60 protein-coding genes (2 of these 60 cut by a window edge) are annotated in these 54,635 nt (G+C 72.7%); 28 read left to right on the top strand and 32 right to left on the bottom strand.

Annotation, left to right across the window (positions count from 1 at the left end; translation table 11 throughout):
- Positions 1-270 carry the 5' end (the start) of a methylenetetrahydrofolate reductase [NAD(P)H] gene (metF, locus tag AB0G14_RS03320; protein ID WP_357693243.1) on the bottom strand. Its footprint begins 648 nt before the window's first position, so only the first 270 of its 918 coding nucleotides appear in the window; it begins with the start codon at positions 268-270; its stop codon lies off the left edge, out of view.
- Positions 271-692: 422 nt separating this feature from the next.
- On the opposite strand from metF, the gene AB0G14_RS03315 reads away from it, so the two are divergent.
- Both AB0G14_RS03315 and AB0G14_RS03310 read left to right on the top strand, forming a co-directional pair.
- Entirely contained in the window at positions 693-2,195 is a 1,503-nt protein-coding gene (locus AB0G14_RS03315) for a transcriptional regulator (protein ID WP_357693241.1), read from the top strand.
- Positions 2,196-2,204: 9 nt separating this feature from the next.
- On the top strand, positions 2,205-3,287 hold the full coding sequence (locus tag AB0G14_RS03310) for a polyprenyl synthetase family protein (RefSeq protein WP_357693239.1): 1,083 nt from the start codon (positions 2,205-2,207) through the stop codon (positions 3,285-3,287).
- Positions 3,288-3,455: 168 nt separating this feature from the next.
- Here AB0G14_RS03310 and AB0G14_RS03305 read toward each other — a convergent pair whose 3' ends face one another.
- Positions 3,456-3,818: an Rv2175c family DNA-binding protein gene (locus tag AB0G14_RS03305; protein ID WP_357693354.1), complete on the bottom strand. Its 363-nt coding sequence runs from the start codon at positions 3,816-3,818 to the stop codon at positions 3,456-3,458.
- 194 nt (positions 3,819-4,012) lie between these two features.
- Here AB0G14_RS03305 and pknB point away from each other — a divergent pair, with 194 nt between their 5' ends.
- Together pknB and AB0G14_RS03295 are read left to right on the top strand one after the other, a co-directional pair.
- The gene (pknB, locus tag AB0G14_RS03300) at positions 4,013-6,004 is read left to right on the top strand and encodes a Stk1 family PASTA domain-containing Ser/Thr kinase (protein ID WP_357693237.1); all 1,992 of its coding nucleotides are present in this window, start codon (positions 4,013-4,015) and stop codon (positions 6,002-6,004) included.
- 38 nt (positions 6,005-6,042) lie between these two features.
- Complete coding sequence (locus tag AB0G14_RS03295; RefSeq protein WP_357693352.1) at positions 6,043-6,921, top strand: deoxyribonuclease IV; 879 nt, start codon at positions 6,043-6,045, stop codon at positions 6,919-6,921.
- Positions 6,922-7,076: 155 nt separating this feature from the next.
- Here AB0G14_RS03295 and AB0G14_RS03290 read toward each other — a convergent pair whose 3' ends face one another.
- From AB0G14_RS03290 to AB0G14_RS03275, 4 genes are all read right to left on the bottom strand, one after another.
- Positions 7,077-8,108: a GntG family PLP-dependent aldolase gene (locus tag AB0G14_RS03290; RefSeq protein ID WP_357693235.1), complete on the bottom strand. Its 1,032-nt coding sequence runs from the start codon at positions 8,106-8,108 to the stop codon at positions 7,077-7,079.
- Positions 8,101-9,507, bottom strand: a complete 1,407-nt coding sequence (locus tag AB0G14_RS03285; protein ID WP_350712129.1) for a class II 3-deoxy-7-phosphoheptulonate synthase — start codon at positions 9,505-9,507, stop codon at positions 8,101-8,103. The genes AB0G14_RS03290 and AB0G14_RS03285 overlap by 8 nt, the downstream gene beginning before the upstream one ends.
- Before the next feature lie 87 nt (positions 9,508-9,594).
- Complete coding sequence (locus AB0G14_RS03280) at positions 9,595-10,077, bottom strand: hypothetical protein (RefSeq protein WP_357693233.1); 483 nt, start codon at positions 10,075-10,077, stop codon at positions 9,595-9,597.
- A 236-nt stretch (positions 10,078-10,313) separates the two neighbouring features.
- Entirely contained in the window at positions 10,314-11,900 is a 1,587-nt protein-coding gene (locus AB0G14_RS03275; protein ID WP_357693231.1) for a glycosyl hydrolase family 18 protein, read from the bottom strand.
- A gap of 165 nt (positions 11,901-12,065) precedes the next feature.
- Here AB0G14_RS03275 and AB0G14_RS03270 point away from each other — a divergent pair, with 165 nt between their 5' ends.
- Positions 12,066-12,560: a glutathione peroxidase gene (locus AB0G14_RS03270; protein ID WP_350712132.1), complete on the top strand. Its 495-nt coding sequence runs from the start codon at positions 12,066-12,068 to the stop codon at positions 12,558-12,560.
- Between the two features lie 203 nt (positions 12,561-12,763).
- Positions 12,764-13,438, top strand: coding sequence for an NAD(P)-binding domain-containing protein (locus tag AB0G14_RS03265; RefSeq protein WP_357693229.1), 675 nt, complete (start codon positions 12,764-12,766; stop codon positions 13,436-13,438).
- Positions 13,439-13,530: 92 nt separating this feature from the next.
- Here the strand turns inward: AB0G14_RS03265 and AB0G14_RS03260 are convergent, their stop codons facing one another.
- Complete coding sequence (locus tag AB0G14_RS03260) at positions 13,531-14,121, bottom strand: TetR/AcrR family transcriptional regulator (protein ID WP_357693227.1); 591 nt, start codon at positions 14,119-14,121, stop codon at positions 13,531-13,533.
- Between the two features lie 83 nt (positions 14,122-14,204).
- Between AB0G14_RS03260 and AB0G14_RS03255 the strand changes: the two genes are divergently transcribed.
- Together AB0G14_RS03255 and AB0G14_RS03250 are read left to right on the top strand one after the other, a co-directional pair.
- Entirely contained in the window at positions 14,205-14,654 is a 450-nt protein-coding gene (locus tag AB0G14_RS03255; protein ID WP_357693225.1) for a nuclear transport factor 2 family protein, read from the top strand.
- Entirely contained in the window at positions 14,651-14,869 is a 219-nt protein-coding gene (locus AB0G14_RS03250; RefSeq protein ID WP_357693223.1) for a heavy-metal-associated domain-containing protein, read from the top strand. Before AB0G14_RS03255 ends, AB0G14_RS03250 begins: the two co-directional genes overlap by 4 nt.
- A 77-nt stretch (positions 14,870-14,946) precedes the next feature.
- Here AB0G14_RS03250 and AB0G14_RS03245 read toward each other — a convergent pair whose 3' ends face one another.
- A complete protein-coding gene (locus AB0G14_RS03245; RefSeq protein WP_357693221.1) occupies positions 14,947-15,297 on the bottom strand; it encodes a DUF2203 domain-containing protein in 351 nt (116 codons plus the stop codon).
- A gap of 158 nt (positions 15,298-15,455) precedes the next feature.
- Here AB0G14_RS03245 and AB0G14_RS03240 point away from each other — a divergent pair, with 158 nt between their 5' ends.
- Both AB0G14_RS03240 and AB0G14_RS03235 read left to right on the top strand, forming a co-directional pair.
- Positions 15,456-16,748 (top strand): DUF1343 domain-containing protein, encoded by a 1,293-nt coding sequence (locus tag AB0G14_RS03240; RefSeq protein WP_357693219.1) that lies wholly within the window; start codon positions 15,456-15,458, stop codon positions 16,746-16,748.
- A gap of 244 nt (positions 16,749-16,992) precedes the next feature.
- Entirely contained in the window at positions 16,993-17,589 is a 597-nt protein-coding gene (locus AB0G14_RS03235; protein WP_357693217.1) for a flavoprotein, read from the top strand.
- 66 nt (positions 17,590-17,655) lie between these two features.
- Here AB0G14_RS03235 and AB0G14_RS03230 read toward each other — a convergent pair whose 3' ends face one another.
- Positions 17,656-18,615 (bottom strand): YafY family protein, encoded by a 960-nt coding sequence (locus AB0G14_RS03230; protein WP_357693215.1) that lies wholly within the window; start codon positions 18,613-18,615, stop codon positions 17,656-17,658.
- Between the two features lie 62 nt (positions 18,616-18,677).
- Here AB0G14_RS03230 and AB0G14_RS03225 point away from each other — a divergent pair, with 62 nt between their 5' ends.
- The gene (locus AB0G14_RS03225; protein ID WP_357693213.1) at positions 18,678-19,262 is read left to right on the top strand and encodes a DinB family protein; all 585 of its coding nucleotides are present in this window, start codon (positions 18,678-18,680) and stop codon (positions 19,260-19,262) included.
- Between the two features lies 1 nt (position 19,263).
- The gene (locus AB0G14_RS03220) at positions 19,264-19,701 is read left to right on the top strand and encodes a VOC family protein (RefSeq protein ID WP_357693211.1); all 438 of its coding nucleotides are present in this window, start codon (positions 19,264-19,266) and stop codon (positions 19,699-19,701) included.
- 127 nt (positions 19,702-19,828) lie between these two features.
- Here AB0G14_RS03220 and proC read toward each other — a convergent pair whose 3' ends face one another.
- The 4 genes from proC to AB0G14_RS03200 all read right to left on the bottom strand — a co-directional run bounded on the left by proC (position 19,829) and on the right by AB0G14_RS03200 (position 22,990).
- Complete coding sequence (proC, locus tag AB0G14_RS03215) at positions 19,829-20,647, bottom strand: pyrroline-5-carboxylate reductase (protein WP_350683692.1); 819 nt, start codon at positions 20,645-20,647, stop codon at positions 19,829-19,831.
- A gap of 73 nt (positions 20,648-20,720) precedes the next feature.
- Positions 20,721-21,749 carry a 6-phosphofructokinase gene (locus AB0G14_RS03210; protein ID WP_357693209.1) on the bottom strand — a complete coding sequence of 343 codons (1,029 nt, stop codon included), beginning with the start codon at positions 21,747-21,749 and terminating at the stop codon, positions 20,721-20,723.
- A gap of 178 nt (positions 21,750-21,927) precedes the next feature.
- Positions 21,928-22,431, bottom strand: coding sequence for a pyridoxamine 5'-phosphate oxidase family protein (locus AB0G14_RS03205; RefSeq protein WP_357693207.1), 504 nt, complete (start codon positions 22,429-22,431; stop codon positions 21,928-21,930).
- Between the two features lie 61 nt (positions 22,432-22,492).
- Positions 22,493-22,990, bottom strand: coding sequence for a polyadenylate-specific 3'-exoribonuclease AS (locus tag AB0G14_RS03200; protein ID WP_357693350.1), 498 nt, complete (start codon positions 22,988-22,990; stop codon positions 22,493-22,495).
- A 386-nt stretch (positions 22,991-23,376) separates the two neighbouring features.
- Here AB0G14_RS03200 and AB0G14_RS03195 point away from each other — a divergent pair, with 386 nt between their 5' ends.
- On the top strand, positions 23,377-24,069 hold the full coding sequence (locus AB0G14_RS03195; protein WP_350707996.1) for a Crp/Fnr family transcriptional regulator: 693 nt from the start codon (positions 23,377-23,379) through the stop codon (positions 24,067-24,069).
- An 80-nt stretch (positions 24,070-24,149) separates the two neighbouring features.
- Here the strand turns inward: AB0G14_RS03195 and AB0G14_RS03190 are convergent, their stop codons facing one another.
- Positions 24,150-24,365 (bottom strand): hypothetical protein, encoded by a 216-nt coding sequence (locus AB0G14_RS03190; protein WP_357693205.1) that lies wholly within the window; start codon positions 24,363-24,365, stop codon positions 24,150-24,152.
- Between the two features lie 164 nt (positions 24,366-24,529).
- Between AB0G14_RS03190 and AB0G14_RS03185 the strand changes: the two genes are divergently transcribed.
- Positions 24,530-28,081 carry an adenylate/guanylate cyclase domain-containing protein gene (locus AB0G14_RS03185; protein WP_357693203.1) on the top strand — a complete coding sequence of 1,184 codons (3,552 nt, stop codon included), beginning with the start codon at positions 24,530-24,532 and terminating at the stop codon, positions 28,079-28,081.
- 23 nt (positions 28,082-28,104) lie between these two features.
- Here the strand turns inward: AB0G14_RS03185 and AB0G14_RS03180 are convergent, their stop codons facing one another.
- The 3 genes from AB0G14_RS03180 to AB0G14_RS03170 form a co-directional block, all read right to left on the bottom strand.
- On the bottom strand, positions 28,105-28,812 hold the full coding sequence (locus AB0G14_RS03180; RefSeq protein WP_357693201.1) for a lysophospholipid acyltransferase family protein: 708 nt from the start codon (positions 28,810-28,812) through the stop codon (positions 28,105-28,107).
- A 342-nt stretch (positions 28,813-29,154) separates the two neighbouring features.
- The gene (locus AB0G14_RS03175) at positions 29,155-30,243 is read right to left on the bottom strand and encodes a hypothetical protein (RefSeq protein ID WP_357693199.1); all 1,089 of its coding nucleotides are present in this window, start codon (positions 30,241-30,243) and stop codon (positions 29,155-29,157) included.
- Between the two features lie 93 nt (positions 30,244-30,336).
- Entirely contained in the window at positions 30,337-30,597 is a 261-nt protein-coding gene (locus AB0G14_RS03170; RefSeq protein WP_357693197.1) for a hypothetical protein, read from the bottom strand.
- A gap of 148 nt (positions 30,598-30,745) precedes the next feature.
- On the opposite strand from AB0G14_RS03170, the gene AB0G14_RS03165 reads away from it, so the two are divergent.
- Positions 30,746-30,961, top strand: a complete 216-nt coding sequence (locus AB0G14_RS03165) for a hypothetical protein (protein WP_357693195.1) — start codon at positions 30,746-30,748, stop codon at positions 30,959-30,961.
- Positions 30,962-31,139: 178 nt separating this feature from the next.
- Positions 31,140-31,664, top strand: coding sequence for a hypothetical protein (locus tag AB0G14_RS03160; RefSeq protein ID WP_357693193.1), 525 nt, complete (start codon positions 31,140-31,142; stop codon positions 31,662-31,664).
- A 137-nt stretch (positions 31,665-31,801) separates the two neighbouring features.
- Here the strand turns inward: AB0G14_RS03160 and AB0G14_RS03155 are convergent, their stop codons facing one another.
- Genes AB0G14_RS03155 through AB0G14_RS03145 form a run of 3 tightly spaced genes read right to left on the bottom strand, consistent with a single transcriptional unit; the run spans position 31,802 to position 32,597 of the window.
- Positions 31,802-31,990, bottom strand: a complete 189-nt coding sequence (locus AB0G14_RS03155; RefSeq protein WP_357693191.1) for a hypothetical protein — start codon at positions 31,988-31,990, stop codon at positions 31,802-31,804.
- Between the two features lie 5 nt (positions 31,991-31,995).
- Complete coding sequence (locus AB0G14_RS03150) at positions 31,996-32,316, bottom strand: hypothetical protein (RefSeq protein WP_357693189.1); 321 nt, start codon at positions 32,314-32,316, stop codon at positions 31,996-31,998.
- A gap of 2 nt (positions 32,317-32,318) precedes the next feature.
- A complete protein-coding gene (locus AB0G14_RS03145; protein ID WP_357693187.1) occupies positions 32,319-32,597 on the bottom strand; it encodes a hypothetical protein in 279 nt (92 codons plus the stop codon).
- Between the two features lie 350 nt (positions 32,598-32,947).
- Here AB0G14_RS03145 and AB0G14_RS03140 point away from each other — a divergent pair, with 350 nt between their 5' ends.
- Positions 32,948-33,820, top strand: coding sequence for a hypothetical protein (locus tag AB0G14_RS03140; protein WP_357693185.1), 873 nt, complete (start codon positions 32,948-32,950; stop codon positions 33,818-33,820).
- A gap of 569 nt (positions 33,821-34,389) precedes the next feature.
- Here AB0G14_RS03140 and AB0G14_RS03135 read toward each other — a convergent pair.
- From AB0G14_RS03135 to AB0G14_RS03110, 6 genes are all read right to left on the bottom strand, one after another.
- Positions 34,390-34,803, bottom strand: coding sequence for a helix-turn-helix domain-containing protein (locus tag AB0G14_RS03135; RefSeq protein ID WP_357693183.1), 414 nt, complete (start codon positions 34,801-34,803; stop codon positions 34,390-34,392).
- 233 nt (positions 34,804-35,036) lie between these two features.
- Positions 35,037-35,378, bottom strand: a complete 342-nt coding sequence (locus AB0G14_RS03130) for a hypothetical protein (protein ID WP_357693181.1) — start codon at positions 35,376-35,378, stop codon at positions 35,037-35,039.
- 21 nt (positions 35,379-35,399) lie between these two features.
- Positions 35,400-35,933: a hypothetical protein gene (locus AB0G14_RS03125; RefSeq protein ID WP_357693179.1), complete on the bottom strand. Its 534-nt coding sequence runs from the start codon at positions 35,931-35,933 to the stop codon at positions 35,400-35,402.
- 536 nt (positions 35,934-36,469) lie between these two features.
- Positions 36,470-37,966 carry an AAA family ATPase gene (locus AB0G14_RS03120; protein ID WP_357693177.1) on the bottom strand — a complete coding sequence of 499 codons (1,497 nt, stop codon included), beginning with the start codon at positions 37,964-37,966 and terminating at the stop codon, positions 36,470-36,472.
- Positions 37,963-38,196 (bottom strand): DNA-binding protein, encoded by a 234-nt coding sequence (locus AB0G14_RS03115; protein ID WP_357693175.1) that lies wholly within the window; start codon positions 38,194-38,196, stop codon positions 37,963-37,965. Before AB0G14_RS03115 ends, AB0G14_RS03120 begins: the two co-directional genes overlap by 4 nt.
- Positions 38,193-38,411, bottom strand: coding sequence for a helix-turn-helix transcriptional regulator (locus tag AB0G14_RS03110; RefSeq protein WP_357693173.1), 219 nt, complete (start codon positions 38,409-38,411; stop codon positions 38,193-38,195). Before AB0G14_RS03110 ends, AB0G14_RS03115 begins: the two co-directional genes overlap by 4 nt.
- A 471-nt stretch (positions 38,412-38,882) precedes the next feature.
- Here AB0G14_RS03110 and AB0G14_RS03105 point away from each other — a divergent pair, with 471 nt between their 5' ends.
- The 6 genes from AB0G14_RS03105 to AB0G14_RS03080 all read left to right on the top strand — a co-directional run bounded on the left by AB0G14_RS03105 (position 38,883) and on the right by AB0G14_RS03080 (position 43,724).
- Positions 38,883-39,056: a hypothetical protein gene (locus AB0G14_RS03105; RefSeq protein WP_357693171.1), complete on the top strand. Its 174-nt coding sequence runs from the start codon at positions 38,883-38,885 to the stop codon at positions 39,054-39,056.
- A complete protein-coding gene (locus AB0G14_RS03100; RefSeq protein ID WP_357693169.1) occupies positions 39,053-39,469 on the top strand; it encodes a sigma factor-like helix-turn-helix DNA-binding protein in 417 nt (138 codons plus the stop codon). Before AB0G14_RS03105 ends, AB0G14_RS03100 begins: the two co-directional genes overlap by 4 nt.
- Positions 39,470-39,536: 67 nt before the next feature.
- A complete protein-coding gene (locus AB0G14_RS03095; protein WP_357693167.1) occupies positions 39,537-39,833 on the top strand; it encodes a hypothetical protein in 297 nt (98 codons plus the stop codon).
- Positions 39,830-41,077: a site-specific integrase gene (locus tag AB0G14_RS03090; protein ID WP_357693165.1), complete on the top strand. Its 1,248-nt coding sequence runs from the start codon at positions 39,830-39,832 to the stop codon at positions 41,075-41,077. The genes AB0G14_RS03095 and AB0G14_RS03090 overlap by 4 nt, the downstream gene beginning before the upstream one ends.
- A 203-nt stretch (positions 41,078-41,280) precedes the next feature.
- On the top strand, positions 41,281-42,126 hold the full coding sequence (locus tag AB0G14_RS03085) for a DUF308 domain-containing protein (protein WP_357693163.1): 846 nt from the start codon (positions 41,281-41,283) through the stop codon (positions 42,124-42,126).
- 179 nt (positions 42,127-42,305) lie between these two features.
- Positions 42,306-43,724, top strand: coding sequence for a trehalose-6-phosphate synthase (locus AB0G14_RS03080; protein ID WP_357693161.1), 1,419 nt, complete (start codon positions 42,306-42,308; stop codon positions 43,722-43,724).
- Between the two features lie 22 nt (positions 43,725-43,746).
- Here the strand turns inward: AB0G14_RS03080 and AB0G14_RS03075 are convergent, their stop codons facing one another.
- The 6 genes from AB0G14_RS03075 to AB0G14_RS03050 all read right to left on the bottom strand — a co-directional run bounded on the left by AB0G14_RS03075 (position 43,747) and on the right by AB0G14_RS03050 (position 49,050).
- The gene (locus tag AB0G14_RS03075; protein ID WP_357693159.1) at positions 43,747-44,571 is read right to left on the bottom strand and encodes an alpha/beta fold hydrolase; all 825 of its coding nucleotides are present in this window, start codon (positions 44,569-44,571) and stop codon (positions 43,747-43,749) included.
- A gap of 105 nt (positions 44,572-44,676) precedes the next feature.
- Positions 44,677-46,086 carry an NAD(P)-binding domain-containing protein gene (locus AB0G14_RS03070; RefSeq protein ID WP_357693157.1) on the bottom strand — a complete coding sequence of 470 codons (1,410 nt, stop codon included), beginning with the start codon at positions 46,084-46,086 and terminating at the stop codon, positions 44,677-44,679.
- A 92-nt stretch (positions 46,087-46,178) separates the two neighbouring features.
- Positions 46,179-46,886: an endonuclease/exonuclease/phosphatase family protein gene (locus AB0G14_RS03065; protein ID WP_357693155.1), complete on the bottom strand. Its 708-nt coding sequence runs from the start codon at positions 46,884-46,886 to the stop codon at positions 46,179-46,181.
- Positions 46,887-46,894: 8 nt separating this feature from the next.
- Entirely contained in the window at positions 46,895-47,842 is a 948-nt protein-coding gene (locus tag AB0G14_RS03060) for an ROK family glucokinase (RefSeq protein WP_357693153.1), read from the bottom strand.
- Between the two features lie 76 nt (positions 47,843-47,918).
- A complete protein-coding gene (locus AB0G14_RS03055) occupies positions 47,919-48,563 on the bottom strand; it encodes a hypothetical protein (RefSeq protein ID WP_357693151.1) in 645 nt (214 codons plus the stop codon).
- Between the two features lie 31 nt (positions 48,564-48,594).
- Positions 48,595-49,050, bottom strand: coding sequence for an SRPBCC family protein (locus AB0G14_RS03050; protein WP_350707977.1), 456 nt, complete (start codon positions 49,048-49,050; stop codon positions 48,595-48,597).
- 190 nt (positions 49,051-49,240) lie between these two features.
- Here AB0G14_RS03050 and AB0G14_RS03045 point away from each other — a divergent pair, with 190 nt between their 5' ends.
- The 5 genes from AB0G14_RS03045 to AB0G14_RS03025 form a co-directional block, all read left to right on the top strand.
- Positions 49,241-51,043 carry a long-chain fatty acid--CoA ligase gene (locus AB0G14_RS03045; protein ID WP_357693149.1) on the top strand — a complete coding sequence of 601 codons (1,803 nt, stop codon included), beginning with the start codon at positions 49,241-49,243 and terminating at the stop codon, positions 51,041-51,043.
- 14 nt (positions 51,044-51,057) lie between these two features.
- Entirely contained in the window at positions 51,058-52,752 is a 1,695-nt protein-coding gene (locus AB0G14_RS03040) for a GAF domain-containing sensor histidine kinase (RefSeq protein ID WP_357693147.1), read from the top strand.
- A 7-nt stretch (positions 52,753-52,759) separates the two neighbouring features.
- Positions 52,760-53,428 carry a response regulator transcription factor gene (locus AB0G14_RS03035; RefSeq protein WP_007072219.1) on the top strand — a complete coding sequence of 223 codons (669 nt, stop codon included), beginning with the start codon at positions 52,760-52,762 and terminating at the stop codon, positions 53,426-53,428.
- Between the two features lie 186 nt (positions 53,429-53,614).
- Complete coding sequence (locus AB0G14_RS03030) at positions 53,615-54,424, top strand: SAM-dependent methyltransferase (protein WP_357693145.1); 810 nt, start codon at positions 53,615-53,617, stop codon at positions 54,422-54,424.
- A gap of 118 nt (positions 54,425-54,542) precedes the next feature.
- On the top strand, positions 54,543-54,635 hold the 5' portion of the coding sequence (locus AB0G14_RS03025) for a bifunctional diguanylate cyclase/phosphodiesterase (RefSeq protein WP_357693348.1). The gene runs 1,563 nt beyond the window's last position; 93 of the gene's 1,656 nt are visible here — the first part of the coding sequence; it begins with the start codon at positions 54,543-54,545; the stop codon falls past the right edge of the window.

The following is a 54,635-nucleotide window of genomic DNA, read 5'->3' as shown; positions in this document are numbered from 1 at the left end:
GTGGGCCATCGGCAGCAGGGTGGTCTCGGTGGCGATCCGCTCGGTGACCGCGACCGTGGTGTCGCGGGTCGACCCGCCCGCGCCGTAGGTGATCGAGACGAACGAGGGACGCAGCGACTCCAGCTCGCGGATCGCCTGCCACAGCAGCCGCTCGCCCTGCTCGGTCTTGGGCGGGAAGAACTCGAACGAGAAGGTCGGCTGGTGGTCACGGATCAGCTCCCCGATCGCCGGCTGCGGATTGGGGAGGACCGAGGGAAGACCGAGCGCCACCCCACGACTCTAGCGGGCGGGGCACGCCGCGCCGGAGACCTTCCCACAGCGGGGGACGCCGGCGGCACGCGGGTCGACGCGCCCCACCGCACCGGGACCGGGCGGCCGGCGCCGGTCGACGCCCGCCCTGCGGCTCGGGGGCCGAACGGTCCGCGCGGGGGCGGTGCCCGAGCCGCAGGGCGCCGACCACATCCCGGACCCGCCTGCCGGGAGACAGGTCGCCGGCGCGGGGCGGCCCCGGGTCCGCCCGGCCGGGCCCGGAAAGCGTCGTACCCCCGGAGTAGTCATGGTGCAGCGCGGGGCGGGCCGGCCGGAGGGCGACCTGTCGGGGGCACGCGCGGGGGTCAGCCTTCCACCGGTGACGCACGGGTCCCGTCCGGGCCCGCGCCACCGCCCGCGCCGACGCCCCGCCCGGAGGACCGATGACGCCGCCCCCACCCGCTCCGCAGCTGCTCGGGCCGCTGCTCGCCCAGCTCCGGCTGGCCCGGGGCTGGAGCCAGTTGCGCCTCGCGGTCGAGCTCTGCGCCGCCTCCGGGGTGCCGACGCTCAGCCGGCACGAGGTCTCCCGGTGGGAACGGCAGCTGCGCGTCCCCGGCGAGTTCTGGCTCGGCTGGCTCGCCGTCGTCCTCGCGGTGCCGCTCGACCTGCTGGCCGACGCCGCGGCCCGGACCCGGCGCCTCGGTCCGCCGCCGTCCTTCGGCGGGTCCCGGTCCCGGGCGGCGCTGCTCGCCCTGGCCCAGCGCTGGCTGGTCGACCCGCGCGCCGCGCTGCTGCCCGGCGCGCCCGCCCGACCGACCGACGACCCGGGCGACGCCGAGACCTGCCCGGCCGGGTCCGGGCAGCCGGCCGACGACGGGGACCGCCCAGTCGGGTCCGGCGCACCGCCTCGGATCCCGGCCCGGCCGGCGGCTCCGGTGGTGGCCGACCGACCCGGGCCCCACCCGGCCCGGCCGCGTGCCCGGCCGGCAGGGCTGGCGGAGCTGCGCCGGCTCGACGACCTCGCCGGCGGGGCCGACCTGGCCGGGCTCGGGGCGTACCGGCTGGGGCGGGCGGTGCGGGCGCTGGCGGGATGCGGGCCGGCCGCGCGCCGCCGGCTGCTGCCCGAGCTGGCCGAGTCGGCCCAGCTCGCCGGCTGGCTCGCCGCCGACGCCGGGGACGCGGCCGGCGCGCTGGACGCCTACCGGTTGGCGTTGCGCGCCGCCGCGACCGCCGGTGACCCGGCGTTCGCCGGGCACGTGCTCGGCTCGGCCAGCCACCTGCTCGCCGGCGTGGGCGACCCGGAGGGCGCGCTGGTGCTGGCCCGCACGGCGTACGCCGGGGCGCGGCCGTGGGCCACCCCCGGCCTGCGCGCCCTGCTGCTGCACCGGGTGGCGCTGGCCGCAGCGACCGGGGGTCGGGCCGGGGCGGCGCGGCAGGCGCTCGAGGCGGCCCGCCGCGTGACCGGCGCGCCGGAGCCGGGCCGGGAGCCGCCGTGGCTCTACTGGCTCGACGGCCTGGAGCTGGCGGCGATGGCCGGGCGCACGCTGGTCGCGCTGGGCCGGCCGCGCCCGGCCGAGGCGCCGCTGCACGCCGTCCGGCAGCCCGGTCGCCCGCGCACCTCGGCGATCTACGGCGGCTGGCTGGCCCGCGGCTACCTCCAGCTCGGCGAGGTGGAGCGGGCCTGCGCCGTGGCCGGCGAGGCGCTGCTCGACGCGGTGCGCGCCGGGTCGCCCCGGGCGCTGGGCCACCTGGCCGAGGTGCGGCGGCGGCTGGCCGGGCACGGCGACGAGCCGGCCGTCCGGCGCTACCGGGCGCTGGTCGCGACGGCCGGCCCGTACCTGCCCCGCCCTGGGTCGCCGCCCGGACCGGGCGGCCGGCGGGGTCCGGCGACGCGCTCGGCGCGTCGGGCCCCCGGCGGTGCGGCGGGGTCGAGCCCGACCGGCTAGCGTCGTGGGGTGACCCACGCTGCTCCCGTTTCCCCGGTCGACCGTGCCGGGCTGCGTCAACGGATCGACAAGGCCCTGGCCGAGTTCCTGGCCGGTCAGCGCACCTGGATGACCGGCGTCGACGACGCCCTGAAGCCGGTCGCCGAGGCGATCGAGGCGTTCGTGCTGGGCGGCGGCAAGCGGCTGCGGCCGGCGTTCGCCTACTGGGGCTACCGGGGCGCCGGCGGGGTGGACTCCGACCAGGTCGTCACCGCTCTCGCGGCGCTGGAGTTCGTGCAGGCCAGCGCGCTGATCCACGACGACCTGATGGACCGCTCCGACACCCGGCGCGGGGAGCCGGCGGTGCACCGCCGGTTCGCGGCCCGGCACCAGGCGGCCGGCTGGGGCGGCGACGCGAACGGCTTCGGCGACGCCGCGGCCATCCTGCTGGGCGATCTCTGCCTGGTCTGGTCGGACGAGCTGCTGCACTCCTCCGGGCTGGACCCGCGCACGGTCGCCCGCGCCCGGCCCGTCTTCGACGAGATGCGCACGGAGGTCACCGTCGGCCAGTACCTCGACGTGCTGACCCAGGCCACGGGCGACACCTCGCTGGAGCGGGCCGGCAAGGTCGCCCGCTACAAGTCGGCGAAGTACACGGTCGAGCGGCCGGTGCTGCTCGGCGCCGCGCTGGCCGACGCACCGGCCGAGGTCCTGGCGGCGTACTCCGGGTACGGGCTGCCGTTGGGCGAGGCGTTCCAGCTCCGCGACGACGTGCTGGGGGTGTTCGGCGACCCGGCCCAGACCGGCAAACCCGCCGGCGACGACCTGCGCGAGGGCAAGCGGACCTATCTGGTGGCGGCGGCCCTGGAGGCGACGGACGAGGCGGGGCGCGAGCTGCTGCTCGGCGGGCTCGGCGATCCCGGGCTGGACGAGACCGGGGTCGCCCGGCTGCGAGAGATGATCAGCGACAGCGGCGCGCTGGCGCGTACCGAGCAGCGGATCGCCGCGCTGACCGACACCGCGCTGGCCGCGCTGGCCACGGTCGACCTGGAGACCGAGGCCCGGCAGTCCCTGGTCGACCTGGCCATCGCCGCCACCCGCCGCACAGACTGACCGCGCCCCACCCACGCCACCCACCCACCCACGCCACCCCGCCCCAGCCCACCCCGCGCCGCGATCTTGCACGTTCGGCCCGAGTTTTGTCCCGTGTGCCCGGAAATGCCGGGCACAAAGTGCAAGATCCGGGGCGGGAGGGCGGGGAGGGGGCGGGAGGGGCGGGGGTTAGAAGCCGAGGGCTTGGGCGCGGCGCTTGATCTCGCGGGCCTGGTCGCCGGCGAGCGCCTTCGCCGGGTTGGCGCCGGGGAGGGTCTCGTCCGGCTCGTAGAGCCAGCGCAGCGCGGCCTCGTCGTCGTAGCCGGCGTCGGCCAGCAGGTTGAGCACGCCGGGCAGGTGCTTGAGCACGGTCTTGTTGGCCACCAGGTCGGTCGGGATCCGGCGGACGCCGTCGCGGCGCACCGCGATCAGCTCGCGGTCCCGGATCATCTGGTGGACCTTGCTGATCGACACGTCGAGGCGCTCGGCCACGTCCGGCAGGGTCAGCCAGTCGGCGGCGTCGGCGGGGCCGGCGGTCTCGGGGGCGGGCACGGCCCGGTCGGCGGGTACGGAGTCGGTCACCCGACCACCCTGCCATGCCCCGGCCGGCCGGAACCAACGGCACCCCGATGAGGCGGCTGAGCAGGTCGGACAGGCGGCGCGAGCGCGACGGGAACGCTTCCGTCGCGGCCCGGCTGTACCATCCTGTTCAACCTTCACCCTCCGGGCACATAGACTCCCTGCCGATGGACACACAGGTCGCCGACACGTTGCTGGGCTCGCTGATCGACGGGCGCTACCGCATCCGCGGTCGCGTGGCTCGTGGCGGCATGGCGACCGTGTACACCGCCACCGACGAGCGCCTCGAGCGCACCGTGGCGGTCAAGATCATTCATCCGTCCCAGGCGCCCGAGACCCAGGCCCGGGCGGCGGGCTTCGTGGAGCGGTTCACCGACGAGGCGAAGACGATCGCCCGGCTGACCCACCCGAACGTGGTCGCGGTCTACGACCAGGGCACCCACGCCGGCCTGCCCTACCTGGTGATGGAGTACGTCCGCGGCCGTACCCTGCGCGACGTGCTCGTCGAGCGGCGTCGGCTCGACCCCGACGAGGCGCTGGCCATCGCCGAGCAGATGCTCGCCGCGATCGCCGCCGCGCACCGGGCCGGGCTGGTGCACCGCGACGTGAAGCCGGAGAACGTGCTGGTCGCCGAGGCACCCACCGGCGGCACGGGCAACCTCGTCGACAGCGTGGTCAAGGTCGCCGACTTCGGGCTGGCCCGGGCGGTCGAGGCGAGCGCCGACGACGAGAACGGCAACCAGCTGATGGCCACGGTCGCGTACGTCGCCCCGGAGCTGGTCACCGAGGGGCACGCCGACCCCCGCACCGACGTCTACTCCGCCGGCATCGTGCTGTTCGAGATGCTCACCGGCCGGGTGCCGTACGACGGGGACCGGCCGGTCGACGTCGCCTGGCAGCACGTCGACCGGGACGTCCCGGCGCCGTCGACGCTGGTGCCCGGCCTGCCCAAGGTGCTGGACGACCTGGTCGCCCGGGCCACCCGACGTGATCCGGGCGCCCGGCCGACCGACGCGGGCGCGCTGCTGGCCGAGGTGCAGGTGGCCCGGGACGACCTGGGCAACGCGAACACGCGTACCGCCGTGCTGCGCCGGGTGACCGACGAGCCGGCGGTGGCCCAGCCGACGATGGTGGTCGCGGCGGTCCAGCCGGCCGAGCGGCCGGCCTGGGCCCGGCTGCCCGAGGGCGGCGCGCCGCGGGCGGGCCGTCGCCGGGCCGCGGCCGAGGAAGGCGAGAGACCGCGGTCGCGGCTGTCCGCGCTGCGCGCCCGGGTGATGGGCGACCCGCGGGGCCGGATGGCGGTCATCGCCGCCGTGGTGGTGCTGGGCCTGGTGGCCGCCGGGGGCGGCTGGTGGTTCGGGGTCGGCCGCTACACGGTGGCGCCGCAGCTGGTGACCCTGAGCAAGGCCGACGCGGAGGCGCAGGCCGCCCGCGCCGGCTTCACCCTCGCCTACGCCGAGCCGCGCTACGACGAGAAGGTCCCGAAGGACGCCGTCCTGGCGCAGGATCCGGTCTCCGCCACCCGCATCGTCAAGGGCGGCACGATCACGCTGACCCTCTCGCTGGGGCCGGAGCGTTTCCCGGTGCCCGACGTGGTCGGCAAGGAGTTCGAGCTGGCCGAGGCGGACCTGCTCGACGCGAAGCTGGTGGTGGCGAAGGGCACCGCCCGCTACGACGACAACCTGCCCGCGGGCGTCGTGGTGGACACCAACCCGAAGGTGGGCACCGAGGTCAAGCCGGGCGACAAGGTCACCGTGATCCTGAGCAAGGGCAAGGCCCCGATCTCGGTGCCGAACCTGGTCGGCAAGAGCCTGGCCGAGGCCCGGACGATCCTCGCCCAGCTGGGCCTGGTGCTGGTCGAGCCGCCCACCTACAAGGACTCCGACAAGCCCAGGGACGAGGTCCTCGGGCAGAGCCCGGCGGACGGCGCCGGGGTGGAGCGGGGCGCCAAGGTCAAGCTGGAGATCAGCAAGGGCCCGCCGCTGGTCCCCGTGCCCCGGGTCATCGACCTGCCGTGCCAGCAGGCCAAGCAGGTGCTGGAGAGCCAGCAGTTCCCGGTGGTGATCCAGTTCAACCCGAACGGCATCACCCGCTTCCAGAACCCGCCGGAGAACACGCAGGTGCCGCCGGGCACCCAGGTCACCATCGGGTGCCTGTGACGATGCCGGAACACCACGAGATGACGGCGCAGGACGAGATGACGACGCAGGACGGGACGACGCAGCACCGGCCGGTCGGCTCGCACACGCCCACCTCCGGCGGCCTGGCGAAGGCGGCCCTGCCGTACGCCGACGCGGCCGGCTCGCAGGTCGTGCAGGTCTACGTCTCCAACTCGCGGGGCTGGGCGCTGCCGGCCGGCGACCCGGCCCAGGACGCGCTGTTCCGCGACGGCTGCGGCGAGCGGGGCCTGCCGGTCTTCATCCACGCGTCGCTGCTGGTCAACCTCGGCTCCCCCACGGCCAACACGGTCGAGCGCTCGGCGGAGACGCTGGCCCACGCGCTGCGCCGGGGCCGGGCGATCGGCGCCGAGGGTGTGGTCTTCCACGCCGGCAGCGCGGTCGACGAGAGTCACGCCGACGCGGCGATGCGGCAGGTCCGCGAGACGCTGCTGCCGCTGCTCGACGAGGCGGAGGCGGCGGGCGGCCCGCGGCTGCTGGTCGAGCCGAGCGCGGGCGGTGGCCGGTCGCTGGCCTCCCGGGTGGAACGGCTCGGGCCCTACCTCGACGCGGTGGACGGGCATCCCTGGCTCGGGGTCTGCTTCGACACCTGCCACGCCTGGGCCGCGGGGCACGACCTGGCCGCCGAGGGCGGCATGACCGCGACGCTGGACACGTTGGTGGCGACGGTCGGGGCCGGGCGGCTGCGGCTGGTGCACGCGAACGACTCGAAGGACCTGTGCGGCTCGACCCGGGACCGGCACGAGAACATCGGCAAGGGCACCATCGGCGAGCCGGCGTTCGCCGAGCTGATGGCGCACCCGGCCACCGCCGGCGTCCCGGTCGTGGTGGAGACCCCGACGGAGAAGCACGTCGGCCACGCCGCCGACATCGCCACCCTCAAACGCCTGCACCCCTGAGACGTCGCCCGTCCGCCCCGGTCCGACGGGCCGGCTGGGCGGAGTTCGGCCTGCGGCGGCCCGGGCCCACGCGCCGCGATCCCCCCAGGCGCCCGCGCATCCCGGACGCGCCGCGGCCTCCGTGACGGCGCGGCTCCGCGTGCCCGCGCCGGGCGTCAGCCCCGAAGGATGCGGGTGACGACCTCGACGGCCCGGTCGATGCCGGCGTCGTCGACGTCCATGTGGGTGACCAGGCGGGCGACACGAGGGCCGAGGACCGACACGAGGACACCCTCGGCGCGGGCGGCGGCGGCCAGGGCGTGCGCGTCCAGCGGCGCCTTCGTCAGGTCCAGCGGCACCAGGTTGGTCCGGACCGTGCCGGCCAGCACCCCGAACGGGGCGATCGCCTCGGCGAGCCGGGCCGCCTTCGCGTGGTCGGCGGCGAGCCGGTCGACGTGATGGGCCAGCGCGTACCGGCCGGCGGCGGCGAGGATGCCGGCCTGCCGCATCCCACCGCCCATCCGCTTACGGATGAACCGGGCCCGCTCGATCTGCTCGGCGCTGCCGACGACCAGCGAGCCGACCGGCGCGCCGAGCCCCTTGGAGAGGCAGACCGACAGGGTGTCGAAGAGGGCGCCGTACTCGGCCAGCGACACGCCGTCGGCGACGTGCGCGTGCCAGATCCGGGCGCCGTCGCAGTGCAGCGCCACCTGCGCGTCGTCGGCGACCCGGCGCAGCTCGCGCAGGGTGGCCAGCGGGATCACCCCGCCGCCGCCCCGGTTGTGGGTCTGCTCCACCGCGATCGCGCGGGTGGGCACCGCCCAGTAGCCGTCCGGGCGGATCATGGCGGCGACCGCGTCCGGGTCGATGTCCGCGCCGACCGCCGGCCACGTCCGAGAGGAGATGCCGCCGTACGCGGCGGCGGCCCCGATCTCGTACGTCACCACGTGGGCGTCGGCGTCGCAGACCAGTTCGTTGCCGGGCGGCACCAGCAGTTGCAGGGCGATCTGGTTGGCCATCGACCCGGTCGGGGCGAACAGCGCCGCCTCGTGCCCGAACAGCGCGGCGACCTCGGCTTCGAGGGCGTTGACCGTCGGGTCCTCGCCGTAGACGTCGTCGCCGACCTCGGCGGTGGCCATCGCCTCCCGCATCCCCGGCGTGGGCCGGGTCACGGTGTCCGAACGCAGGTCGACGATCTCGTCAGCCACGCAGCATCTCCGCCACCAGGAAGGCCAGCTCCAGCGACTGCTGGGTGTTCAGTCGCGGGTCGCAGGCGGTCTCGTACCGGTCGGGGAGGTCGAGGTCCTCGATGCCCTGGGCGCCGCCGAGGCACTCGGTGACGTCCTCACCGGTCAGCTCGACGTGCAGGCCGCCGGGGTGGGTCTCCAGGCCCCGGTGCACCTCGAAGTAGCCGAGCACCTCGTCGACGATGCGGTCGAAGTGCCGCGTCTTGTAGCCGTTGGACGACTCGTGCGTGTTGCCGTGCATCGGGTCGCACTGCCAGACCACCTTGGCGCCGGCGGCGGTCACCTTGGCGACGATCGGCGGCAGGGCGTCGCGGACCTTGTGGTTGCCCATCCGGCTGATCAGGGTGAGCCGGCCGGGGATGTTGTCCGGGTTGAGCTTCTCGCAGAGCTCGATCGCCTCGTCCGGGGTGGTGGTGGGGCCGAGCTTGACCCCGATCGGGTTGGCGATGCGGGAGATGAAGTCGATGTGCGCGCCGTCGATCTGCCGGGTGCGCTCGCCGATCCACAGGAAGTGCCCCGACAGGCCGTACGCCCGGCGGTCGGAGACCCGGGTGAGCGCCCGGTCGTACTCCAGGGCGAGGGCCTCGTGGGAGCAGTAGAGGGTGACGGTGCGCAGGGCCTCGTCGTCGGTCATCCCGCAGGCGCGGATGAACGCCAGCGCCCGGTCGATCTCCCGGGCGATCGCCTCGTAGCGCTCGCCGGCCGGCGAGTTCTTCACGAAGCCCTTGTTCCAGTCGTGCACGGCGTGCAGGTCGGCCAGCCCGCCGGCCAGGTAGGCGCGGAGCATGTTCATCGCGGCGGCCGAGTTCGCGTACGCCCGGATCATCCGCTGCGGGTCGGCGGCCCGCGCCTCCGGCGTGGCCTCCAGCGAGTTGATCATGTCGCCGCGATAGGCCGGCAGCCCGCGCGCGTCGGTCGGCAGCGACCGGGGCTTGGTGTACTGCCCGGCGACCCGGGCGACCTTGACCACGGGCAGCGAGGCGCCGTAGGTGAGCACGATCGCCATCTGGAGCAGGGTGCGGGCGTTGGCCAGCAGGTGGCTCTCGGTGTTGTCGGCGAAGGTCTCCGCGCAGTCACCGCCCTGGAGCAGGAACGCCTTGCCCTCGCAGACCAGCGCGAGCCGCTGGCGGAGCTGGTCGACCTCGTAGGGCGCCACCACCGAGGGCACGGTGTCGAGCACCTTGCAGACCTCGGCGACCCCGGCCGGGTCCGGCCACGGCGGGGTCTGGGCGCGGGGCAGCTCCCGCCAGCGGTCCAGGCCGAGGGCCGCGTCCTCGGCGGAGTCGATGGTCGGGCGGCTGGTCTGCAGCCCCGGGCTGCCCACCGCGGGATGGCTCAGCTGATGCCACTCATGGCGCATGACAGAAAGCGTACGGCGACCGCCCGGGCGACCGCCCGGCGGAGGGCAGGGTTCCGGCAGGTGAGAGATGACTCACCGGAGCGCAGGTCAGGGCGTCGCGGCCGGAGCCGGGGAGTGGCCGCCCGGCGCCTCGGCGGCGATGCACCAGTCGGCGCCGTCGCGGGTGACCGTGAACAGCAGTGGCCGGGCGACCGTGCGGGAGCCGGCCTTGACCGAGACCGTGGTGCTGACCTCCTGGCCCTGGGGGCCCGGGCGGATGTCGGTGATCTCGGCCTGGGGGACGGTGAAGTGGTCGGCGAAGTCGCCGTTCGGGCCGGTCGCGGCGGCGTCGAAGCCCTCCTGCAGGACGGCGCAGAGCTGGCTGCGGCCGGCCGCGACGTCCTTGGCGGTCATCGCGTCGAGGTACGCCTGCACCCGCTCCCGCGACTTGGCGGCGGCCTCCTCGGCCGGGGCCCGCCCGGGCTTGGTCGCCGGGTCCTCCTCCTTGCCGATGCCGCAGCCGAGCAGGGCGAAGGGCAGGGTTCCGAGCAGTACGGCGCCCGCCGCCAGCCTCCCGTGCGTCGCGCGCATCGCCACCTCCGTCGCCGTGGACATCGAGCCCGTTGAGCGGCGAGTCTGTCACATCGACCGACGCGCCTGGCGATCCGCCGCGCCCGAACCGGTCCGGGGCCGCCGCTCCCCGTCGGGCGGCGGCGCCGCTCGCCGACGCCCGAGGGCGCGGGGCGGGTGTCAGGGGGCACGGCCGGGCGGGGAGGGACCGGTGGGTCGTCCCTCCCCGCCGTGTGGGTGGTGCGTCGGCCTGCGGCCTAGCCGAGACCGCCCTTGATGGCGCCGATCAGCTCGCCGTTGCCGGTGTCACCGGAGAGCTCCCAGAAGAACGCGCCACCGAGGCCCTGGTTCTTCGCGTACGTCATCTTGCCGTTGATGGTCGACGGGGTGTCGTAGCTCCACCAGTTGCTGCCGCACTTGGCGTACGCGGTGCCGCCGACGGTGCCCGTCGCCGGGCAGCTGTTCTTGAGCACCTTGTAGTCCTCGATGCCCTGCTCGTAGGTGCCCGGTGCGGGCCCGGTGGCACTGCCGCCCGGAGCCGCCTGGGTCACCCCGGTCCAGCCACGGCCGTAGAAGCCGATGCCGAGCAGCAGCTTGTTGGACGGGATGCCCTTGCTCTTGAGCTTCTGGACGGCCGCGTCGGACCAGAAGCCCTGCTGCGGGATGCCGGGGTAGGAGTAGAGCGGGGAGTGCGGGGCCGTGGGGCCCTGCGCGTTGAAGGCGCCGAAGTAGTCGTACGTCATCGGCATGATCCAGTTCAGGTGCGGTGCGGCGCCGGCGTAGTCGGTGGCGTCGATCTTGCCGCCGTTGCTGCCGTCCGCCGTGATCGCGGCGGTGACCAGCGCCGACGAGCCGAACTTCGCGCGCACCGCGCTGACCACGTTCTTGAAGGCGTTCGGGCCGCTGGCGTCGCAGGTGAGGCCGCAGGCGTTCGGGTACTCCCAGTCGACGTCGATGCCGTCGAAGACGTCCGCCCAGCGCGGGTCCTCGACCAGGTTGTAGCAGGACTCCGCGAAGGCGGCCGGGTTCTGCGCGGCCTGGGTGAAGCCGCCGGACCAGGTCCAGCCGCCGAAGGACCAGAGCACCTTGAGGTTCGGGTACATCTTCTTGAGCTTGCGCAGCTGGTTGAAGCTGCCGCGCAGCGGCTGGTCCCAGGTGTCGGCGACGCCGTCGACGCTGTCCGCCGCGGTGTACGCCTTCTCGTAGTCCGCGTAGCTGTCGCCGATCGTGCAGCGGCCGCCGGTGGTGTTGCCGAAGGCGTACAGGATGTGGGTCAGCTTGGCGGCCGAGCCGCTGGTGTGGATGTTCTTGACGTGGTAGTTGCGGGCGTAGACGCCCCACTGCGCGAAGTAGCCGACGACCTTCTTGCCGCCCGGGTCCGGCGGCGGAGTGGTGGGCGGCGGCGTGGTGGTCGGCGGCGCGGTGGTGGTCGGCGGGGTGCTGCCGCCACCGCACGCCACGCCGTTGATCGTGCAGTTCAACGGCGCCTTGTACCCGCCGGTGCCGTTGTAGCCCCAGCTGAAGGTGACACCGGGCGCGAGCGGGCCGGCCCAGCTCTTCTTGACCGCGACGTAGTGGTCGCCGGTGCGCGTGACGTCCGCGTCCCAGGAGTTGCTGATGCTGGTGCCCGACGGCAGGTCGAACTCGATGCGCCAGGTGCTCACCGAGGAACTCGACCCGTTGGTGACGGTCACCCGGGTCTCGTGACCGGTCCCCCAGTCCTGCACCTTGGCGAAGGCGGCGGTCACGCTGCCGGCGCCGAACGCGCTGGCCATCGGGACCGTGGCGGCCGTCACCGCCACGACGGCGCCGACCCAGAGGGCCCGGCGGAGCGATCTCTTCATGTGGCGTCACCCCAAACAGTTAGGAAACTTTCCAGAATGTTGCTGCGACGCTACTCACTTCGTCATCACTTCGTCAAGATGTACATGTATCGATTCCCGCTGGGAGCGCGGTCGGCTTCCACCCGGCCCCGCGGCGCGCCCGGCGGCGGCGCGTAACCTCGGCCCATGACCGTCTTCGACACCCACATCGACGCCCTGACCGGCGGCCCGGCGAACCTCGCGCAGCACCGCGGACGCGCGCTGCTGGTGGTCAACGTCGCCTCCCGCTGCGGCCTCACCCCGCAGTACGCCGGCCTCCAGGCGCTGCACGACGAGTACGCCGACCGCGGCCTGGTGGTGCTCGGCGTGCCCTGCAACCAGTTCGCCGGCCAGGAGCCGGGCACGGCCGAGGAGATCAGCGACTTCTGCCAGGTCAACTACGGGGTGACCTTCCCGCTGACCGAGAAGGTCGACGTCAACGGCCCCGACCGCCACCCCCTCTACGCCGCGCTGGTGGGCACCGCCGACGCCGAGGGGCACACGGGCGACGTGCGGTGGAACTTCGAGAAGTTCCTGGTCGCGCCGGACGGCACGGTCGCGGCCCGGTTCGCGCCGACCGTCCAGCCCGACGCGGCCGAGCTGCGCGCCGCGATCGAGAAGGTGCTGCCCCCGGCGGCCTGACCACCACCCGGCGCCGGCTCGGCTCCCCCGTGGACGCAACGGTGCCGCTCCGTGTCCGCCGGACCACGGTCGGCGGTACGTTGGGCGTACGGGCCACCCATCGCCGCCGCCGGCCGCGCCCCCGCCGCCAGCGCGGCGACGGCAGGAATTGTCGACCGCACCGATAGGGAATACGGCCGCAGCGAACGGAGTTGGGCACCGACATGACAACTGTGGGACTGATCGGCAGTGGACACATCGGCGGGACGGTGGCGCGGCTGGCGGTGGCCGCCGGCTACGACGTGGTGCTGAGCAACTCGCGCGGCCCGGAGACCCTCAAGGACCTCGTCGACGAGCTGGGGGCGCATGCCCGGGCGGCCACCCCGGCGGAGGCGGCGGAGGCCGGCGACCTGGTGGTCGTCACCATCCCGCTCAAGGCGTACCGGGACGTGCCGGTCGAGCCGCTGGTCGGCAAGGTCGTGCTGGACACCAACAACTACTACCCGGAGCGGGACGGCACCTTCCCCGAGCTCGACGCCGGCTCGGTCACCAGCAGCGAGCTGCTGCAGCGGCACCTGCCGCGGTCGCGGGTGGTCAAGGTCTTCAACAACATCTTCTTCAAGCACCTGCACGCGCTGGCCCGGCCCGCCGGCGCCGCCGACCGCAGCGCGTTGCCGGTCGGCGGCGACGAAGCGGGCGCGAAGGCCGACGCCACGGCCTTCCTCGACCGGATCGGCTACGACGCCGTCGACGCCGGGACGCTCGCCGAGAGTTGGCGCTACCAGCCGGACACGCCGGCGTACGGGACCATCTACTCGGCCGACCCGGCGAACTGGGAGCGCGAGGCGCCGGCCGACGCCGCCACGGTGCGCGCCGCCCTGGCCGCCGCCACCCGCTGAGCACGCCGCGGCGGTGAACGGACGCTGACCGGCACCGACCAGCGGGGCGGTGCCGGCCGTCGTCCCCGGATGGCCACCGCCGGACGTGCCGCTCACCCGGGTGGGGTGGGCGCGCCGAGCACGCGGAGCAGGCTGGTGCGGAGCGCCGCCGTCGCGTCCGCCTCGGACATCCGGCCGGCGTCGGCCTCCTCGCTCGCGGCGTGGCCCAGCTTGACGACCACCGCGACGAACCAGTCGGCCGGGAGCCGGTCGTCGAACTCGCCGGCCTCCTGGCCGCGCCGGACCACCCGCCCGAGTCGGTCGGCGACCGGCGCGTGACGCTCCTGGTCGGCCTGCGGGCTCACCGGCAGGGCGCTGATCGCCTGGAGCAGGCCGCGGTACTTCCCGGCCTCGCGGGCGCTGACGTCGAGCATGCGCAGCAACGCGTCGGCGGCCGGCCCGGTGTCGGTGTCGGCGGCGTCCATCGCGGCGACGACCTCCTCGGTGACCCGGTCGAGGACCGCCGCCAGCAACTGCTGCCGGGACGAGAAGTGGGCGTAGACGGTCTGCCGGGTCACTCCCGCGGCCGAGGCGACGGCCTCGACGCTCGCGTCGGGGTGGGCGCTGAGGAGCCGCACGGCCGCGTCCAGGACGGCGGCCCTGCTCCGCAGGGCGTCGGCGCGGCGCTTCGGGGACGAGGTCATCTCTTACATCTTGCCAAAGTTGCCGGGCGTCCATATCTTACAAGCTGTAAGAGTTATCCCCCGCGCCACGAGACGGGAGCGCCATGCGTCCACGCCATGACACCGACCCCGAGCAGTTCATCGCCGACTTCTTCACCTCCTTCACCGCCGACCTGCTGGGCAGCGACGAGGACGCCGGGCTGATCGTCGACCGCTACCACACGCCCGACATCGTCCAGGTCGCCGACGGGCACCGGATGGACCGCGACAAGCTGGTGGCGCACACCCGCCCGGTGCGCAGGAAGAGGCCCGACAGCCGCATCGAGGTGCACGAGGCGCTGGCGCACGGGGACCGCGTCGCCGCGCGGTACACGCTGCACGTGGACAACCCGAAGCGGCCCCTCGCCATGGAGGTGCACTTCTTCGGACAGTTCACCCCCGACGGTCGGATGCGCCGGTCGCACATGCTCACCCGCACCGTGCCCGCCGATCCCGAACCCGCTCCGGGCCAGCCGGCACCGCGGGCGCGCGACCTGCCGGCGGAGTCGGCATGACCACCGCCTCCTGGGCCGTGAGCGGCATGGCCTGCGGGCACTGCGCGGCCTTCGTCACCGAGGAGATCGAGCGCCTGCGGGGCGTCACCGCCGTGGCGGTCGACGTCGAGGCCGGCACGGTCACGGTGACCAGCGACAGGGTTCTCGCCGTCGCCGAGGTGCGCGCCGCCGTCGAGGAAGCGGGCTACGAACTCACCGACCCGCTTCCGGAGTAGCCTGCCCGCCAACCCGCCGGAGGCACGGCAGCCGGCGTGGCCGTGCGTCGCGTGCCGGCCGGTCCCGCGCCGCCGCGTCAGACCGGGCGGCGGCCGGCGAAGCCGCACTCGACGCGGTGGTACCAGCGCACGTCGGTGTCTCCCTCCAGCCAGCACCAGAGCACCGGCCGGCCGGCCCGCTCGCCGGGGAAGTCGAGCAGCACCGGCGCGATGCCCTTGACCTGAATGTCGTGGGAGTGCAGCTCCTCGACGAGGGCGTGCAGCCGGGCCTCCAGCCCCTTGACCTCGGCCCGTCCGCCGAGCGGGCTGGCGCCCCGGTCGGCCAGGTCGGCGCGCAGTTCGGCCAGGTCGGCCCGCAGCCGGATCAGCTCGTCGACGCGCGGGCGCAGCGTGGCGATCAGGTGGCGGGCCTGGGCGAGGGTGAACACCGGGCCAGTATGGAGCACCACGTCCGGGCGGCACGGGCGGACGCCGCCGCGCCGGTGGCTCCGCGCGCGGTCCGCACCGCCTCCCGCCATGTAGCTAACCTTCCTTGACGGGGCATCAATGCGTAGCTAAGTTTCGACGCAACCGACGGGAGGTCGACATGGAGCGCAGGAAGTTCCTGGCCGGTGCGGGTGCGGTGACCGCGGGCGCGGTCGCGGTGGCGGCCCCTGGCACGCCCGGCAACGCGGTACCCGGCATCCGCCGCGTGGAGACCGGCCTCGACGTCCTCGTCGGGTCCGACTTCGCGGACCTCGCCGGCCAGCGGGTCGGCGTGATCTCCAACCCCACCGGGGTGGACGCGTCCTACCGCCACCTGGTCGACCTGATGCACGCCTCGGGCACGGTGCGGCTGGCCGCGGCGTTCGGTCCCGAGCACGGCTTCCGTGGCTCGGCGCAGGCCGGCGGCAGCGAGGGCACGGGCGTCGACGCCCGCACCGGGATCACCGTCTACGACGCGTACGGGGCCTCCCAGGCCAAGTGGGAGACCATGTTCACCGAGGCCGGCGTCGACACCGTCGTCTTCGACATCCAGGACGTGGGCGTCCGCTTCTACACGTACATCTGGACGATGTACACCTCGATGGTGGCCGCCGCCCGCGTCGGCAAGCGGTACGTCGTGCTGGACCGGCCGAACCCGGTCGGCGGCCGGGCCTACGGGCCGATGATGACGCCCGCCTACACCTCCGGCGTGGGCCTCAAGGAGATCGTCCAGCAGCACGGGATGACCGTGGGCGAGCTGGCCGGGTTCTTCAACGCGGAGTTCCTGCCCGCCGCGGCGGGGCGGCCCGTCGACCTGCACGTGGTCCGGTGCCGGCACTGGAAGCGCGACAGGCTGGGCGCCGACACCGACCTGCCCTGGGTGATGCCCAGCCCGAACATGCCCACCCCGGACACCGCGCTGGTCTATCCCGGCACCGGCCTGTTCGAGGGCGTCGCCTCGCTCACCGAGGGCCGGGGCACCTGCAGGCCGTTCGAGCTGATCGGCGGCCTGGCCGGCGACTTCGACTACCACTGGTCCGACCGGCTCAACGCGCGTGACCTGCCCGGCGTCGAGTTCCGCGAGGCGTACTTCACGCCGACGGCGGCCGGGCAGAAGCCGGCACTGCTCAACAAGCTCTGCGCCGGGGTGGAGGTGAAGGTCGTCGACCGGGCGACGTACGACCCGATCCGGACGGCGGTCGCGATGCTGGTGGAGGCGCGCAAGTACCCGGCGTTCGCGTGGCGACGCGACTCGTGGGACGCCGTGCGACCGTACTGGGTGGACAAGCTGACCGGATCGCCGCGGCTGCGCACGATGATCGACGCGGGCGCCGACGTGGCCGACGTGGTCGGCGCCTGGGCCGACGAGCTGGCCGAGTTCGACCGGCGGCGGGCGCCCCACCTGCTCTACTAGGGACGTCCGGCTGACCCGACGCTCAGCTGTTCGGCGGCCCGCCGCCGCCGGTCCGGCCGGTTCACCGGAAACGGGCTCACGTCGGTGACCGGCTCGATACGCTCGGCTCTCGGGATCCCCCACGGACATCCGGAGCCACTCGATCGGCGAGATCGCCGGTGACGCAGGCGATCGACGTCCCGCCGCACGACCGGCGGCATCTCGCCACGACTGGCGCGGGACACGTCACGCCGATAGGAGCGTCATGCCCGGGAAGTCACGATCGCCTGTCCTGCACCTCGTGGTCTGCGGCGCCGAGCCCGCCGCCGGACTCGCCCCGTTCGTCGCGGCCTGCCAGGAGCTGAGCTGGGAGGTCCACGTCATCGCCACCCCGGACGCGACGGCCGCGATCGACCGGGCCGCGCTCGCCGACCTCACCCGCCACCCGGTCCACGAGGAGGAGCAGCCGGAGACGCTGTACCCACTGCCGCCGGCCGACGCCTACGCGGTCGCGCCGGCCAGCTTCGACCTGGTCAACAAGTGGGCGTACGGCCTCAACGACAACCGGGCCCTGCGGCTGCTCAACGAGGCGACCGCCGTCGGCCTGCCGGTCCTCGTCGTGCCCGCCCCGGAGCCGGCGCTCGCCCGGCACCCCGCCTTCCTCGAGAGCCTGGCGCGGCTGCGGCACTGGGGCGTGACGGTCACCGGGCCCGCCGAGGCGGCCGACGAGGTCAGCGACCCCTTCCCGTGGCACGCCGCCGAGCAGGTGGTCTCCGCCTGGACGCGGTTCGCCCGGGTCCCCGCGCAGGCCGGCGCGGGCCGGGCGCACCGCGCCGACGACCTGGCGCTGCGGTCCGGCTGACCCGCCACGGACCCGTGAGGTCGGTGTCGGCGCCCTCCGCCGACAGCAAGGCCGGCATGCCCGGCGTCAGCCTGTCCCGGCCATCGCCGAGAGGCGGCGGGCGAGCAGGGCGACGGCCTCCCGCAGCTCCGGAGGTTCCAGCACCTCCGCCTCGAAGCCCAGCCGGGCCACGTGCACGGCGAGCCAGTCCAGTTTCTCCCCGCCGACGACGAGCACGCACCACCCGTCGCGGTCGTCCTCGACGCGCCCCACCTGGGGCGGCACCAGCTCCCGCACCCGGTCGGGCCGGGCGTGCACCCGCACCCGGGCGACATACCGGTACGGTGCCTCGGTCACGGACCGCTGCACGTAGGCGACCGGGTCCGGATGCTCCCTCGCCCGGAAGCGCCAGGTCGTCGCCACCACCTCGCGCATCCGGTCCAGCCGGAAGGTGCGCCAGTCGTCGCGGTCGACGTCCCGGGCCATCAGGTACCAGCGGCGGCCGGTGGTGACCATCCGCACCGGCTCGACCGTGCGCTCACGCTCCCCGCCGTCGCGGCCGGCGTAGCGGAACCGCACCCGCACGGCGTCGCGGCAGGCCCGCGCGAGCGTCATCAGCAGCTCCGCGTCGATCTCGACCCCGGGGCCGACCAGGGTCTCGGTGGCACCGTGCACCGCCCGCACCTCGGCGCGCAGCCGGGGCGGCATCACCTGGTCGAGTTTCGCGAGCGCCCGCAGCGCCGCCTCGCCCGCCCCGGCGACCGTGCCCCCCGACGCCAGCCGCAGGGACACCGCCGTCGCGATCGCCTCCTCGTCGTCGAGGAGCAGCGGCGGCAGCCGGGTGCCCGCGCCGAGCTGGTAGCCGCCGCCGACGCCCGCCGTCGCGTGCACGGGGTAGCCGAGCGCGCGCAGCCGCTCCACGTCGCGGCGCACCGAGCGGTCGGTGACCTTCAGCTCGGCGGCGAGCTCGGCGGCGGTCCAGGACGGCCGGCGCTGCAGCAACGCCAGCAACCGCAGCACCCGCTCGGTCGTCGCCTCGACGGTCACCCGTTCATCGTTCCACGGATCGCGGAACGATCCTGTCCGCTATCTACGGGAGGCTGGGAACCATGACCGACCAGACCTGGAATCTCCTGCTCCGGGATCAGCTCGCCTGGCACTGGACCCACCAGCTACGCGAGCGTCTCGACGGACTCACCGACGACGAGTACTTCTGGGAGCCGTCGCCCGGCTGCTGGAGCGTGCGCCCGCGCGGCACCGGCGCCGCACCGGTGCGGGCCGGGTCCGGCGCGATGACCATCGACTTCGCGATGCCGGTGCCCGACCCGCCACCGGTCACGACGATCGCCTGGCGACTCGGGCACGTGATCGTCGGCGTGCTCGCGATGCGCAACGCCGCGCACTTCGGTCACGCGCCCACCGACTACCAGTCGTTCGGGTACGCCTCGACCGCGACCGCGGCGCTGGCCCAGCTCGACGCGGAGTACGCCACGTGGCTGGCCGGGGTCGAGTCCCTCGGCGAAACCGGCCTCGCCCGCCCGTGCGGGGCGGCCGAGGGGCCGTACGCCGAGCGTCCGCTGGCGGCGCTGGTGCTGCACGTCAACCGCGAGCTGATCCACCATCTGGCCGAGGTGTGCCTGCTCCGCGACCTCTACCTGCACGATCACCAGCAGGCCCGACGGGAGGCGAGCTGAGATGGCCCGCGACGTTCAGATCACTTTCGACTGCGCCGACCCGGCCGGGTTGGCGGCGTTCTGGGCCGACGCCCTCGGTTACCAGTTGCAGGCCCCGCCCGGGGGCTTCGAGTCGTGGGAGCAGGCACTGGAGGCGATGGGCGTGCCGCCCGAGAACCGCAACGACGCCTCCGGGCTGGTCGACCCCGAGGGCTCCCGGCCGCGGCTGTTCTTCCAACGGGTGCCGGAGGGGAAGCAGGCCAAGAACCGCGTGCACCTCGACGTGCGCGCCGCCCCCGGGCTCGTCGGCGACGCGCGGATGGCGGCCCTGGAGGCGGAGGCCGAGCGGCTCGTCTCGCGCGGCGCCACCCGGCTCAGGCGCCACGATCCCGATCCCCCGCTCGGCGCCGGTCACATCGTGATGGCCGACCCCGAGGGCAACGAGTTCTGCCTCGACTGACCAGCCGCGCGGCGGGACCGGCGACATCGGCGCGTCCGGACCCGTCGACCCCGGCCGTGCCGGTCGTACCGGCCACCGGCCGACAGACGTGTCGGAGTCCCGACCCGCGAGGTCGGACCACGACGGGTCAGTCGGCCTGGGCGGCCAGTTCCCGGGCCCGGTCCCGGGCGGCCTCGAGCGCGGCGAGCAGCGCCGCGCGTACGCCGTGCTTCTCCAGCTCGCGCACGGCGGAGATGGTGGTGCCAGCCGGCGAGGTGACCGCCTCGCGCAGCTTCACCGGGTGCTCGCCGGAGTCGCGCAGCATCACCGCGGAGCCGATCGCGGTCTGCACGATCAGCTCGTGCGCGACCTGCCGGGGCAGGCCGAGCAGGATGCCCGCGTCGATCATCGCCTCGACCAGGAGGTAGAAGTACGCCGGCCCGGAGCCGGACAGCGCGGTCACCGCGTCCTGCTGCGACTCGGGCACCCGGATGGTCGAGCCGAGCGGCTTGAACATCTCCTCGGCCAGCGCGAGGTGCGCCCCGGTGGCGTGCGCGCCGGCGGAGATCGCGGTCATCGCCTGGTCGACCAGGGCGGGGGTGTTGGTCATCACCCGCACCACGGGGGTGCCGTCGGGCAGCCGCCGGTTGAAGAAGCTGGTGGGCAGGCCGGCGCAGAGCGAGATCACGAGCTTGTCGGCGGGCACCTTCGGCCCGATCTCCTCCAGCAGCGCTGCCGCGTCCTGCGGTTTGACCGAGACGGCGAGCACCTCGGCCTCGTCCACCGCGGCCAGGTTGTCGACCACCCGTACGCCGTAGCGGGCGGTCAGCTCCTCGGCGCGGGCGGGCCGGCGGGCGGTGGCCAGCAGCCGGTCCACCGGCCATCCGGAGCGCAGCAGCCCGGAGAGCATCAGCTCACCGATCTTGCCCGCCCCGATCACCGCGACCGTGTGCACCCCGGACGACATCGCGGGCGTACCCCCTCCTGTCGTGGTCGACGGCGCGGCGGCCCTGCGGCCGGCCGCGCCGTCGACACCTCGATCAGCTGCCGAAGAAGACCTCGGCCTCGGCGTACCGCTCCAGCGGCACGGTCTTCAGCTCGCGGGTCGCCTCGGCCAGCGGAACGCGGACGATGTCCGTGCTCTGCATGGCGACCATCTTGCCCCAGTCGCCCTCGTGCGCCGCGTCGATCGCGTGCAGGCCGAGCCGGGTGGCGAGCACCCGGTCGAACGCGGTCGGGGTGCCGCCGCGCTGGATGTGCCCGAGCACGACCGTGCGGGCCTCCTTGCCGGTCTTGGCCTCCAACTGCTCGGCCAGCCACTGGCCGATGCCGCCGAGGCGGACGTGACCGAACGCGTCGAGCTCCTGGTTGTGCAGCACCATCTGGCCGTCGAGCGGCTGGGCGCCCTCGGCGACCACGACGATCGGGGCGTACTGGTGCTGGAAGCGCTTCTCGACGTAGCCGGCGACCTGCTCGACGTCGAACTGCCGCTCCGGCAGCAGGATCACGTTGGCGCCGCCGGCCAGGCCGGCGTGCAGGGCGATCCAGCCGGCGTGCCGGCCCATCACCTCGACCACGAGGGTGCGGTGGTGGCTCTCGGCGGTGGTGTGCAGCCGGTCGATGGCCTCCATCGCGATGTTGACCGCGGTGTCGAAGCCGAAGGTGTAGTCGGTGGCGCCGAGGTCGTTGTCGATCGTCTTCGGCACGCCGATCACGTGGACCCCGAGCTCGTGCAGCTTGGTGGCCACGCCGAGGGTGTCCTCGCCGCCGATCGCGATGAGCGCGTCGACGCCCTGCGCGGCGAGGTTGTCCTTGATCCGCTCGACGCCGTTCTCGATCTTGAACGGGTTCGTCCGGGACGAACCGAGGATGGTGCCGCCGCGCGGCAGGATGCCGCGGACCTCCGCGATGCCCAGGGGGCGGGACAGGCCCTCCAGAGGACCCTTCCAACCGTCCCGGAAACCCACGAACTCGTGGCCGTAGCTGGCGACGCCCTTGCGGACCACCGCCCGGATGACCGCGTTGAGACCTGGGCAGTCGCCGCCGCCGGTGAGCACGCCGATACGCATGATCTGCTCATCCTCCTGGGAGCATCAGGTGAAGCCCGATTTGCCCCAGGATATGTGTCGAATCAGACCATCGGCGCCGTTGCCGGCCCGGGGCGGGCCGTCAGTGCGCACTGTAGTCGCCGAAGGTGTACGCCGGCACCGCGCCCCGGGCCGTCCCACCGGCCGGTCGGCCTACCGGTCAGTAGCCGACCTCGTGGTTCGCCCCCGCCTTCGGCGGCTTCCCGGTCACCGCCGCCCTGGCGTGGCCGAACAGGTTGACCACCGTGCCGGACGGCGAGTCCCAGTACTCCGCGGAGCCGGCGTGCACCTTGATCAGCGTGATCCCGGGAGTGTCCAGCCCGTCCGGGAACCAGGCCTTGAGCAGCGGACTCCACAGCTCCTCGGCCTTCGCGCGGTCGTAGCCCTCCCGGGCGGTGCCGGAGATCGAGACCCAGGCGTCGCGCTTCGAGTCGGAGAAGGCGACGTTGACCTCCGGGTTCACCCGGATCTGCCGGACCTTGGCCGAGTCGGCGTACGCGAAGAACCACAGGTCGCCGTCGAACTCCGCCTCCTGCAGGCCCATCGGCCGGCTCACCATGCGGCCGTCCACGGCGATCGTGGTCAGCATGCAGATCCGCGCCTCGCGGACCAGCTCGGTGACGCGGCGTCGGGCGTCGGCGGCGCTGCTCGGTTGGTTACTCATGGGACCGCTCCCTCGCATCGGCTCGCTTGCGCACCGGTGCCCGGGACAGAACCGACCAAACCTACTTACCGGTCATCGCCCGCCAGCGCGTCAGGTTGTGTCGCGCGTCGACCAACGCGTCGTGCCGGGCCGACGCGGCGTCCGGCAGCGTCGGCCTACCCCGGTCGTCCCAGAGCTGGCGCAGCTCCTTGGTGAACCGGGGGATCTCCCGGGGCAGCGCCGGCATCGCCCCCCACAGCTGCGCGAGGACCACGTGGTCGTACGCCGCGTACCAGGCCCAGAGCTCCAACTGCTCGCCCGGCCGGTCCCTGACCGGCTCGACGAGGAAGTCGTAGAGCTCGTCGCGGATGCGCTCCCGGGAGCGCCAGGCGCGGTCCGCCGGGGACGGCAGCTTGTCGAGCACGTTGCGGCGCACCCAGGGCACGGCCCGCGAGTCGTCGAACTCGGTCGACACGGCGTAGAACTCGCGGCCGTACTCGTCGACGACGCCGATCGACACCAGGTCGACGATGCGGCCGTCCTCGATGAACTCGCAGTCGTAGAAGTAGCGGTAGACCATCACCGGCCATCCTCGCCCACGCCGGCCCCGTGCCGGCGACCGGGGGTTGCCGCGCCCGGCCGCCGGCGGCACCGGGGCCCGCCGGCCGGCGGGCGCGAGGGTGGTCCCGCCCCCCGCGTCCGCCGACCGTGGTCACCGGTGCGACCGGATCCGCCCCCGCCCCCCGGCGGTCCGCCCGGGAACCGGATCCGGCTCCCACCATGCCGGTCGTCGCAGCTCGGGAGTGTCACGGAAGTGATTTGAGGGGTGTACAGCAAGCGACAGGACAGTCATGATCTGATGTGTACCGCTACCGGACGCCGAACCGGTGTCAGTTCACCTCGTCGAGGGCCTTCAGGTTCACCCGGTGAGCGAGTTGTGGTCCTGGACCGGGGAGGGGTTGGGCCGTGGAGATGCGCCTGCCGGAGCCGGGTGACGCGCTCACGGGTGTGGAGATGTTCGCCGGGCTCGAGCCGGAGGTCCGGCAACGGGTCATCGCGGCGGCGGTCCCCCGGACGTACCGCAAGGGTCAACTGCTGTTCGTGGAGAACGACCCCGGCGAGTCGCTGATCGTGCTGCGCCGGGGCGCGGTGGCGGTCTTCCGCACCGCGCCGACCGGCGAGCGCGCGGTGCTGTCGGTCATCCGCCCGCCCGACGTGCTGGGCGAGGTCTCCCTGCTCGACGCGTCCACCCGCTCGGCCTCGGCCGAGGCGATCGAGGACTGCGCGGCGCTCGCGCTGTCCCGGGGCGCGTTCATGGAGCTGGTGCACTCCAACCCGCGCATCCTCGACGCGGTGATGCGCTCGCTGGGCGGGCTGATCCGCCGGCTCACCGAGCAGAACGCCGACCACGTCTTCCTGGACCTGCCCGGCCGGGTGGCCAAGACCCTGGTGCGGCTGGCCGGCGAGAGCCAGGCCCCGATGATCACGATCGAGCTCAACCAGAGCCAGCTCGCCGAGATGGCCGGCGGCTCGCGGCAGAGCGTCAACCAGGCGATCGGGTCGTTCGCCAACCGCGGCTGGCTGCGCACCGAGGGCCGCCGGATCGTGGTCACCGACGTCGCGGCGCTGCGCCGCCGCGCCGGCATGAACGACCGCTGAGGCGTACGCCCCCGCGCGGCTCCGCCAACCGCATGGAAAGGGCCGGAGCGGCTGCTCCGGCCCTTTCGCAGGTGCGGGGGTCAGGGCGTGGCGCTGCCCGGCCCGGCCCAGTTGGTCGTGCTGCCCGGCCCGGCCCACTCCGTGCCGTCCTTGCTGCCGCCGCCGGACTGCTCGCTGACGATCCCCTGCGCCTGGAGCGTCGCCAGCGTGGCGGCGTCCACGTCGACGGAGTCGCCCGCGAAGTGGCTCACCCCGTTGCTGTCGGTCCAGTCGCTCTGCAGCATCACGTACACCATCGGGCGTCCCCCTGTGGTCGTTGTTCTACAAATCAGCCGCCTGACTGTAGCCGCAGGACCGGCCGGTGGACTGTCCACAAGCCAACAGCCCGGTACCCGACAGCTGGGGCGGCGGCGATACTGGCACCGGGACGGCGCCGAACCCGGTGCCGGCGGGACCGCCAGTGGAGGGTGTCATCGCCACGCAGTGTGACCGCTGTGGACGCACGGCCGCCGCCGGCGACCGCTTCTGCGGCGGCTGCGGCAACGAGCTCGGCGCGGTGTGTCCGCACTGCCTGCGCCCGCTCGCCCGGGACGTGGCGTTCTGCACCTCCTGCGGCGCGCCCCGGCCCGGCACCGACCGGCGGGCGGCGCCACCGCAGGAGGACCGCCGCCGGGTCAGCGTGCTCTTCGTCGACCTGATCGACTTCACCCCGTACGTCGAACGGGCCGACCCGGAGCTGGTCCGCGGCATGCAGACGGGCTTCTTCTCGGCCGCCCGCCGGGTCGTCGGGCAGTACGGCGGCGTGGTGGAGAAGTACATCGGCGACGCGGTGATGGCCCTGTTCGGTGCGCCGGTGGCGACCGAGACCGACGCGCTGCGCTGTGTCCGGGCCGGCCTGGAGCTGCAACGGGTGCTGACCCGGTTCACCCCCACCGGCACGGACGCGCTGCGCTTCCGGGTCGGCGTGGCCACCGGCGAGGCGCTGGTGGACGTGGCCGCCGCCCGCGACGGCGGTCAGGCGATCGTCGCCGGCGACGTGGTCAACACGGCCTCCCGGATGCAGTCCGTCGCGCCGCCGGGCGGGGTGCTGGTCTGCGGCACCACCTACGCGCTCACCCGGGACACCATCCGCTACTCGGAGCAGCCGCCGGTCATGCTGCGCGGCCGGTCCACGACGACCGAGGTGTGGCTGGCCCTCTCCCCCGTGCGCCGGCAGCCGACCGACCGGCAGCCGGACACGACGCCGCTCATCGACCGGGAACACGAGCTGGGGATGCTGGTCAACGCCCTGCACCGGTCGCTGCGCGACCGGCGCCCCCAGGTGGTGACCGTCTTCGGCCGGGCCGGGCTCGGCAAGAGCCGGCTGGTGCGCGAGCTGTACCGGCACGTGGACCGGCTGGTCGACGAGCCGCTGACCTGGCGTACCGGGCGGTGCCCGCCGTTCGGCGAGAACGTGACGTTCGCGGCGCTGGCCGACATCGTCAAGGCCGAGGCCGGCATCCTGGACACCGACCCCGCGTCGACCGCCGCCCAGCGGCTCGCCTCGGCCGTCGGCGAGCTGGTCGGCCCGGGTGAGCGGGAACGCCTCGTGGACGCGCTGCGGCCGCTGGTCGGCCTGCCGGGGACCCCGCTGCCGGCCGAGGAGACCGAGTCGGCGTGGCGGCGCTTCCTGCTGGCGCTGGCCGCGCGCCGGCCGACCGTGCTGGTCTTCGAGGACCTGCACTGGGCCGACGACGCGATGCTGCGCTTCGTCGAGCTGCTCGGCGCCGCCGCCCGGGACGTGCCGCTGCTGCTGCTCTGCACCGCCCGGCCGGAGCTGGTCGACCGGGACCCGAGCTGGGCGGGGACGATCACCGGCTCGGTGACCATCACCCTGCCGCCGCTGCGGGACACCGGCATCGCCTCGCTGTACGCCCACATGTTCGGCCAGGCGGCGTTCTCCGCCGACATGCTGACGCCGCTGGTGGAGGTGGCCGGCGGCAACCCGCTCTACGCCCACGAGTACGTGCGGATGCTCATCGAGCAGGGCGCGCTGCGCCAGTCCGGGCGGGGCTGGTCGCTGGAGAAGCACCTCGACCTGCCCATGCCGGAGAGCGTGCACGCCGTCATCGCCAACCGGATCGACCTGCTCGACACCAAGGAGCGCACGGTGCTGCTGGCCGCCGCCGTGGTGGGCGTGCAGTTCTGGCCGGGCGCGGTGGCCGCCGCCCTCGGGCAGCCCGTCGAGTCGGTGGAACGCGCGCTGCGCCGGCTGGAGCAGCGCGACTTCGTGCACGAGCAGGCCGCCTCGACCATGGCGGGGCAGCCGGAGTACCGGTTCCGGCACGTGCTGGTGCGCGACGTGTGCTATCAGCGGCTGCCCCGCACCGAGCGGGTGGCGCGGCACGAGCGCACGGCGGAGTGGCTGGACACGCTGTCGCAGAGCCGGGACACCGACCTGGCGGAGGTGCTCGCCCACCACCGCTGGGCGGCACACGAGATCGCCCGGACCCTGGGCATGGACACCACCCGCTACGCCGGCCCCGCCCGCGCGGCGCTGCACCGGGCGGCCCGGCGGGCGTACGCGCTGCACAGCCTCGACGTGGCGGCGAGCCACGCGGGCCGGGCGCTCGGGCTGGCCGACGAGTCCGATCCGGTCGGCCGCCTCCAGCTGGAGCTGCTCAGCACGGAGATCTCCTTCTACCGGGACGGCAACGCCTTCCTCTCCGGCGGCGGCTCCGAGCAGGTGCAGGCGCTCGCCGACCGGCTGCTGTCGCACGGCGACGACGCCTGCGCGGCGCGCGCCTGGACGCTGCTCGGCCAGGCCGCGTGGCTGCGCGCCGACCGGGCCGCCGCGCTGGCCTGCCTGGACCGGGCCGTCCAGCTCTTCGCCCCGCTGCCCGACAGCCCGCAGAAGGCGGACGCCTACGCCGAGCTGGGCCGGCTGCACATGCTCAACTACGAGCGGGACCCGGCGGTGGCCGCGGCCGACCGGGCGGCGGAGATCGGCGAGCGGCTGGGGCTGACCGAGACCCGCACCAACGCCCGGATCACCTCCGCCACCGCCCGCTACCAGGCGGGCGACCGGTCCGGCCTGGATGAGCTGCACTCCATCGTCGAGGTCAGCCGCGCCGGTCAGCTGATCGCCCTGCCCCGCGCCATCCAGAACCTGGCGTACGCAGTCCGGGAGGAGGGCGACTGGCTCCGCTCGGACGCGCTGCTCTCGTCGTCGCCGGCGCGTACGGCCAGCGGGCAGACGCTGACCACCAGCTACTCGGCGGAGGCGATGCGGGCCTGGTTCGACGGCGACTTCGGCCGGCTGCTCACCGCGGCCGAGGCGTTCGTGGACACCCCCACGGGAAGCTGGGACATGCAGGTCCGGGGCCTGCGCTCCTGCCTGCTGGTCCTGCGGGGCGAGCCGGTGCCGCCGGCCCGGTCCCCGGCCGACCCCGCCGCCGACGACGTCGCTGACGCGCTCGACGCCGCCCGGCGCAGCGGCTTCCACCGGCTGCACTGGACCATGCTGGCGATGGGCGCGCTCTGCCGGGCGTTGCAGGGGCGCCGGGACGAGGCGGCGGCGCTGATCGACGAGCTGGCCACCTCCTGGTCGGCGGTGCCCGCCCTGGCCAGCGGCGAGTGGATCGCGGCGGCCGCCTACGCGGCCAGCCTCGCCGGGCGGGACACGGCCGCCCGGGTGCGCGCGATGCTGGACCGGGTGGGCCACCGTACGCCCTGGTCGGAGGCGGCGCTGCGGACGGTGACCGGGGCGCTGGCCGCCGCGGACGGAGACCACCGGCGAGCCGCCGAGCTGCACCTGGCGGGCGCCGAGATCTACGCCGGCATCCCGGACGTGACCGACCGGATGCTGGCCCTCACCTTCGCGGCCGTGGAGCTGGAGCGGGCCGGCGAGCCGACGGCGGGCCGCCCGGAGCTGGCCGAGCTGCGCACCTTCGCGCTGCGCAACGACGCGCCGGGCCTGTTGGACCTGACCCGCCCACCGGCGGCTCCCGCCGATCCCGCCCTGGCCTGCTGACCGCCGCCGCCCGGGCGTGCGCGTCAGGCGGCGACCGGTTCCCGGGAGGTGGGGTCGGCCGGCTGGGTCTTCAGCTTCTGGGCGTACGTGTCGACGTACTCGCGGCCGGAGAGCTCCATCAGCTCGTACATGATCTCGTCGGTGACCGCGCGCTCGACGAACCGGTCACCGGTCATGCCGGCGTAACGCGAGAAGTCCAGCGGCGCGCCGAACCGGATCCGCACCCGGGCGATCTTGGGGATCAGCTTGCCGGGCGGCTGGATCTCGTCGGCGTTGAGCATCGCCATCGGGATCACCGGGGCGCCGCTCTCCAGGGCCAACCGGGCCACCCCGGTCTTGCCGCGGTAGAGCCGCCCGTCCGGCGAGCGGGTGCCCTCCGGGTAGATGCCGGCGATGCCGCCGGCGCGCAGCACCTGCAACTGGGTGTCCAGCGCCGCCCTGGCCGCCCGGCCGCCGGAACGGTCGACGGGGATGGTGCCGGAGCCGACGAAGAACATCTTCGTCAGCCAGCCCTTGATGCCCTTGCCGGTGAAGTATTCGGCTTTGGCGATGAATGTCACTTTTCGCTTGACGATCAACGGCGTGAAGATCGAGTCGGAGAACGACAGGTGGTTGCTGGCGAGGATCACCGGACCCGTGTCGGGCACGTGGTGCAGCCCCTCGACCTGTGGGCGGAAGATCAGCCTCAGCCACGGGCCGAGGATGACGTACTTCATCAGCCAGTACAGCACCGGTGTCCTTCTTCTGGAGGGGGTCGCGACACCCGCGCCGCCGGGGCGGACCGGGTCGCCGGGCGGGGCCCGGCGACCCGCGCGGGCGCTCCCGGCGGGCAGGCGACGTCAGGGATGAGCCTACGAACGGGAGCGGCGCGCCACAACGCACTCCCGGAACCGGGTCCCGACGTGTCACGATTCACGGGGCGTCGGCCGTACGGATCCATCCGGCTCCATACGGCCCACCCCGTCTGACCTCGGCTCCGTCGCTCGCCCGCCCGGCTCCGTCCGGGTCCGTCGTCACCCGTCCGGAGCCGTCGGTTAGCAGCCGGATTAGCAGCAGTCGGGTGCGCCCCGGCCTCAGCCCAGGCCCTGCCCATAGAGGTCGAACCCGATCTTCGCCACCTGAGCCAGGTGCTGCAGGTTCGCCGGAGCGCTCTCCAACAGGCCCGTGCCTCGACTCAGCAACGACCGGACCCAGCCCTTGTCGGGCTCATCCTTCGCAGCCTCCCGCTCCAACTCGGAGGCGACCATCTCGTACGGCGGCTGCTGGTCCTCCGGAAGCAACCGACCAAACTCCCGCAACGCCTCCGCGAAGACGGCCAGTACCTGCCCGTCGTTCGTGTTGGTCTGGTTCTGGGCGACGTCCCGGTTCGCTACGGCGAGCTGGCCACTGTTGTTACCCATGATCGTGACGCTGACGCCTGCGCCGTCGCCCCGGTTCAGGTAGTCCACTACTCCCCCATACTGTTCGATGCACTCGGTGCCTGCCGGCTCGATAGTCGGGGCCTCGTCGGTCCCGCCCAGCAGCCGCCGTTCCCGCAGGAACTGGACCGCGCCCGCCAGGTCGGCTGCGGTGTATAGCTCCCCGACGAACGAGCCGTAGGGGCTGTTGACGATCTCGGCGATCTCGGTCGACTCGCTGTTGGCGTCTCGCTCGTAGACCCACCGCAGGACCGCGTCCCGGCAGGCCATGCGACGAGCCCGGCTGTCCTTGCGGCGCTCCAGCCGGTTCACCGCTTCAGCACGGCCACTCTCGGTCAGATTGATCATCCGGTTGAGGCCACTGCTCCCCATCAGCCTCAGCTCATCGACGTACCCACGGCTCTTGAGCAAGTCGATTGCCACGTCAATGTGCGGCTCGGCCCGAGGAAGGACATCCTCCAGTCCCAGCTCGCTGATGAGTTGGACGATGGCCCGCGACGAGCCTGGCCGGCTCTTCGAGAACTCGTAAACCCAGTCAATGATCCAGCCGGCGACCAGCTCCAACTCCGACCCGGTGACCGGCCCCCCGCCCGCACCGTTGCCGCCGCCACCGTTCGCAACACCCCCGCTCCCCACCATCTCCCCCTGGATCGGCACTCGGACCGGGTACTTGTCGAATTGCTTTTGCAGATCGCGCTGCAGTTTCCGCATCCCTCTCGGGTCGGGCTTGAAGCTACTGCCCACGTGGCCCCCTCGGCACTAGTCACATCGACCAGACACGGTAACCCCGAGATGCGACAGAAGGGCCGCCAACACGAGCAGCACTCCATGTTGGGCCTACAGCACCCTCCTCGGCCGGTGACCCGACACGTGCCGACCCACCTGCGGCAGGTTCTGGGTCTCGGAGTACAGCGCGGCGTTGATCGCACCCAACGCCACCCCCGGGGCGCGCTGCACCCGATCCGAATCTCTCGCCACCCGAGCGATCAGCGCCAACCGACACCGCAGGTCGAACATCTCCCGCCGCGAGCACTGCAACGCAGTCTCCAGCCCCTTCACCCGCTCACGTAGCCACTCCAACTCGGTCACCTGCTCCACCTGCCGCTCCCTCCGATCGGGCCGAGATGGCGACCACCCGCCGGGTCTGCACGGGCCGACCACCACGGATCCACTCTGAGCCACCCGAAAGGGCTGCGCAAGTAGGTAGACCCAATCCGGCACTGCCTAATCAGCCTACGGTCGCTGCGTGGGTGAGGTCCCGGGTCCGTTGGTTGGCCCGCACGAGCTGCAGGATCTGCTCGGCGTGAGCCGGACCCGGATGCGCCAGCTCGTGCGCTACCCGACCTTCCCCGAACCGTTCCAGCGCCTGCATGGGATGACCGTCTGGTTGCGTGCCGACGTTGAGGCGTGGATCGCCGAGCACCGGCCACCTCGGGTCACCGACGGCGACGAAGCCGAGTAGCAGCCAACCCGATCCGGAAGCCCTCCGACGGCTCGGGACGCCCTGGCCCCCCTGAGATCCGCTGGAGCCACCCGAGGCCGCCGGGAGCCACCGGAGATCCACGAACGACCCCACCGGAGAGTGGGGCGTCGGCGGCGGACGCCAGACTGAGGGGATGGAAGCTAGCACTCCCTTGTGGGTGCCGATCGTCGTGGCTGCGGTCGGCGTTGGTGGCACCGTGACCGCAGCTTGGCTAACTCAGCGCGCAAGCAAGAAGAGGGAGGACGAGAGGTGGCGGAGGGAAAGGGAGGTCGACGAGATCCGCTGGCAGCGCGAGAGGGCTGATCGGCTTCGCGAACTGCGGATAAAACTCTACGTTGACCTGGCCGAGTACTCGCAGAACTTCGAGGCGACTTTAGGCGCGGTAACTGACGAGCTTGGAATCAACAAATCCAGAGGGCCCGACGATCTGATCCATCACGAGAAGCTCACTGCTCAAGTCAAGCTCTTAGCGCCGAAACCCGTGCGGGACGCGTGGTACCAACTGCGCCGGTCGGAGGAAGACCTGTATTGGGAGCTACACGAAGGTAGCCCGAACCATACCCCCCAGGGCCAGCCCTACTTGGATGCTGACAGCCAATTCATCATCGGCATACATCGAGACCTGGCTGAGTTGCAGTTCAACCTCCGTGCCGCCATGGCTGACCCGGATCTGTCTGACTGATTTCAGGAAATCTCCTTGGGTAGCCGTAGAGCGCCCAGCCTCCGAAACGGGAACGGGTAGAACGCCGCCGAGACGCAGACCGGCCCCCAACCTGACAGCCCCTAAGTAGCCAGGTTGAGGGCCGGAGTCTGTGCCGGTCAGGAAGTCCGGTGCTGCGTACCCTCGACCGTCTTCGTGTGCGCTTCCCGGGCCGCCTCGTCCGACCGCTCCTGGCGGACCCGCTCCCGATCCAGCGTCCGATTCGACCGCGCCGGATCCTCCGCCGGCTGCGGCTTGCCCATCGGCACCGCCCGCGCCCCCCGGCCGCCCCGAACCACCTTGCCCACCGCCATCACCCCTGTTCCTGGTCGGGCTTCCGACCCACCCGGTCGGCTGCCTTGGTTGCCCACGCCGAGCGTGGGAAGTCCGGTCCGTAGCTGGCTGCGGGGACCTTCTGGGTGGCCTCCCGCGCCCACTGCAGGCCGTCGTCGCTGCTGCCGAGCATCCGACGCATCCCGTCTTCCTGCTCCGCCTGGTGTCGCCGCACCAAGTCAGCCGGCGACGGGTACAGCCGCTCCAGCTCCTGCTGCCGCTCGGCTGCCCGTCGAGCCGTCAGCTCCTCCTGCTGCCGCTGCGACAGCGGCGGCGCGCTGTACCTGCTCCTGGTCCGCATCGTCAGGCCCCCGCCCCGGCCAGCGTCTGCTCGGCCAGGCACTTGACCCGACGCACCTCGGTCAGTTCCTTGTCCAGCGCGGAGATCCGCAGCGAGACGAACCGGTCGGGAACCTCGCGCTCCTGGGCGCGGCGGTTCTCGCACTTCGGGTGCTGCAGCTCGGCCATCTTCGCCTCGACCAGCCGGCGCGTCTGGTGCACGGTGGTCAGCTCCGCCTCCAGCCGCTGCTGCTCGGCGGTCGCCCAAGCGAGGACGGCCGTCGCCTCGTCCTGCAAACTCATCTGTCGCCTCGTCCCGTGAGATCGAATGTGGTTCTGGTGTCCATCGCGGGTGGTTGCCCTCAGCGGGTCCGTGGCAAGGGTGCGTGTCGGGCGGGCCTGGTGGCCGGGCCGACCGGCGGTCTGGGCACGGTCTTGTGGGCGGTGGTCGTCTCGCCGTCGCTGCGGGACCTTCCCGCTGGCCAGGGCGGGGGTGCGGCAGCCGTACCGGTCGAGCGGCCTTGATCAAATTCTACCAACTGGGGCGGTTAGCCAGCAGATCCGGAACTGCTGCTAGAACCGCCGAACCGCCCGGCCGGCGACACCGAACGACGCTCTGCGTGCCCTTGACCGGGACGGGCATACTGTCCGGCGTGCTCATCGCCCCGGTGCCGACCCCATCGCCCACTGCGGTGGTGTCGCCCTCACCCGCGTTGACCGACGCAGTCCCCTCACAACCCGCCAGCCTGGTACCCACGCCGTCGGCCACCCGGCTCGTCGAGGTCGTCGAGCATTCGACAGGCTTCTTCGACAAGATCACGCCCGGCTCGTGGCCCGACTGGCTGGCGGCCATCGGAACGTCCGCCGCGTTCTTGGTGGCTGCCTTCACCTATGCACGGAGCATCAGGGAACGCCGCGAGTCGCAAGCACGGCTCGTGTACTCAAAGCTGGTCAGCCTCAAGTTCCACGAGCCCGGGACCGAGTTCGAGATGATGCCGCATGACGCGCGGTACGGCTGGACCGAGACGGGTGTAGGCACCCTGCCGCCCTCTTCCCCGGACGAGAAAGCTCGCTACATCGCGCTCGTGCCAGTGATTCAGCTGACCGCTGCTGTCCACAACGGCAGCAAGGAACTGATCGCCCCGGCCAAGGTGCAAGTCGTGAACACCGGCCGGAAGACCACCTACGACGCGTTCGCCGTGACGGTCAACTCAGTCGACCCCGAGAGCGAGGAGAAGGTGGACTTCATCTGGCCGAACGTCGACCACCCGGGGCAGCCCGGCCTCGGCACCACGGTGATCTTCCGTGACGCCGCCGGCAGGTGGTGGCGACGGCATCTCGCCGAACCCATCGAGGCCGTCCACGATGACCCCGAGAACGGCAAAGACACCCCGGCACAGCGCGCTCGATGGGCGGCCAATGCCCGCGCCATGGGTCTAGATCCGTCGCCCGAGCCCGAGGTGCCGCTGCGTGCTCGTTGGCATCGCTTCTGGCGCAAGCGGCGGGGCAAGTCACCTACCCCCTGAACCTGCTTGTTCGAGTTCAGGAACGGGCGGCACAGCCGTCCTCCGCCCGTCACCGCCTCCCGCTGCTCGGCACGGTGCCGATCATGTCGAAGAAACCGGCGGGGCGAGAGGGCTGCCGATTCCGTGGGGTCGTCGTGGCCTCTCCGCTGGTCTCCGGAGCCACGGGAGCCGACCCCCGGGGTTCGGGCCGGGTTTCGGCACCGAAAAGCTCCGAGGGGTTGTCTTCACGCGTCACCTCACGGCGTCGGCGTTCCGCCGCAGCAGCCTCCGCCGCCGCAGCCTCCGCCAACACCACCGGCCGGTAAGCCGCCCGAAGCTCCGCCTGCCGCTGGTCGACCTCCCGAGCCGACTCGGCCAACAACCCCGCCAGCTCCCGAGACGCCCGCTTCCGAGACGCCTCCGTGCACGACTTCCTCGGCTCCACAAACGGCCCCGGGTCCGGGCGGCCCTCCCGTACCGCAACCGCACGCTGCGCCTCATGCAGCATCGCCACCAGCTCCCGCTCGTCCACCCGACGGGTCGCCCACCAATCCGGGCAGGTCGACCCGCAGGCGGCATGCGCCTTCCGGTTACCTCTTGGCAGCGCGAGCGGCACCTGAACCCACCTCCAGCCCGCTCCCTTCCAGCTCCAACGTCGCGACCAGATAAGACGGCATCTTCGCCCCCAGCAGCTCGGTCCGCTGCCGGTCGCACTGCAGCACCAACCCGAGCACCCGGACACGCTCCGGAACCGACAAGTTCGGCAACTCCAGCAGCTCATGCGCGGCCCGCAAGACCGCATCGATCTGGTCCTCCGACCGCCGCCGGATCTGGTCAGCCGTCTCCGACCCCATCCGCTCCAGCGCGCTGCGAAGCCGACGCTCGACCGTCCGCCGGCTGAGCCCCATCTCCTCCGCGATCGCCTCCAAGGTGAGGCCCCTACGGCGCAACTCCAACGCCCGAAGGTCCTCAGCGGCACGCTGCAAACGCGTCGTCCCCGCCATCTCGCCCCTCCCAAGATCAACTTCCGCATCCAGGAAAACACACCCACCCGCCACCGACGGGCACCCAGAAACCCGCCGTGCGGGGGCTCGTGGCACGTCAAACCGGCCATGGCCTGCGGCGACGCACCGTTGCTACGCGCCGGTGCTAACAGAACAGGTGCTCGGACCGGCCAGAAAAGGGCACCGACCAGACCCGGCGGGCGAAGTGCGGAACGCCGGCAACAGGTGGTGCCTTAATCCGGGAGGTGCAGTTCTCGGGCTTCGAGGCTTCGTTCCCAGCCTTGCTGTGCTGTCCAGGAGGCGACTTGGTCGAGGTGTTCGCGGCGGATGATGGTCCAGGCGTGGCCGTGGTGGTCGATTGGGCCGTCGTTGACGTAGATGCCGTTGTCGAGGCACCAGCGGATGAGTTGGTGGCGGATCTTGAGTCGGTGGGCTCCGGGTCGGATGTTGATGCAGATGAGTTGGCTCGGTTCGTGGCCGGCGTCTGTTGCCCAGTCGGCCCAGTTGGTGAAGTCGACGCCTCGGGCGTTGCCGATCTCTCCGTGCCAACGGGGGTGGGGCGGTTCGATCTGCATGGGTTAGGTCCTCCGGCTGGCCTATTCGACGGGGTCGGGTCGGGTGGTGTCGGCGGCTTGGGCGATGTGGTCGATGTTGACCGTCGGCTGGAGGGGCGAGGGTTTCCAGCCGGTGTGCTCTTGGATGAAGCCGCCCTTGTCGACCTGGCCAGGTCGCCAGAGCTTGTCGACCACTGGGAGGCGGGTCCACTGGAGGCGTTCGCCGGTGTCAGGGTCGGCTGGCCAGGTGTAGTAGGTCAGGAAGTCGTCGTTGCCGCCGGGGTACAACCGGCTGTCCCAGGTCTGGAAGGGGGCGGCTTCGGCGGTTCCGGGGCCGTGGACTGACCAGAGGATGCGGACGGTGTGGGGGTGTTGGCGGGCGTCGTCGCGTTGGTTGATGTAGTGCTTGATCCACTGGTCCCACAGTTCGGCGGCGGTGATTTCGTTGAGCATGTAGTCGTCGGTGATGGGGTCGGCTTCGAGTTCCCAGTACAGCTCCAGGGGGACGGTGCGGGTGTGCCCGTTGGGGTGGTAGCTGAACTGCCACTGCTGGCCGGGGCTGTAGGTGGTAGTCATTGGGTCTCGCTTCCTCATGTGGGTCGGGTTGGCGCCGGGGTCGTGCGGGGCTACGGGGCTACGGGGCTACGGGGCTACGGGGCTACGGGGCTCAGTGTTGCGTGAGTTGAGCGATTCGGTGGGCCGGAATCGCTAGGCGGGTCGGAGTCTGGCGGGTGGTCGGGCGGCCTTCCCAGTTGATGGGTTGGGCGTTGTGGAGGATGACCCAGCCGGGGGTGAGTTCGTAGCTGGTGCAGGTGTACCACTCGGTGGCGCGGTGGATGTCGCGTCTGGGTCGGTAGTGGAGGGTGAGTCGGAGTTGGGGTTGAGGTTGGGTCCGAGTCTTGGCCATGACGTGGTCTCCCGTGAGTTTTGGTTTCTGCCGCCAACGCCGGGGGTTATAAAGAACCCCCCCGGACGTTGGCATGACGTTGGAGTGCGTTGGTGGGTGCGTTGGTGCCTCTGACCGGCGTCTTTTGGTCTGCGTTGGAGGCGTTGGTTCATGGATTGGTGTCAACGTTGGCAGTGACCAACGTGTCACTATGGACGTTGGTCTATCACCAACCAGGGCCGAGGCCGTCCTGCTGGTAGCCGGTGGACACCTTCAACTGCGGGGCGGCGACCGGGCTTAGAAAGTAGCGGGTCAGCTTGTCCGCCTTGTGCTCGTAGGTCATGGCCGTTCCCTGCTTCACCAGCCGGTTCAGCTTGCCCCGGGCACCTTCCATCTCGGTCTTGGTCGGCTTGTCCTTGCCGGTCCAGAACCTAGCGGCGTCGGCGACCGTGATCCCTTCCTTGCCGCCGTTCCTGATCACGTCCATGATCCCGAGAGCGACGTGTGCGCCCATCTCGCCGGTCGCGTGGTTGATGGTCAGATCCTGTGGCTGGAGGAACCCGCCGGGCGACTTCAACTGGGTGAGCTTCACCGAGGTGCTGCCAGCCTCGCCCCACAGACAGATGACCGAACCGGCACCTGCGGTCAACCAACGGCTGCCGTAAACGTCCTCGATCGTGTTGGGGGTCTTGTTGTCGTCGCTGGCCTTGCGGTTGTGGTGGTCCTCCACCCACTCGATCCCCCGGGCGATCGCTTCCTGTCGGGCGGTGTTGTACCCGTTGGCCGACTCCTCGTTGCTCGGCTTCGAGCAGACGTCCTTGAGCGAGTCGATGAAGATCGTGGTCGCGCCGTGGGACTGGGCGAGATCCGCGAGGGCATCCTTGTCGATCGTCACGTCGAACGGCAGCGGCCCCTTGTGGATGACCAGCCGCTCCTTGATGATCTCCCGGTGCTCCGGCTTCCGCAGTCGACGCATCGCCCGCTTGATCTGCTTCGGCCGGTCGGCGGCGACGTAGAACACCTTTCCGGGGCTGGCCAGGACGGGCATCCCGAGCACCTGCTTGATCAGCCCGATCCGGGCGAACACAAGTTGGTGCGAAAGGGTGGACTTGCCGACGCCGTTGGGGCCGAAGATCATCAGCGGTTCGCCGACCGCCCAGACCGGGGTTTCTTGGGTGCCCCAGACCGGGATGTCGTCGCCTTCGTCTTCGTCCATGAACTCCCAGCCGTCGAGTAGCCGGAGCTTTCGTTCAGAGGCGGCTGCGTGCATCTGCTCGGCGTTGAACTTTCTTCGGGCGACGTCCCGTCCACGGAGCTTGAGATACTCGTCGGCCGCGATGTCGTTAATGCGCTGCTGCTGCCGGATTTGGTTCGCTTCCTCCCAGGACCGATGAGCGGCTTCCCTGACCTCGTAGTCAGCGCCGATCTCGGGACCCCATCTGAGCCACTGCCGAGAACCTTCGACGCTGCCGGGGCTGAACGGAAAGTCCCACTTTCTGGCAACCTGCTTGTGCAGGGCGACACAGCCGGTGAAGCAGCCCGCCTTACCGCACCCGGGGCACGGCCCAAAGAGAGAGCCCTCAGTGGGCGCCTGCGCTGGTAGAATTGATCTTGCCTCGTTCTGGTTGTGCGAGTTGGTGGTGGCGCGGTCAGCCCTCAGGTTGTCGTTTCCCGTGGCGGCTTCCTGAGGGCTTTCTGCTACCTGGGGTCGGTCCCGGCTCATCGGGCACCCCCGTCCGTGCCTTCGGTGGTGTCTCCGAGGGCTTGGAGCAGCGCGGCCCGGGTGACGGCCAGGCGGCGTCCGAGCCGCAGGACGGGACACGGGAACGCACCTTGCCGTGCGAGCTGATAGGACAGGTCTCGGCCGATGCCGAAGCACCTGCCGGCGGCAGGCAGGTCGACGGTCACGGGGAACTCCCGGACCTGGTTGATGGTGGGGACGGTGACGTTCACTCGTTCACCGCCTCGAACAGGTCGCTAACCTCGCAGCCGAGCATGTCAACCAACAAAAGGAGCGTTGGCGGCTTGGGCGACCGATGACCGTTCTCCCACTTGCTAATGCTGGTGTACTCGGTGTCGAGCTTCCGTCCGAGAGTCCTAAGTGAGAGGCCGGCAGCTCTCCGCCTGGCGCGGAGTTTACTACCGCTGAATGTGCGTCGTCTTGCCATGGAGGGTCTCCCGAAGGTTGGTTCGGAAGAGCGCTGACCGAGACCCCGCCGTTGCCCTTAGGTGACCGTCCTTGTGTCTCGACGGGCAGCTCGACGTGGGGTGTTGCGCTCGGCAGCGGCGTCCGTTGTTCCGCAGGACGCTCTCACTGGCCCGACGCTGGCGGGAGCCCGTTCGTTGGGGCTCTCCACTCTTTGGGCCGCTGACGCTCAGTTGTCGTTCTGACAACCAGTAGAGCAGCCTGTGCCCGTTCTTTGCTATGTGAGCTGCGCCTCGCACAAGATGTGCCACGCCACGTGTTCATTTCCACTTGTAAAGGCAAACTTCCTCCGCTTGCGGCCCATCCGGATCAGCACCGGATTGCGTCCGGATGTGATCCCGTGGTGGGGTTTTTTCTGCAGGGCTCCTGCCCTTACCCACCCTGAGGGGCAGGGGCTCTCGCAAATAGAACCCAATTTCGAGGAGCACCCGCAGTGGATCCGACCACCCCGCCGAAGAACGACGCCAAAGTTTGGCTGCTGATGCCCACCCCGATGAAGACCGACCTCGAACAGCGCGCCCGCCAGGACCGCCGGCCGGTCAACTTCCTAATCCGCGAGGCCATCACCGAATACCTCAACCGGCGCGAACACGAGACCAGCCGATGAACCCGGAGCCATGCGACGACCTGGCCGAACGGGTCGCCCAAGCGCTCACGCCAGCCCAACCACGATGGCAGCCATACAGCCGCGACGAACAGGACGCGCAAGCTGCAGCTTGCCTCACGAGGCGGCAGGAAGGCGCGACCATAGACGAGATCGCGGCGAAGCTGGCAATCAGTAGCAGGACCGTCAGGAAGCGCATCGAGCGCGCTTTGGGTCTCGGAAAGCCCCTGCTCGCGACGCCCAGCCCAGAGCAAACCGCCGCACAAGCCGAGCAGATGTTGAAACGGCACCTGGCCGGAGCGAAAGCCGAAACAATCGCCCGCGAATTCGGGGTCGGAGTCAACACCGTCTACGCCCGGCTCGCTTTGTCCAGACGGCGAGAGCAGGGATCGCAAACCGCGCAGCAGCCCCGATAGAAGACGGCCCCAAGCCGGTGCACCACCACCAGCCCGGGGCCTTGACCGCCTACGTAGGAGGCGACCCGTGGACAACGTACCCACCAGCACGAACTACCCCGTCCCTCGCCACGAGCCCGACCACCGACTGTCGTACGGCCTGCTGCTCGACCTGCGGGTCGTCCTTCTGCGGCACGGCTACCCGGAGCTGACCAGCGATGACCTCGCCGACCTCCTGGCCGCCGCCAACAGCTTCCTCTACGGCCCCCGCCCGACCTCCGCCGAGTACGAGCGCGACCGGGACAACCCCACCGGTCAGCCGCTGCCGGCCGGCATCCAAGGCATCCCGACTGGTACCCGTGCCAAGAGGAGGAACCAGCGGTGAACCGGCCCCACATCTACCGAGGCCAGAAGGTCCCCGGGGTGTTCCAGCGGTGCAAGAAAACCTGCCCGGCCCTCCGCTGCGACGTCCACACCTGGTCGTACCACGTGGTGCTGCCCGCCGGGCCGGACGGCCGCCGGCCGCAGCTCACCAAGGCCGGGTTCGGTACCGGCCGGGAAGCGATGAAGGCCCGCGAGGAGGCTGCAACCGCCGGCCGGAACGGCAAGACCAGCAGCAAACCCAAGCTGACCTTCGCCGACTGGGCAGACCGGTGGCTCGCCGGCAAAGTCGAGCGCGGGGAGCTGCGTCCCTCCAGTCACACCGCCCACCGGAATGCCCTGGCCCACCTCAAGCGGTACCTGGGCACCAAGAAGCTCAAGAGCCTCACCAGCCACGAGCTGACCGAGACTTACGCCGCGATCATCCGAGACCGGCGGGCCGAGATCGAAGCTGCCCGAGCTACCGGCGGGAAGGCATCCCGGCCGATCTCCGCCGCCAGCATCACCCGGATCCACACCGTGGCCAACGGCTGCCTCCGCGATGCCGCCGACGCGAAGTTCATCGACCACAATCCCGCTGCGACCGCGAAGAAGCCGAAGTACCAGGGGTCGAAGGTCAAGCCGTGGACGCCCGCCCAGGCGCGGCAGTTCCTGGAATTCCTGACCAGCACGGGCGACCGGCTGGTGCCGTTGATCCACCTCGCGATCCACACCGGGTTACGGCGCGGCGAGCTGCTCGGGCTCGGCTGGGCGGACGTCGACCTGGACGCCGGGACCGCCCGAGTGTGGCGACAGCGGGTGACCGTCGCCGGGGTGGTCTCGGTAGTCGACCAGACGAAGACCGAGGCGGGTGACCGGCTGGTGCCGCTGTTCCCTGGCACCGTCGCCGTCCTGCGGCAGTGGCGGGCGCAGCAGAACCGGGAGCGGCTCGCCTGGGGGCCGGCTTGGAACGACGGAGGTTGGGTGTTCACCCGGGAAGACGGGCAGCCGCTCTATCCGGACACCGTCGGCCGGGCGTTCCGGAAGCGCACGGAGCAGGCTAAGTTGCCCAGGCTGCGGTTCCACGATCTGCGGCACACGTTCGCGTCGATCGCTTTGAACGCCGACGTGTCGATGCCGATCTTGTCGAAGGTGATGGGTCACACGAACCCGGCTTTCACCAGCAAGAGATACGCCCACCTGTCGCCGGAGAAGCACAGCGAGGTCATGCGGGCGGTCGGCGAGGAGCTGGGCAGCGCCACCGGCTGAGCCTTCTGTTAGCAAGCGATTAGCAAGAACGGACAAAGAGCCCCTGTCGCGACCTGCGGCAGGGGCCCTGACTTCGTACGCCGCGCCACAAGGCACTCCCGGAACCGGGTCCGGACGTGTCACGATTCAAGGCACGGCGCCCGGGGCGGTGCCGAGGGGGCTCAGGCGACCGCGCCGCGGGCGCGTGATGAGGAGGATGTCCGGTGTCAGCGGGTGGGGCCCGCCGGGGGCGGCGGGACAACGGGCTCGACGCGAGCGAGTACGCCGTCGCCGGCGACGTGGATCCGCGCGTCGGCGAGCACCTGCTCGACGTCCTCGCCGCCGGCGGGATCGCGGCCTACCTGCAGCCCTCGGCCGACCTGAACCCGGTCACCCGCACCACCACCGTCCCCGCCCGCCCCGTCGACCGGCTCTACGTCGACCGGTCGCACCTGACCACCGCGCGGGACTACCTGACCCAGCTCGCCGACGAGACGGCCACCGACCGGGGCCGCGACGCGGAGCCGGACATCGACGCCGAGTGGGCCCGGATCGTCGCCGGCTTCCACACCACGCCCGCGCCGGGCGACAACCCGTGGCCCGCCGCCGAGGACGTGGACGACCCGCCGGGGCCCGCCACGGGTCCGGTGACCCTCGCCGCGCCGGACGAGCCCGCGGGGCCGACCGCCACCGACGTGCGCCGGCTGCCGTACGCCGCGGACGTCTCGGGGATCTCCGTCGGCCGGGGCCGCCAGGACGAGCCCTCGCTGCTGGACGGGCTGGACACCTTCGGCGCGGACCTGCCCGACGACGAGGCGGACGACGAGCGCTACACCCCGCCGCCACCCCCGCCCCTGCCGCGCTTCTCCAAGTACACGGTGGTCGGCGTTCTGGCGATCGTGGTCGGCTTCGTGCTGTTCCTGTTCCCGTCGATCTTCCCGGTGGCCGACCCCTCGGTCGTCAACCTGTTCGGCTTCACCGGCATCCTCGCCGGCTTCGTCGCGTTGATCTGGCGGCTACGCCCCGGCGGCGACGAGGACCACGACCCGGACGACGGCGCGGTCGTCTGACCGCCCCGGCCGGGCGGGAGCCGCGCCCGCATCCCGGGACGACCGCCGCCCACGCCGCGGTCGTGACAGTGGTGTAACTTACTGTCAGTAGGAATACCGCTGTCCGTCACTTCCCTCGCTGACTGCCCGGTTGTTCCTTCCTCGCGGCGGTCACTCCTCTGCGGATCGGAATGCCCGATATGCGACAGAGTTCCCTCGTGGTGGTCGCCAACCGCCTACCCATCGACGACGGCGCGGCCCCGGACGGCGCGTGCGAGTGGCGCCGCAGCCCCGGCGGCCTGGTCAGCGCCCTGCACCCCCTGCTGCGGCACACCCCGGCGACCTGGGTGGGCTGGGCCGGCGGCACGGGGCCGGCGCCCGCCGTGCCCGACGTGGACGGCGTGCGGATGCACGCCGTGCCGCTCAGCGGCGACGAGCTACGCGACCACTACGAGGGCTTCGCCAACGCCACCCTGTGGCCGCTCTACCACGACTCGGTGGAGCAACCGGAGCACCACCGGCGCTGGTGGGAGGCGTACCAGCGGGTCAACCAGCGGTTCGCCGAGTCGACCGCCCAGGTGGCCGAGCCCGGCGCGATGGTCTGGGTGCAGGACTACCACCTCCAACTGGTGCCCGGCCTGCTCCGGGCGCTCCGGCCGGACCTGCGGATCGGCTTCTTCCTGCACGTACCGTTCCCACCGCCCGAGCTGTTCATGCAGCTCCCCCGCCGCGCCGAGCTGCTGCGCGGCATGCTCGGCGCCGACCTGGTCGGCTTCCAGCGGGCCCAGGCCGCGCACAACTTCGCCCAACTGGTGGCCAAGGTGCTCCAGTTCCCCGCCACCGACCGTCGGATCGCCGTCGACGACCGGGTGGTCCGGATCGGCGCGTTCCCCGTCTCCATCGACACCGTCGAGATGGCCGCGCTCGCCGCCCGGCCCGACGTGGCCGACCGGGCCCGCCGGCTGCGCCACGATCTCGGCAGCCCCGAACAGGTGATCCTCAGCGTCGACCGGATGGACTACACCAAAGGCATCGAGCAGCGGCTCAAGGCGTACAGCGAGCTGCTCGCCGCCGGGCACGTCAAGGTGCGAGACACCGTGCTGGTGCAGGTGGCGGTGCCGACCCGGGAACGGGTCGGGCAGTACCAGATCCTCCGCGAGCGGGTGGAGCGCGAGGTCGGGCGGATCAACGGCGAGTTCGGCCGGGTCGGCGAGCCGGCGATCCACTACCTGACCCAGCCGTTCGACCGCGCCGAGCTGGCCGCCCTCTACCGGGTCGCCGACGTGATGGCGGTGACCCCGCTGCGGGACGGGATGAACCTCGTCGCCAAGGAATACGTGGCCGCCCGGGTGGACGACTCGGGTGCCCTGCTGCTCAGCGAGTTCGCCGGCGCCGCCGCCGAGCTGCCGCAGGCGTACCTGGTCAACCCGCACGACCTCGAGGGGCTCAAACAGGGGCTGCTCTCGGCGCTGCGGGCGGGCCCCGACGACGTCGGCGCGCGGATGCGGGCCATGCGGGCGCACCTGCACCGGCACGACATCCGGGCCTGGGCCCGCTCCTACCTCTCGGCGCTGGACGAGAGCGGCTCACTGCTCACCCGGCTGGGCGCCGCCGACTGACGCCGGAAGTCGGGGCCCGGGGTCAGAGCCGGCTGTCCGGGGCCGGGTCCTTCGCCAGCCAGTCCAGGATCGCGTCGACCGGCTCCCGCCACCTGACGTCGAGCATCATGTCGTGCCCCATGCCGGGGAAGAGCAGCGGCGCCGAGCCGTACCGCCGGGCCGCCCGGGTCAGCGCCGCCGCCGGGACCACCCGGTCGTCCGGGCTGCCGAGCACCAGCACCGGCGGGTCGCCCACCGCGGGCTCCGCGTCCCGCCCGGTCAGCAGCTGCCACTGGGCCCGTCGGCTCGCCCGCCCCAGCCGGGCCGCGTACCGCCGGGCCTCGGCCTCGGGCAGCTCCCGGCTGAACAGCTGGCGGCGGTGCAGGCGCAGCGGCCCGCCGAACACCGCCGGCAGCGTGCCGAGCGGATTGCGGCGCAGCGCGGCGCCGAACGTCGCCCAGCCGCCGAGCACCGGCGCGACCAGCACGCCCGCCCGGGCCGGGTAGCGGGCCAGCGCGTGCGCGACCACCAGGGCCCCGGCGCCGTGCCCCACCAGCACCGCCTGGCGCGGCAGGCCCGCCGCCGCCTGCGCCACGTCGTGGGCGTACGCCCGCAGCGTCGCCTCCGGCGCCGGGCCGCTGCCGCCGTGCCCACGCAGGCTCAGCGCGTACGCCGGGAAGCCCCGGGACGCGGCGTGGCCCAGCCAGTGCTCGGCGAACGCCCACGCGCCGTGCCCGAAGCCCGGCACGAACAGCAGCGGCGGCCGCCCCTGCTCCAGCTCGGGGGCCACGCCGAGCACCTCACGCCGGACCGGGCGGACCGGGCGCGCCCACTCCCGCCCCCGCATGATCCGCACCTGCTGACTCACTGCTCCGGCCTCTCGTTCGCGACTGCGGGGCTCCGCTGCGCTGCACTCCTCGCGCTCACCGGTCCGGCCTCTCGTTCGCGACTGCGGGGCTCCGCCGCGCTGCACTCATCGGGCACCCTCCAGGTCGCGCAGGGCGCGCTGGACGGCGCGCAGGTAGTCGGCGTGACCGACCTCGAACCAGTGCCGGCTGCTGTCCTTGACGGGCCCCGCGTAGCGCTCCCCCGCCTTCGCCGTCACCCGGGCGGCGAAGGCCGCCGCCCGGTCGGGACGGGTCAGGCGCAGCCGCAGCAGCCGGGCGAAGAGCACCGTCTGCCAGTGCGACAGCGGGAAGACACCCGAGTCCGGCTGCACCAGCCCGGCGACGGCGAGCGTGGGATGGCCGGGGGCGAAGGCGTTGAGCCAGAGCGTGGGCCGGCCCGTCCCCGCGTCGTCGCCGAGCACCTTGGGGTCGAGGAACTCGAAGCGCGGCAGGTAGCCGGTGGCGAAGACGACCAGCTCCGGGTCGATCTCCCGGCCGTCGGACAGCTCCACCGCGTACGGGTGGAAGCGGGCGACGTCCGGCACCGGGGATATCCCCCCGTGGCCCACGTAGTAGACGAGCTGGCTGTTGGCGATCGGGTGCGTCTCGTACACCCGGTGGTCGGGCTTCGGCAGGCCGAACCGGGTCAGGTCGCCCACGGTCAGCCGCAGCGTCCAGTGGTATAGCCACTGCCGCACCCGCAGCGGCACCCGCAGCGCCAGCAGCGCGTCGTTGACCTGGTCCGCCGGGCGGCCGAGGACGTACTTCGGGGCGTACCAGTAGCCTCGGCGGGTGGAGTGCCAGCAGCGCGACGCCTGCTGGGCGGCCTCGACGGCGATGTCGCAGCCGGTGTTGCCGGCGCCGACCACGAGCACCCGCTTGCCGCGCAGCTGCGCCGGGTCCTTGTAGGACGAGGCGTGCATGACCTCGCCCCGGAACTCCTCCAACCCCTCGTAGCGGGGCAGCTTCGGCGACCAGTTGTGCCCGTTGGCGACCACCACCGCCGCGTAGCGGGAGGTGCGCTCCGGGCCGTAGCCGCCCGTGCTGCGGGTGGTCACGTCCCAGCGGTCGCCCTCGGCCGGCTCCACGCGGACGACCTCGGTGCCGAACCAGACGTGCGCCCGCAGGTCGAAGTGGTCGGCGTACCGCTCCAGATACGACAGGAGCTGGCTGTGGTGCGGGTAGTCGGGCCAGTCGTCGGGCATCGGGAAGTCGGGGAACTGGGTGAACGGCCGGGACGAGATCAGGTGCGTGCTCGCGTACACCGGGCTGCGGTCGTGCCGCCAGTTCCAGGCCCCGCCGACGCCGGTCTCCCGCTCGTAGCAGTCGACGCCGAACCCGTGTTCCTTCAGGTTCTTGACGGCGACGAGCCCGCTGGCCCCCGCGCCGATGACGCAGACGGTGTCGCCCCGGTCGGAGACCGGCCGGCCGTCGCGGGTCAGGGCGAGCGTGCTCGCCTCCGGGTCGGGCCGGCCGTGATCGGTGGAGGTGGACACCGGGATCTCCTTTTGTGCGGCACGAGGGCCGGGGTCGCGCAGCATCCTCTCCACAACGGAGCGGGATGTCCAGCCCCGGGCGCGGACGACGGTCAGCCGGCCCCGGGCAGCAGCAGGTCGACGAGGACCGGGAAGTGGTCGCTGGCCCGGCGGGTCTGCGGGGTGTCGACCACGTCGTAGTCGACCACCGTGACGCGCGGGTCGACGAACAGGGCGTCGATCCGCCGCCGGGGGCTCGCGCACGAGTAGGTGAGCCGGTCGGCCCGGTCCATCGCCACGGCGGCGTCGGTCAGCCCGCCCGCCACGGTGGCCCACGCCGGCCCGTCCGGCCCCTCGTTCAGGTCGGCTGCGGCGATCACCGGCGTGGTGGCGGCGTCGAGGTCGCGTTTGAACAGCGCGGCCTGCCCGGGCCGCTCGGCCGGGTCGGTGGACAGGTGCGAGCCGGCCACGGTGAACCGGGCGCCACCGGCGACCACGCACTCGGCGTACGCGGCGCCGCGCAGGTGCCGGCCGGGGGTGAGCGGGAAGCGTCGGCACCGGGTGTCCAGCACCCGCACCCGCAGGCTGGTCAGCAGCAGGTTGCCCAGCGCGGGCAGCCCGCCGGCGGCCACCACCAGGCCGAACGACTCGGCCAGCGCGGCCGACTTCTGCCGCCACCGGAACCGGCGCGGCCCCTCCTGCACGACCACCACGTCCGGCCGGGCGGCGCGGACCACCGCCGCCAGCGCGGCCGTGTCGTCCCGCTGACCGTGGATGTTGTACGACACGACGCGCAGCGGCACGCCCGGGCTCTGCGTCACGGCCCGCCTCAGATCCGGCGGGCCAGGTCGGCGGCGCCGATGACGCCGGCGGTGTTGCCCAGCTCGGCCGGGCGGATCTCGGCCACCGGAAGCCGGCTGCGCTGGGCGAGCGCGTCGGTGAACGACCGGCGGGTCGGGCCGAGTAGCAGGTCACCGGCGTCGATCACGCCGCCGCCGACGACGAGGACCTGCGGGTCGAGGATCTGCGCCATGTCGGCGAGGCTGGTGCCGAGCCAGCGCCCGACCTGCGCGAACGCCTCGGTGGCAACCGGGTCGCCGCCCTGCGCCGCGGCGGTCACCATGCGCCCGGTGATCGCCTCGGCGTCGCCGCCGGACAGCTCCAGCAGGGCCACGGCGCGGTGCGGCTCCTGCTGGGCGGCCGCGCGGGCGAACCGCACCAGGGCGCTGCCGCTCGCGTACTGCTCGATGCAGCCGAGCCGGCCGCAGCCGCACTGGTGGCCGTCCGGCACGGTGAGCATGTGGCCCAGCTCGGCGGCGATGCCGTTGGCGCCGCGCAGCAGTTCCCCGCCGAGCACGATGCCGCCGCCGACACCGGTGCCGATGGTGAACATGACCATCGAGTCGTCGGCGTCCCGGGCCGCGCCGTGGCGGAACTCCGCCCAGGCCGCGACGTTGGCGTCGTTCTCCACGATCACCGGCAGGCCGGTCGCGGCGCTGACGTAGTCCCGCAGCGGCTCGTCGCGCCAGGCGAGGTTCGGGGCGAACAGCACGGTGGAACGGCCGGCGTCGATCCAGCCTGCCGCGCCGATGCCGACCGCCTCGATCGACCGCCCGACGGCCAACTCGGTGACCAGTTCGATGATGACGTCCCGGGTCTTGGCGACGTCGTCGGCGGGGGTGTTCCGTCGGGCCTGCACGAGGACCGTGCCGGCGGCGTCCACGACACCACCGGCCACCTTCGTGCCACCGACGTCGACTCCGATGGTCAGCGTCACCGCTGCCACTCCCCTCTGCTGTGCTGCCCGCGCCCGCGCCGCCGGACGACCGGCGCGTGGTCGGGATGTGCGATGGTCAGGCCGCGTCGCCTGGTGGGTGCTCGCCTGCGTCGCCGGGTGCCCGCGTCGCGGGCACCACGGGACGGTCGGCGGACGTCCGCACGGTCGCCGCGACGGCCGGCCCGGCGGCGTCGACGGGCGGTGCGGCGGCCGGGACGGCCACGTCCTCCGCCCGGGTGGCGGCGGACCAGACGTCCCGCTCCGCTGCCGGCTGAGAATCATGCCCGCTACGGGTGGCCTCGCGCCAGACGTGGTCGTCCGCGCCATCCGGTTCGGCGCTCGACGCCGCGGCGGCGGCCGGCTCGGCGGGGGGCTCCGGCGGGGCGAACGCGCGCAGCAGGCTGGCCACGCCGGCGGCCAGGTCGCCGGCGCCGGTGGCGAGGCGCTCGGCGAATTCCGGACTCGGATCGCGCAACGCGGCGATGCCCCGACAGACCGGGCAGACGCAGCATTCCGGGCCGCCGGTGGCGAAGCCGCCCCCGGATCCCCCGGTCGACTCACCCGGGGCGGCGCTGTGACCGAGGACACCCGACACGATCCCACCGAGCGGACCCCACGGGCCCGTCCCGGAGCCGGACGTCGCGAGGCGCGCGCCGGCCAGCAGCGTGGCGACCAGCCGTTCCGCCTCTTCCCGGGCCGAACCCGGATCCGTTGCACCCATGGTCGGCTCCTCTACCCTGCCGCCGGACGCGTCACTGCGCCGCACCGGGTGCTTCTACCCGGCGCTTGAGCTGCTTCAACGCGGTATCCATGATCATTTTCTCGGCCTTGCGGCGGAACATCCCGAGCATCCCGACCGAGAGCTCGACCTCAAGGGTGTAGGTCACCGTCGTCGTGCCGTCCGGGTTGCCCACCAGGTCGTACGAGCCGCGCTGGGACTTCTGCATCTTCGAGGGCGCCACCAGGTGCCACTCGATCCGGGAGAGGTCCTCGGCGTACTCGTAGGCCAGCACGTACTCGTCGGCCATCACCCCGGCGTCGATGACGAACCGGACCTGGCTGGCGTAGCCGTCCTCGTACTCCTCGATCACCTCCGCCCGCCGCACCGCTTCGGTCCACTCGGGGTAGCTCGGGAAGTCGCAGACGACCGCCGCCACCCGTTCCGGTGGCGCGCCGACGACGATCGACTGGGTGGAGGAGTCCGCCATGGGGGGAGGCTACCCGGCGCCGGCCGCGCGTACGCCGCGCCGCCCCCGCACGTACCGGGGGCGTGTCCCGCGCCGGTGCGGGGAGCACCGGGGCTACCTGCCTATTCTGCCCGCCCGCCGAGGCGGGTAGGTTTCGACAGAGCCGACCCGTGGTTTCGGCCGGCACGGCCAGTGAGCACGAGGAGTGCAGGTGCGCGAGTTCTCCGTCCCGCCGATCGTCACCGTCGGCGACGCGGCCAACCTCACCGATCCGGTCTGGGACAACGCCGAGGTCGCCCCGGACGCGGTCCAGTTCGTCCGCCCGAGCGACGGCGGGACGGCCTGGGCCGACGTCACCTGCCGGCAGTTCCGCGACGAGGTCGTCGCGGCGGCCCGGGGCCTGGTCGCCGCCGGCGTCCAGCCGGGCGACCGGGTCGGCCTGATGAGCCGCACCCGCTACGAGTGGACCCTGCTGGACTACGCGATCTGGGCGGCCGGCGCGGTCACCGTGCCGATCTACGAGACCTCCAGCGCCGAGCAGGCCGCGTGGATCCTCGCCGACTCCGGCGCGGTGGCCTGCGTGGTGGAGAGCAACGCCCACGCCACCCTGGTCGCGGGCCTGCGGGACCGGCTGCCCGAGCTGCGGCACGTCTGGCAGATCGACCTGGGCGCGGTGGACGACCTGGTCCGCTCCGGCGCGTCGGTCGACCCGGCCGAGATCGACCGGCGGCGCGCCGCCGTGCGCGCCGACGACCTCGCCACCGTCATCTACACCAGCGGCACCACCGGCCGCCCCAAGGGCTGCGTCCTCACCCACCGGAACATGTACGCCGACATCGCCAACGCGGTGCCGGTGCTGCCGAACCTCTTCCGGCCCGACGCGTCGACCCTGCTCTTCCTCCCGCTGGCGCACGCCTTCGCCCGGCTGATCCAGATCGGCGTGGTCCAGGCGCGGGCCACCATGCGGCACTGCGCGGACACCAGGAACCTGGTCGCCGAACTGCAGGACTTCCGCCCCACCTTCGTGCTCTCGGTGCCCCGGGTGTTCGAGAAGGTCTACAACGGGGCCAAGCAGAAGGCCGAGGCGGACGGCAAGGGCAGGATCTTCGCCCGTGCCGAGCAGGTCGCCATCGCGTACAGCGAGGCACTGGAGACCGCCGGCGGCCCCGGCCTGGCGCTGCGCGTGCAGCACGCGCTCTTCGACCGGCTGGTCTACCGCAAGCTGCGGGCGGCGCTCGGCGGCCGGTGCCGCGACGCCATCTCCGGCGGCGCCCCGCTCGGCGCCCGGCTGGGCCACTTCTTCCGCGGCATCGGCGTCAGCGTCTGCGAGGGGTACGGCCTGACCGAGACCTCCCCCGCCGCCGCCGCGAACCTGCCCGACGCCACCCGGATCGGCTCGGTCGGCCGGCCGCTGCCGGGCGTGACGATCCGGATCGACGACGACGGGGAGATCCTGATCTCCGGCGACCTGGTCTTCCGCGGCTACTGGCGCAACGAGGAGGCGACCGCCGAGGTGCTCAGCCCGGACGGCTGGTTCCGCACCGGCGACCTGGGTCACCTCGACGCCGACGGCTTCCTGAGCATCACCGGCCGGAAGAAGGAGATCATCGTGACGGCCGCCGGCAAGAACGTCGCCCCGGCCGTGCTGGAGGACGAGGTGCGGGCGCACCCGCTGGTCAGCCAGTGCCTGGTGATCGGCGACCGGCAGCCGTTCATCGCCGCGCTGGTCACCCTCGACGAGGAGGCGCTGCCGCGGTGGCTGTCCGCCGCGGGGCTGCCGGCGGACACCCCGGTCGAGAAGCTGCGCGAGCACGAGGGGCTGCGGGCGGAGATCCAGGGCGCGATCGACACCGCCAACCAGGCGGTCTCCAAGGCCGAGGCGATCAAGGTGTTCCGGATCCTGCCCCGCGACTTCACCGAGGCGACCGGCGAGCTGACGCCGTCGCTGAAGGTCAAGCGCCAGGTCGTGCACAAGTCGTACGCGGCGGAGATCGCCGACATCTACCGACGCTGACTACCATCCGTCACGTGCCCGCCTCGACGCCCACCCGGCCCCAGCCGCATCCCCTCGCCGCCGCGGCGCGCGTGGTCATGCTGGCGCTCGTCGCCGTCCTGACCCTGTTCGCCACGCGCGACGCCACCCAGCTCTGGTGGGTGGCGCTGCTCGCCGCCGCCGGGCTGCCCGCGCTGCTGGCGCCCGAGCACCTGCTGGTCGGCCCGCTCAGCCGGGTGGCCGAGGTGGTGGTGCTGGGGCTGGCCGCGAGCCAGGTCGCCGCCGTCGCGACCATCGGCGGGAACGTCGGCGGGCTGGGCGCCTCCGCGGTGCTGCCCTACCTGGCGGTCCCGGTGACCGTCACCGCGCTGCGCCGCCGGTTCGCCGAGGGGGCCGCCCTGCTGGCGGTCACCGCGGCCACCCTGCTGCTCGCCGGCGCGCTCACCGAGGTCGACGGCGGCCGGCAGATCGCCCAGCTCGGCTACCTCGCCGTCTGCGCCCAGTGGCTGATCCTGGCCGGGCTCGGCCTCTACGCGGCCAGCACCCTGCACCGGGTGATGCGGGTCCGCGACGAGGGCAAACCCCAGCCGTACGCCGAGGCGACCCGGCTGCTGACCCAGCTGCGCACGGTGGCCCGGCAGCTGCCCGGGGCCACCCTCGATCCGGGCGGCATTTCCGAGCACCTGCTGGAGGAGCTACGCACGGTGGCCCGGGCCGACCGGGCGGCCGTGCTGTCGGCCAGCGGCGGCGGGCGGCTCGTGGTGCTCGCGCAGGTGGGCGTGGACCGGGTGGACTGGGAGACGACGCTGGACGCGGATTCGGCCATCGCCGACGCGTGGGCCAGCCAGCAGCCGCAGACCGCCGCCCGCTCGCAGGCCCGGTCGCACCGGGGCGGCGAGGTCTCCGCGCTGATCGTGCCGCTGGTGGCCGGGGTGCGCACGGTCGGCCTGGTGGTGCTGGAGGCGGACGCGGCGCAGGCGTACCCGGCCGGGGTGGTGGCCCGGGTGACCGGGCTGACCCGCCCGGCCGCGCTCCGGCTGGAGGCGGCGCTGCTCTTCGACGAGGTCCGCTCGCTGGCCACCAACGAGGAGCGGCAGCGGCTGGCCCGGGAGATCCACGACGGGGTGGCACAGGAGCTGGTGATGGTCGGCTACGGCATCGACAACGCCCTCGCCACCGTGCACGACGACGCCGAGGAGACCGCCGAGAGCCTGCGCGCGCTGCGCCACGAGGTGACCCGGGTGATCACCGAGCTGCGGCTGAGCCTGTTCGAGCTGCGCAGCGAGGTCGACCGGCACGGCGGGCTGGCCGCCGCGATCGCCGAGTACGCCCGCACGGTCGGCGCCTCCGGCGGGCTGCGGGTCCACCTGTCCCTGGACGAGTCCACCGCCCGGCTGCCGGCCGCCACCGAGGCCGAGCTGCTGCGCATCGCCCAGGAGGCGGTCACCAACGCGCGCAAGCACGCCGGGGCCGCGAATCTGTGGGTCACCTGCGAGGTCGACCCCCCGTACGCGCAGATCGAAGTGTCGGATGACGGTCAGGGGATCGCTGACCAGCGCTCGGACGGGCACTACGGTCTTGCGATCATGGCCGAGAGGGCGGAACGTATCCGGGGCCGGTTGGAGATCAGGCCGCGGCAGCCGAGCGGCACGACCGTCGCGGTGGTGCTCGGCTCGTCGCCCCGGCGCGATAACGTGCGCGGTAGCGTAGCGGCAGCAGAAGGGGAGTAACCCGAGGATGACCACAAGTCCGACACCGGCGACCCGTACCAAGGTCCTCCTTGTCGACGATCACGACCTGATCCGCAAGGGCCTGCGGCACGCGTTCGAGCGTGACCGGCAGTTCGAGGTCGTCGGCGAGGCCGCCACGGCGGCGGAGGGCGTACGCCAGGCCGGTGCGCTGCAGCCGGATGTGGTGATCATGGACCTGCGGCTGCCCGACGGCAGCGGCTTGGAGGCCACCCGGGCGCTGCGCAAGTCGAGCGCCTCGATGGGCATCGTCGTGCTCACCATGTACGCCGGCGACGACCAGCTCTTCGGCGCCCTGGAGGCCGGGGCGAGCGCCTTCGTGCCCAAGACCGCGCCGGCCGACGAGGTCGTCGCCGCCGCCCGGCACGCCGCCTCCTCCCCCAGCGCCTTCACCGCCGCCGACCTGGCCGAGGCGATGAAGCGCCGGCTGGCCCCGTCCGGGCCGCAGCTGTCCCCTCGCGAGGGCCAGGTGCTGCGGCTGCTCGCCGACGGGATGAGCGTGGCGGGCATCGCCAAGCAGCTCTTCGTCAGCGAGTCCACCGCCAAGACCCACATCTCGAAGCTCTACGAGAAGCTGGGCGCGGCCAACCGGGCGCAGGCGCTGATGACCGCGCTGCGGCTGGGCCTGCTCGAGGCTCCGGACGCCCCGAAGTTCTGAACGGCTCCCTCCGGGGAGCCCAGTGATGCACCACCGACAGGCCCGCGCCCGCCGGCGCGGGCCTGTCGGTGCATCGACCGACGTCGTCATCTTGCGGGGCGGCGCGCTATGGTCTCCCCGCCGGGCAACCGGCAGAATACCGGCGCGGGCAACGGCGTCCGCACCGCCGACACGAGGGGTGAGCGCATGCAGCGGCCGGACTGGGCACCCGACGAGATCGACATCGAGCGCCCCAGCGTGGCCCGCATGTACGACTACTACCTCGGCGGCTCGCACAACTTCGCGGTGGACCGGGCGGCGGCCCAGGCGATGGTGGCCGCCGTGCCGGAGGCGCCGCTGATGGCGCAGGCCAACCGGGCCTTCCTGCGCCGGGCGGTGCAGTTCCTCCTCGACGCCGGCGTCCGGCAGTTCCTGGACATCGGCTCGGGCATCCCCACCGTCGGCAACGTGCACGAGATCGCCCAGCGCGAGGCCCCCGACGCCCGGGTCGTCTACGTCGACGTGGACCCGGTGGCGGTGGCGCACAGCCGGGAGATCCTCGACGGCAACGACCGCGCCGCGGTGGTGCAGGAGGACCTGCGTCGTGCCGAGCGCATCGTCGCCCACCCCGAGGTCCGCCGGCTGCTCGACTTCGACCGGCCGATCGCCGTGATGATCGTGGCGGTGCTGCACTTCGTGTCCGACGACGACCGGCCGGCCGAGCTGCTGCGGACGCTGCGCCAGGCGCTGGCGCCGGGCAGCTACCTGGTGCTCTCGCAGGCCAGCGCCGACGGCCGCGCCGACGAGGAGCGGGCCGACGCCGAGCGCGTCTACCGGCGCACCGACAGTCCCCTGTGGATCCGCAGCCGGGGCGAGCTGACCGCCCTGTTCGACGGCTTCGAGCTGGTCGAGCCCGGCGTGGTCTGGGTGCCGCAGTGGCACCCGGAGTCCGCCGACAGCGCCGAGGACGCCGAGCGGGCGGCCTTCATCGGCGGCGTCGGGCGGCTCGATGGGTGAGCCGCCGGGGGCCGCGGCCCTCGCCGTGCCGCCCGGGACGACCGTGCGGCATCCGCCGCGCCCGGGGGCGTTCGCCCGGGCGTGGGCCAAGGCCGTCTCCGGCACCAGTTACCTGCCGATGACCCAGGCACAGCTGGAGGCGCTGCTGCAACGCCTCACCGACCAACTCGCGGCGGCGCTGCTGTCCGACCCGTTCGACCTGCGGGTCGGG

This window comes from Micromonospora sp. NPDC023814 (genome assembly GCF_040639595.1).
Lineage (GTDB): Bacteria > Actinomycetota > Actinomycetes > Mycobacteriales > Micromonosporaceae > Micromonospora.
This window is presented reverse-complemented; position numbering and strand designations above follow the sequence as displayed.

Bases quoted from the DNA above. Each gene is read 5' to 3' on its own strand.
- AB0G14_RS03315 (WP_357693241.1), top strand. From the start codon at position 693: ATGACGCCGCCCCCACCCGCTCCGCAGCTGCTCGGGCCGCTGCTCGCC.
- pknB (WP_357693237.1), top strand. From the start codon at position 4,013: ATGGACACACAGGTCGCCGACACGTTGCTGGGCTCGCTGATCGACGGG.
- AB0G14_RS03295 (WP_357693352.1), top strand. From the start codon at position 6,043: ATGACGACGCAGGACGGGACGACGCAGCACCGGCCGGTCGGCTCGCAC.
- AB0G14_RS03285 (WP_350712129.1), bottom strand. From the start codon at position 9,507: ATGCGCCATGAGTGGCATCAGCTGAGCCATCCCGCGGTGGGCAGCCCG.
- AB0G14_RS03280 (WP_357693233.1), bottom strand. From the start codon at position 10,077: ATGCGCGCGACGCACGGGAGGCTGGCGGCGGGCGCCGTACTGCTCGGA.
- AB0G14_RS03275 (WP_357693231.1), bottom strand. From the start codon at position 11,900: ATGAAGAGATCGCTCCGCCGGGCCCTCTGGGTCGGCGCCGTCGTGGCG.
- AB0G14_RS03270 (WP_350712132.1), top strand. From the start codon at position 12,066: ATGACCGTCTTCGACACCCACATCGACGCCCTGACCGGCGGCCCGGCG.
- AB0G14_RS03265 (WP_357693229.1), top strand. From the start codon at position 12,764: ATGACAACTGTGGGACTGATCGGCAGTGGACACATCGGCGGGACGGTG.
- AB0G14_RS03260 (WP_357693227.1), bottom strand. From the start codon at position 14,121: ATGACCTCGTCCCCGAAGCGCCGCGCCGACGCCCTGCGGAGCAGGGCC.
- AB0G14_RS03255 (WP_357693225.1), top strand. From the start codon at position 14,205: ATGCGTCCACGCCATGACACCGACCCCGAGCAGTTCATCGCCGACTTC.
- AB0G14_RS03250 (WP_357693223.1), top strand. From the start codon at position 14,651: ATGACCACCGCCTCCTGGGCCGTGAGCGGCATGGCCTGCGGGCACTGC.
- AB0G14_RS03240 (WP_357693219.1), top strand. From the start codon at position 15,456: ATGGAGCGCAGGAAGTTCCTGGCCGGTGCGGGTGCGGTGACCGCGGGC.
- AB0G14_RS03235 (WP_357693217.1), top strand. From the start codon at position 16,993: ATGCCCGGGAAGTCACGATCGCCTGTCCTGCACCTCGTGGTCTGCGGC.
- AB0G14_RS03225 (WP_357693213.1), top strand. From the start codon at position 18,678: ATGACCGACCAGACCTGGAATCTCCTGCTCCGGGATCAGCTCGCCTGG.
- AB0G14_RS03220 (WP_357693211.1), top strand. From the start codon at position 19,264: ATGGCCCGCGACGTTCAGATCACTTTCGACTGCGCCGACCCGGCCGGG.
- proC (WP_350683692.1), bottom strand. From the start codon at position 20,647: ATGTCGTCCGGGGTGCACACGGTCGCGGTGATCGGGGCGGGCAAGATC.
- AB0G14_RS03210 (WP_357693209.1), bottom strand. From the start codon at position 21,749: ATGCGTATCGGCGTGCTCACCGGCGGCGGCGACTGCCCAGGTCTCAAC.
- AB0G14_RS03205 (WP_357693207.1), bottom strand. From the start codon at position 22,431: ATGAGTAACCAACCGAGCAGCGCCGCCGACGCCCGACGCCGCGTCACC.
- AB0G14_RS03200 (WP_357693350.1), bottom strand. From the start codon at position 22,990: ATGGTCTACCGCTACTTCTACGACTGCGAGTTCATCGAGGACGGCCGC.
- AB0G14_RS03190 (WP_357693205.1), bottom strand. From the start codon at position 24,365: ATGGTGTACGTGATGCTGCAGAGCGACTGGACCGACAGCAACGGGGTG.
- AB0G14_RS03150 (WP_357693189.1), bottom strand. From the start codon at position 32,316: ATGCGGACCAGGAGCAGGTACAGCGCGCCGCCGCTGTCGCAGCGGCAG.
- AB0G14_RS03145 (WP_357693187.1), bottom strand. From the start codon at position 32,597: ATGAGTTTGCAGGACGAGGCGACGGCCGTCCTCGCTTGGGCGACCGCC.
- AB0G14_RS03135 (WP_357693183.1), bottom strand. From the start codon at position 34,803: ATGGCGGGGACGACGCGTTTGCAGCGTGCCGCTGAGGACCTTCGGGCG.
- AB0G14_RS03130 (WP_357693181.1), bottom strand. From the start codon at position 35,378: ATGCAGATCGAACCGCCCCACCCCCGTTGGCACGGAGAGATCGGCAAC.
- AB0G14_RS03125 (WP_357693179.1), bottom strand. From the start codon at position 35,933: ATGACTACCACCTACAGCCCCGGCCAGCAGTGGCAGTTCAGCTACCAC.
- AB0G14_RS03120 (WP_357693177.1), bottom strand. From the start codon at position 37,966: ATGAGCCGGGACCGACCCCAGGTAGCAGAAAGCCCTCAGGAAGCCGCC.
- AB0G14_RS03110 (WP_357693173.1), bottom strand. From the start codon at position 38,411: ATGGCAAGACGACGCACATTCAGCGGTAGTAAACTCCGCGCCAGGCGG.
- AB0G14_RS03100 (WP_357693169.1), top strand. From the start codon at position 39,053: ATGAACCCGGAGCCATGCGACGACCTGGCCGAACGGGTCGCCCAAGCG.
- AB0G14_RS03080 (WP_357693161.1), top strand. From the start codon at position 42,306: ATGCGACAGAGTTCCCTCGTGGTGGTCGCCAACCGCCTACCCATCGAC.
- AB0G14_RS03055 (WP_357693151.1), bottom strand. From the start codon at position 48,563: ATGGGTGCAACGGATCCGGGTTCGGCCCGGGAAGAGGCGGAACGGCTG.
- AB0G14_RS03050 (WP_350707977.1), bottom strand. From the start codon at position 49,050: ATGGCGGACTCCTCCACCCAGTCGATCGTCGTCGGCGCGCCACCGGAA.
- AB0G14_RS03035 (WP_007072219.1), top strand. From the start codon at position 52,760: ATGACCACAAGTCCGACACCGGCGACCCGTACCAAGGTCCTCCTTGTC.
- AB0G14_RS03030 (WP_357693145.1), top strand. From the start codon at position 53,615: ATGCAGCGGCCGGACTGGGCACCCGACGAGATCGACATCGAGCGCCCC.